Source organism: Streptomyces sp. XY006 (assembly GCF_002237655.1).
Taxonomy (GTDB): Bacteria; Actinomycetota; Actinomycetes; order Streptomycetales; family Streptomycetaceae; genus Streptomyces; species Streptomyces levis.
The window spans coordinates 56480-111712 of record NZ_NOKT01000002.1 but is presented as its reverse complement, the minus strand read 5'-3'; the positions used below and the strand labels follow the sequence as shown (position 1 = coordinate 111712).

Sequence of the window (55233 nt, the reverse complement as noted above, 5' to 3'; positions counted from 1 at the left end):
CCTCCTCGACCGCAAGGACCGCGCCAGCATGGCCGTCGGACTGGAGGTCCGGGTGCCGTTCTGCGACCACCGGCTCGTCGAGTACGTCTACAACGCGCCCTGGGCGCTGAAGTCCTTCGACGGCCGGGAGAAGAGCCTCCTCCGGGAGGCGACCGCGGACCTCATCCCCCGGTCCGTCTACGACCGGGTCAAGAGCCCCTACCCGTCCACCCAGGACCCGCGGTACGCGGTGGCCCTGCGCCGGCAGGCCGAGGACCTGCTCGCCCGGCCGGACCATCCCGTCTTCGACCTCGTCGACCCCGAGTGGCTGCGCCGTGCCGCCCGGGACGACACGCCCGTCAGCGGCCAGGCGGCGCGGCGCGGCCTGGAACGGACCCTCGACCTGGCGACGTGGCTGGAGCTGTACGCACCCGAGGTCGCCCTCGGCTGAGGGCGGCCCCGGGCCCGCACCGGCTCACTCGGTGTCGTGGTCGGAGCCGCAGGAGCTGCCGTCCGGCGGGAGGGTGCCGTACAGCAGGAAGGCGTCGACCTTGCGGTGCACGCACGTGGAGGAGCCGTAGCCGGTGTGGCCCTCGCCCCGGTTGTCGAGCACCACCGCGGACGACCCCAGCCGCTCGGCCGTCTCCACCGTCCAGCGGTACGGGGTGGCCGGGTCTCCCCGGGTGCCGACCAGCAGCATGCGCGGTGTGTCGACGTCCTTGACCTCGTCGCGGATGAAGTCGGTGCCCTTGGGGCGGCCGTAGCACATCAGCACCTGCGTGAGCCGGTACTGCCCGAAGACCGGTGAGGCCTGCTCGTACCGGGCCCGCAGCCGGTCGAGATCCCGTTCGACCTGGGCGGCGCCGGGGCGGTCGGGATCGTCCGCGCAGTTCACCGCCATCAACGCCGCCGGCAGGTTGTCCAGGGGCACGTCCTCCGGGTCGGTGAGCCCGCGGTGGACCCTGCCCAGCGGCGGGAGCGTGAAGCCGCCGTACAGGAAGGCCTCCAGGCCGCTGGTGTCGCCCTCCTCCAGCAGCCGGGCGACGGCCCGCTGGAGCGAGGGCCACAGCTCCCTGCTGTAGAGGCCCTGGCCGAGGGCGCCGGCGAAGTCCTGCCCGGAGAACGCCTCCCCGAAGTCGGTCGGCACCGGGTCCTCGTCGAGCGACTTCACGACCTCGACGACGTGCTCCTGGGCCTCGCGCGCGTTCTGCCCGAAGGGGCAGGCGATGTCCTCCGTGCACCAGGTGAGGAAGTTCTCCAGCGCGGTCTGCTGCCCGCGCGCGCTCACCACGCCCTGCTCGGCCAGCGGCTCGGTCAGCGTGTCGACGCCGTCCAGCACCATGCGGCCGACCTTCCCCGGGAACTGCGCCGCGTAGACCGCGCCGAGCCGGCTGCCGTAGGAGAAGCCGAGGTAGTTGAGTTTGCCGTCACCGAGCGCGTCGCGCATGACGTCCAGGTCGCGGGCGGCGTTCACCGTCCCGATGTGGGGCAGGACCGGGCCCGAGTGCTCGGCGCACTCGGCCGCGGCGTCGCGCAGCTTCTCCAGCACGGCCTGCGGATCGGTCACGTCGGCGTTGCCGTCGGTCGCGTCCAGGGCGTCATCGGAGGCGTTCCCGCAGCTGACGGGGGAGGAGCGGCCGACGCCGCGAGGGTCGAAGGAGACCACGTCGTAGCCGTCGGTCAGGTCCATGAACTCCTTGCCGGCGAGCGCGAGCTGGCCCACGCCCTGGCCGCCGGGGCCGCCGAAGTTCAGCAGCACCGAGCCCCGCGAGGCCCCGGTGGCCCGGTAGCGGGCCACGGCGAGGTCGAGCGTGCCCCGCTGCGGCCGGTCGTAGTCGAGGGGGACGGTGACCTTGCCGCACTGCAGGTCCTTCGGCATGTCCGGCCCCGCGCAGCGGGACCACTTCACCTTCTGGTCGTAGAAGCGCTCCAGGCCGGGCGAGGGGTCGGCGGCGGTCGGCAGCCCCGTGCCCAGCAGGGCCAGTCCGCACGCGCCGGCGACCGCGCTGCGCCGGATCGAGGGGCGCGTGGACAGCTTGGCCAGCATCGATGCCTCCAGGGACGCCCCACGGCGCCCTCGCCCACGATAAGCGTGCCCCGACGGGCGCGCCTCCGGGCGGGCGGGGCGGGCGGACCTGGCCTGCCCTGCACGGTTTCACCCGCGCCTTTCGTCGCGCATACGAAGGTTTTTACCGCTAGTTCGACAACCGGGCCGCTCGATGGAGTGAAAGGCCGATTAGCCATAACTCGGACCGGGCGGGCCGCGTTTCATCTCGTGCGGGTGAGTGCCCGCGACGATGTCTGGAAGGCAGGGAACCTATGAAGCGGGTCACCCGAAACGGTGTGATCGCCGTCGCCGCCGCCTCCGGCGCGATGGCCATGACCGTCCCCGCGTACGCCGGTTCCGGGGCGGACGGCTCAGCGGCCGGCTCGCCCGGGGTGGTCTCCGGCAACACCGTCCAGCTGCCGGTGCACGTCCCGGTGAACGTGTGCGGCAACACCGTGAACGTGGTGGGGCTGCTGAACCCCGCCGCGGGCAACGCCTGCGCGAACAAGGACGGCCGGGCGGCCGAGCGGCCGGGGCGCTCCGGCGGCGCGGCCGCCGAAAGCCGGGGAAAGGATTCGCCGGGCGTGGTCTCCGGCAACGGCGTCCAGCTGCCGGTCGAGCTCCCCGTCAACGTCACCGGCAACACGGTGGACGTGGTCGGCATCGGCAACCCGTCGACCGGCAACCAGTCCTCCAACACGCCCGGCGACCGCCCGGTCCGGCCGCACGACCCGGCGAAGCCGCCCGCCCCGGAGCCGTCCGCCCCGGAGCGCCCCCGCCCCGCTCCGGAGCAGGTCCGGCACACCACTCCCCAGCAGGCCCGGGGCGCCCTGGCCCACACGGGCACGGACCACACGCTGCAGACCGTCGCCGCGGGCGCCGCGCTGGTGCTCGGGGGAGTGGTGCTGCGCCGGCGCTTCCGGCCAGCCGGGAACGGGGACACGGACAGCTGACCCACGCATGATCCGGCCGCCGGCCGTGTGCCCCGGCCGGGACGGAGGCCACGGGCGGTCGGCGCCGGGCGGCTCAGGCCGCGTCCGCCACCCCCGTCAGCAGCACCATCCCCGAGTCGCCGTAGTCCGGCAGCGTCGGGTCCGCGTCGACGTGGGTGATGTCCAGGTCGCGCGTCAGGGGCGTGAACACCTCGGTGATCGTCGCCGGGTCGACCGGGCAGCCGGGCCAGCGCGAGGCCGGGCCGATGCGGTAGGTCGGCATGTTCTCCATGAACGCGGCCACCAGCGGGCCGCCGGGGGCGACCGCGCGGACGAAGGCACGGCAGAAGTCGGCGAACTCGGCGAAGTCCTCCGTCACGCTCTCCGCGACGAAGTGCATGGAGCCCAGCTCGTACCGGCCCGCCGGCAGGGCCCGGACGTCGGCGTGGACGATGTTCACCGGGGCCAGCGCCCCGGCCAGCGTCGCCGGCACCCGGGGGTCGAGCCGCCGGCACAACGCGTGGAACGGCAGCCAGCTCGCGTCGGTCCGGTGGCAGATCTGGTCCTGGAGGTAGGCCACATTGCTCGCGCCCGCCTCCACGGCGTCGATCCGGCGGCACGCGGCGGACGCCAGCATCAGCGGATAGAGGTTGGGCCCCGCCCCGAACTCCACCGCGCGCGCGATCCCGCCGGCCGGCAGCGCGCGGTAGAACGCGGCGTGGTGCGCGATGACGGCCGCGTCCGAGGCGTGCACCTCGCGGTAGTTCTCCGCGAGGTAGTCCGCGACCGGCCAGCGGTCCCAGTCCACGTCGTCGTTGTGCGTCGTCATGGCCGGCTAGCCCTTCATCCGCAGCGGGAAGCGTTCGGACAGGCGGGTCAGCGTCCCGTTCAGCCGCTCGATGTCCTCGTCGGAGTTGAGCGCCGTGAGCTGGACGCGGAAGCCCACCCGGTCGCGCGGGACCAGCGGGTAGGCGGCCAGCGTCACGTAGATGCCCTCCTCCCACAGGAACGCCGCCACCGCGTCCAGGTCCGCGGGGTTCGCCAGCGGCACCTCCACGATGGGCAGCCGGTCCGCGTTGAGCGTGTACACCCCCATGTCGTCCAGGTGATCGAGTACCCGCACCGTCTTGCGGTACAGGTCGGCCCGGATGACGTCCCCCCGGCGCTCGTTGACGTCCAGCCCCGCCAGCGCCGTGGCCAGGGACGCCGTGGGGGACGGCCCCGAGTACAGATAGGGAGCGGCCGCGGTCTTCAGCCGGTTCTTCAGCTCCGGCGGCAGCGCGAGGAACGCCAGCAGGGACGAGTACGCCTTGGAGAACCCGCCGACGAGGACGATGCCGTCGTACGACTCCCCGGTGTGCCGCACCACGCAGTTGCCGCGCATGCCGTACGGGCAGGTCTCGCCCGGCCCGCGCTCCCCGATCACGCCGAAGCCGTGCGCGTCGTCGACGTACAGCGTCGCCCCCTCGGCGCGGGTGACCGCCGCCAGCGCCGGCAGGTCCGGGACGTTGCCGCTCATGCTGTTGACGCCGTCCAGGCACACCAGGCGGGGCGTGCCCTTCGGCACGGCGGCCAGCAGGGCCCGCAGTTCGTCGAGGCGGTCGGCGTGGAAGCGGTGCAGGGTGGCGCCCTGCGCACGGGCCACCACACAGCCGTCGTAGACCGTGCGGTGCGCGGTCGCCTCCACGAACACGTGCCCGTCCTCGGCCAGCGCCGGGATCACCGAGGAGTGCACCAGCGTCAGCGTCGGCAGCAGCAGCGTGTCCGGCGCGCCCAGCAGCGAGGCGAGCCGCTCCTCGATGTCGGGATACAGCCGCGGACTGCCCAGCAGCCGCGACCAGCTCGGGTGGGTGCCCCACCGGCGCACCGCCGGCTCGACCGACTCCATGACCTCCGGGTCCCAGTCGAACCCGAGGTAGTTGCAGGAGGCGAAGTCGATCAGCCAGTGATCGCCGCTGCGGATGTGCCGGCCGCGCACCTCGTCGAGCACCGCGTCGCTCATCGGGCTGGTACGCCGCAGATGCTCCAGGTCCGCCCAGCGCGCCTCGCGGCGTCCGCGGGCGGCGGTGTCCACCCGGGGCCGCGGTGTGCGGTGCTGGGCGAAGGGGCGGGCGGTGGGCTCGCGCAGCACATGCGCGGTCTGCTCCACCGTCATGGGGCGGGCGAACAGGAACCCCTGCCCGAACCGGCACCCCATCCCGGCCAGCAGGTCCCGCTGCGCGGCGTCCTCGATGCCTTCCGCGATGACCTGCAGGCCCAGGGTGTCGGCGATCCGCACGATGCCCTCGACGAGGGCGACCTGCTGGGCGTCGCGCGCGATGTCGTCGATGAACGACTTGTCGATCTTCAGCACGTCGATGGGGAAGTCCCGCAGATACCGCAGCGACGAGAAGCCGGTGCCGAAGTCGTCGACCGCGATGTGCACCCCGAGTTCCTTCAGCGTGTGCAGCACCGTCTGGAGCCGGTCGTCGCGGTGCAGCAGCACCGTCTCGGTCAGCTCCAGCTGCAGCGATCCCGGTTCCAGCCCCGGGGTGCTGAGCGCCTGGCCGACCTGCTCGACGAACCCGGCGTCGCGGAACTGGCGGGCGGAGACGTTGACGCTGACGTAGGGCGGCCGGACGGGGCCCGGCAGCCGCTGCAGGTCCACGATGTCGTTGACCGCGTTCTCCAGCACCCACGAACCCAGCGGCGCGATGTGCCCGGTCTCCTCGGCCAGGCTGATGAACTGGTCCGGCGGGACCTGCGGCCGCTGCCCGTTCGGCCACCGCACCAGCGCTTCGAACCCGACGACCTCGCCCGCGGTGATGTCCACGACCGGCTGGTAGCGCAGCGCGAACGCCTTGTCGGCGACCGCCCGGGCCAGCTGGGACTGCAGGTCGTGCCGTTCGACCATGCGGCTGCGCAGCAGCGGCCGGAACCGGCGCCACTGCCGTTTGCCGGCCGCCTTCGCCGCGTACAGCGCGAGGTCGGCGTGGCCCAGGAGTTCCTCAGCGTCCGTGCTGTCGCGGGCGGTGGCGACCCCGACGCTCGCGGACACCGTGACCGACTCGTCGGCCAGGTCGAACGGCCGGCCGAGCGTCTGGATCACCTGCGCGGCCAGGAGTTCCGCGTCGAGCGGCTGCTTGGCGTCCTCCATCAGCACGGCGAACTCGTCGCCGCCCAGCCGGGCCGCGGTGTCGCTGCGGCGCAGCGCCCGGGACAGCCGGTTGGCGACCGAGATCAGCAGCTGGTCGCCCGCGCGGTGCCCCATCGTGTCGTTGACCAGTTTGAAGTCGTCCAGGTCGATGAAGAGCAGGCAGGTCAGCGACGACTCGCGGCGGCCGCGCAGCAGGGCCCGCTCGATCCGCTCCAGCACCAGGGTCCGGTTGGGCAGGCCGGTCAGCGAGTCGTGGAAGGCCCGCTGCGTCAGCTCCTGCTCCAGGCGCCGCTGCTCGGTCACGTCCCGCAGGGTCACCACCAGTCCGGACACCGTCCGCTCGTCCCGGAAGTCGCTGCAGCGCACCTCCACCTCGACGCGTCCGTCCCGGCGCCGCACCCACCAGTGGTCGTGCCCGGCCCGTGGGCCCTGCTTCCGGACGGTGGCCAGCTCGCGCGCGGCCCGCCCGCGGTCCCCGGGGTCCACCAGCTCGGGCAGGGGCACACCGACGAGGTCGTCGGTGCCGAACACCGAGCGCGCCGAGGGGCTGGCGTACCGGATGGTGTCGTCGTCCTCCAGGATCAGGATGACGTCGGAGGCGTTGCGGACGAGCGTGCGGAAGTACGCCTCGTTCTCCCGCCGGATGACCTCCTGGCGCAGGGTGACCCGCTCCATGGCCAGACCCGCGTGCGAGGCCAGGATCTCCAGCGAGCCGGAGGTCTCGCGGAGCCGGCTCTCCGGCGCGGCGACCAGCAGGACACCCAGGACCGTTCCGGCCGGCCGGTCGGGCTGGGTCATGGGGCAGACCAGCACGGACGGCAGAGCGTCCAGCCGGGCGGTGATCTCCGGTGCGAGGGTGGCCGGGCTCACCAGGCGGGTGCCGCGGGCGCCGAGCTCACCGGCTCGCTCCGTCGGCAGCAGCATGGTCCGGTGCGGCACGTCGGGGCCCATCAGCCGGGCGACCGCCGCACGGCACGACTGGTCGATCTCCTCCAGGCGGAAGGCGGAGACCAGCGACGCGGCCGCCTTGCGCAGGGCGAGTTCGCGGGTCACCGCGCGCCGGTGGGCCACGACCATGCCGGCGAGCCGCAGGATCACCAGCAGGAACAGCACCCCCGAGAAGCCGGCGATCACGGCGGCGTCCCGGGTGTTGTCGCTCAGCCCTTCCCAGAGCAGGACCCCCGGAGCGATCAGCGTGACCACGGCCAGCACGACCAGCCGGCGCGGCGGCGGCAGCAGGGATTCCCGCTGGGGCACCGAAGCGGTCAGTTCCACCATGGAGGGATGCAGGGCGGCCAGGCCCCAGGCGGTGTAGAAGGCGACCCAGCCGAGGTCCAGCAGGCTGCCGGTCTGCCACACGTCGTTCAGCTGCAACAACCCGTAGGCGATGTCGGTGGCGAGCAGGGTCACCGTGCCGATGACCAGCAGGCGTACGGCACGGTTGGAGCCGTCGACCGGGCTGGGGGTGAGCAGCCGCGCCAGCAGGGCCAGCACGAGGATGTCGCCGAGGGGGTAGGCGATGCTGATGGCGCGCTGCTGCCAGGTCAGGCCCTGCACCACCGTCAGCGGCTGCACCAGGTACACCCACACGGGCAGCGCCAGACCGGCGGTGACGATCAGCGCGTCGAGCAGGCTGGGCAGGTCGCGGTCGGCCCACCGGTGCCGCACGAGCCCCGACAGGCCGATCGCGAACAGCGGGTACATGGCGAGGTAGCAGGCGTCGGCCGGGGACGGGAACGGGTTGGGGACCCCGAGGTACTCCTCCATCACGAAGTAGTACGTGTCGCCCGCGATGAACGTGAGCAGCCCGGCGGCCAGCACCCACCAGGGCCACCGATGGGCGGGCCGGTGGACGTGTGTGCCGATCAGGATGGCGATGACTCCCGCCAGGCCCATGACGGCCCACATCACGGGCGCCACCACCGGGACGGTCATGTAGACGATCGAGACGCCCGCGACCAGGACGATATAGGCGAACGTGAGCAGCCGACTGGCCTGCGAGGACATGCGCCTCCCCCCGTCGGGGAGACCGGGGTGTACACCTGGTCTGGTTGCATTCGATCATAGGTTCGCGTGCGGCGCCCTGCATCTCGGGCCCCGGCCCGAGGCCGCCCCCCCCCCGGAACGGGCGGCGCGGTCTTTCGTCCTCAGCCGCGCCCGCGGTGGAAGCGCACGTGCAGCTCCCGCACCCGCTCCGTGAGTTCGGGCACGGGGCCGTCCACGACGACGCCGGGTGCGATATCGCGTACGGGCAGTGTCCGGACCGGTGGGGCAGGCACGCCCAACTCCCGCAGCCACGAGGCGAGTTGTTCCGACGAGGCGACGTAGACGATACGGCCCAGGCCGACCCAGGCGTGGGCGGCCGCGCACATCGGGCAGTGTTCACCGGAGGTGTAGACCGTGGCGGCCGCCCGCTCCCCGGGCGTGAGGTGGGCGGCGGACCAGCGTGCCAGCTCGAACTCGGGGTGGCGGGTGCGGTCCCCGGAGGCCACCCGGTTGTGGTCCTCGGCGAGGACCGTGCCGTCCCCGCCCACCAGGACCGAGCCGAAGGGCTCGTCCCCGGCGTCGAGCGCCTCGGCCGCGAGCTCCACGCAGCGGCGCAGATACGGCAGTTCCCTGTCCTGGACGACCATGGCGGGCTCCTTGGCCGGCGAGGTGATCACCAGGACCCTAGAGCGCCGGCCCACGCGGCGAAAGGAACGGCGTGGCCGGGTACCGCCCCGGACGCCGCCGAAAACCCGTTGCCCTGCCCCCGGGCCGGTGCTGGGATGCCCGCATGGATCATGCCGCGCTGCTCGCCCTGTTCGACCGCGACCTGCGCGAGGGAGCGCGGCCGGACGGCCCCGGATCCGCCCGTGTCGAACGGGTCGGCGCCGTGGTCCGGCAGACCGCCGCCGCGCCGGGCTACAACTGCGTGATGTGGTCCGCCCTCGACGAGGACACCGCCGATCCGGCGATCGCCGAGCAGATCGCCCACTACACCCGGCTCGGCCTGACGTTCGAGTGGAAGCTGTACGGACACGACCGTCCGGCGGACCTCGGGCAGCGGCTGCGCGCGGCCGGCTTCACGCCCGAGCCGCGGGAGACGCTGATGATCGGCCGGATCGCCGGACTGAGCCTGGACGCCGAACCGCCACGGGGCGTCCGCTTCGTGCCGGTCACCGACGCGCACGGCGTGGAGCTCGTAGCCGCGGTCCACGAGAAGGCGTTCGGCGCGGACAGCTCCTGGCTGCGCTCCGAACTGCTCGCCAGGCTGGCCGCCGCACCGGATTCCGTCGTCGCCGTCGTGGCGATGGCCGGTGACGAGCCGGTCGGCGCCGCCCGCCTGGAGCTCGTGCCCGGGACGCGTTTCGCCGGCCTGTGGGGCGGCGGCATCGTCGAGGAGTGGCGGGGCCGCGGCATCTACCGCGCGCTCGTGGCCCACCGTGCCCGCGCCGCCGCGGCCCGCGGCCACGACCTCCTCCGGGTCGACGCCTCCGACCTCAGCCGCCCCGTCCTGGAACGCCTGGGCTTCACGCCGCTGACCTCCACGACGCCGTACGTGTACACACCGTGACCACCACGCCGTGACCACCACGCCGGGACCACCGCGGCGCGGGCACGAAAGGGCCGGCACGAAAGGGCCGGTCCGCGGACGCGGACCGGCCTTCGCTTCCGGCGGGACTACGGCCTGGAGGCCTTCGCCGCCGTGCCGGCGCACACCAGACCCAGGATCACGGCCAGCGCGCCGATGATGATGTTGTTCCACACGACACCGGCGTCCGGGCTGTCGCCGACGATCCACGGCGACACGATCAGCCACACCCCGAGGGCGCACATGGCCCAGCTCAGGCCGTACATCCGCTCCGGAGCACGCGTGAACCCGAGCGCCAGCATGCCGATCGCGATGCCCATGATCAGGTTGTGGGTCACGAGCGAGGGCTGGCTCGTCGTGTAGTGGACGATCCACGGGGAGGCGGCGCAGTACAGACCGAGCAGGAAGACCGGTCCGTCGACGAGCGCCACATCCCGGCCGCCGAGCATCCGGGCGTACCGGGCCCGCATTTCGGAGGCATCCGGATGGCTGGTGATGTCACCCCTGGTGGGCGAGACGTTGGCCATGACTCGTCTCCTTACGTCGGGCGGGGGACCGCGTCCGGGGTGATGTGCGGTATCCGCCGCGGTTAGCGTCATTCTGCTCTTATTTTTCCTTTATGTGTAGAGCCCGGTGAGGGCGCGGCGTACCGCCTGGTACATGTCCGGGCGGATCGGGGGCAACCGGATGTGTACGACAGCGACCGAACGTCGCCGCCCCGGAGGGCGGCGCAGGACAGGGGAGGGCAGCGGACGTGACTGCGGCCATCAGTGCGAAGGTGTTGGAGCGGTTCCCGGCGGGGTCGCCGCGCGGATCGTGGCCCGCCGAGGAGTACGCGGCGCGCCGCCGCGCCCAGGGCGAGCCCGCCACCGTCGTGATGGACCTGGAGTCCGACGCCTTCCTCGTGGTGGTTCCGGCGGACGACGAGGGCTGAACCGCCGCGGGCACGGCCTGCGCGGCGCGCCCGGGTTCCGCGGCCGGGCCGGTTCCGGACGGACGAGCCGTCGCCCGGCCCGGGCCGCGCTAGCCGGACGCCGGTGAGCCGAGGTGCGCGAGGTGTGTGCGGCGCGCCTCGGCCGTCTGGCCCTGCACCAGCAGGAACATCCCCTCCCGCGCCAGCCGCTGGGCCCGGCTGTCCAGGGCCATGGCGCGACCGCCCCCGGCGACGATCGCCGCGGTCGTGGCCGCCCGCAGGACGTCGTACGCCCGTGTCTTCACGGCCAGCCGCTCCGGGACGCACGCGTGCGGGACCGGGTGGTCGGCCAGCTCGTAGGAGTCCCGCCGGACCGCGTCCAGCCGCTCCCGCAGCACCCGGGCCGTCTCCTCGCCCTCCGGGGAGCGCGCCACCAGCTCCAGCGCCGCGCCCGCCACCCCGAACACGGCGGGACTCGCGTTCGCGGCCCGCGGCAGGTCCACCCGGGCGAACTCCTCCTGCGGCATGCGCAGCACCACGGACTCCTCCGGCACCCACAGACCGTCCAGCTCCAGGGAGACCGTGCGGGCGGCGCCGAGAGCGGCCAGCCGCATCGGCGCCGACGGGGTCAGCCCGGGCTGCTCGCGGGCGCCGGCGACGGCGAACACCACCTCGCCAGCCGCCCCGCTCGGCCACCGCCCGCACGGGCACCCGGGGGAAGGCGCGGACATGGGCGAACGCGATGCCGGCCATCAGCTCGCCCGTCGCCAGCGGCCGCAGCAGTTTCTCCCGCACGGGCGAGTCGTAGGTGGCGATCAGCTTCACCGGTGTGTGGTGCTGGGTCTGCACGAACCAGGTGGAACAGCACGCGCCGGCCAGGATCTCCGCGGTCTCCCGGGCCACGGCGACGGGCGCGTCAGCCCCGCCGTACTCCCGGGGCGCGCCCACCCCGAGCAGCCCCGCCCGCCTGACCGCCTCGACATGGCTCGCCGGCACTTCCTCCTGGTCGACGCGCTCGGCCTGCGGAACGAGGAGATCACGGGCCAGTCGCCGTGCGGCGGTCACCAGGGGGTGGGCTGTGGTGGTCATGAGACGAATTCTGACGGCCGCCGAACGCGGGGCATCGACCCGGGGGGCGTGTCGTTCGCACAGCTGGACGCGCAGGCCTGAGCGCTCGTCATGACGATGACTGGTCTACACCCTTGACTGGTACAGACCAACGCGGTTGAGTGTGCCTCCACAACCCCCCACCACGGCCGCGCCCATGCCGTGACCGGTTCGCCGGTGCGTGCGGCGCAGGCTCTGCTCCGCCCTGCCCCCGGCCGGGAGCGGCCGTGACGCACAAAGGAGTTGATCCCGTGTCGAGACGCCGTGTCTCCGCCGTCCTGGCCGCACTCGCCCTCGCGGGCACCGCACCGGTGCTCCTGCCGGCCTCGAACGCCGTCGCCGCCTCGTGCTCCAGCTACCCCAACTGGGTGGCAGGCAAGTCGTACAACGCCGGTGACATCGTCCGCTACACCGACGGCAAGGCGTACATCGCCGAACACGCCAACCCGGGCTACGACCCGATCATCAGCACCTGGTACTGGGAGCCGTACGCCTGCGACAGCGGGCCGGGCACGCCCGACGCGCGCTTCGTCGTGTCCGAGGCGCAGTTCAACCAGATGTTCCCGAACCGGAATTCGTTCTACACCTACAGCGGTCTCACCGCGGCCCTGAGCGCCTACCCCGGCTTCGCCAACACCGGCAGCGACACGGTGAAGAAGCAGGAGGCCGCCGCCTTCCTCGCCAACGTCAGCCACGAGACCGGCGGTCTGGTGCACGTGGTGGAGCAGAACACCGCCAACTACCCGCACTACTGCGACTGGAGCCAGCCCTACGGCTGTCCGGCCGGTCAGGCCGCCTACTACGGACGCGGGCCGATCCAGCTGAGCTGGAACTTCAACTACAAGGCCGCGGGCGACGCGCTCGGCATCGACCTGCTCAACAACCCCTGGCTGGTGCAGAACGACTCGGCCGTCGCCTGGAAGACGGCCCTGTGGTACTGGAACACCCAGAGCGGTCCCGGCACCATGACCCCGCACAACGCCATGGTGAACAGCGCCGGATTCGGCCAGACCATCCGCAGCATCAACGGCTCCCTGGAGTGCGACGGGAAGAACCCGGCGCAGGTGCAGAGCCGCGTGAACAACTACCAGCGGTTCACCCAGATCCTCGGGGTGTCACCCGGCGGCAACCTGTACTGCTGACTCCGGACCACCGGGCGTGGTGTCATGCCTGATGTCATGCACCTGACCTGACGGAGGGCACTCCCATGCGCCTGCGCACCCCCCACGCCCTGCTCGCCACGACCGCCGCGCTCGCCGCGGCGGTCGTGGCACCCCAGCCCGCTGCCGCCGCCGTACCGGCCCCGGGCGCCTACTACGTCCAGAGCGTCACGACCGGGCTCAACGCGGCCGACAGCGGCGGTGCCGTCGAGCAGCACAGACCCCGCGGCAACGAGGACCGCCAGCAGTGGCAGCTCAAGCCGAGCGGATCCGCGTACCTGCTGGAGAACACCGACGCCCCGGGCAGCTGTCTCGGCCGCGGCGGCGAGCAGGCCGCGACCGTCGCCTGCACCGGAGCCGACGCTCCCTGGGAGATCACCCCGCTCGGAGCCGACCGCTACACGCTGAAGGCCCCCGGCACCACGCGCCACCTCACCGTGGCTCCCAAGCCGTCCGGTGCCAACTACCCGGCGCGGCTGGCCGTCGGCGGCGCCGGCGACCTCGCCGCCTGGTACCTCACCCCGGTCAACCCCGCCACCGCTCCGATGCCCCCGCAGGACCGCCGCACCCTGGACCAGGTCACCTTCCTCACCACCCACAACGCGTACGCCAACGGTGCCGACGGCGGTTTCGCCCCGCCCTTCGTCAACCTCGCGCCCAACCAGACCCGCGGCATCACACGCCAACTCGCCGACGGGGTGCGCGGATTCATGCTGGACATCCACCAGACCCCGGACGGCGCGATCCTCTGCCACAACAGCTGCACCCTCGTCAGCAGGCCGGTCGCGCTGTGGGTCGACCTCCAGCGCATGGTCGACTTCCTGGAGGCCCACCCCGACCAGTTCGTCACGGTCTTCCTGGAGGACTACGTCGACCCCCAAGTCCTGCGCGCCGAACTCGCCCGCGTCGACGGCCTGGCGGACGTGCTGTACCGGCCCGACCTCACCGGGGTCCGGCAGAACGGCTGGCCGACGATGGCCGAACTGACCGCCGCGAACGACCGGTTGCTGATCTTCACCGACCACAGCCGCTCCTCCGACCAGGCCGCGGGCCTGACCCGGGACAACTTCGGCGTCATGTACCAGCGCGAGTGGACCGTCGAGAACCACTGGTCCATGGGCTCGGGCATCGGGTCCTCCGACTGGTCCTGCTACAGCCGCTGGTACGACGCCGGCACGAACATCCCGCTGACCCGGACCGAACCCGGCTTCCGCCCGCTGTTCGTCATGAACCACTTCCGGGACGTCCCGCTCACCACCACGGCCGGCACGGACAACGGCAAACTCGCCGACCGGGCCCGGCGGTTCTGCGAGCCGGCGGCCCGCAAGAAGCCCACCTTCCTCGCCGTGGACCACTACGACCGCGGCGACCCGGCCTCCGCCGTCGCCACCCTCAACTCCTACACGTATCCGTAAAAGCGCGAGGAGAGGCTGCGCTCAGGTGGCGCCGGCCTCGGTGACGTCGCCGTTCCGCTCGTCCGCCTCGTCGTGGTCCGCGGTGGCGGTCAGATGCTCCAGGACATTGGTCAGCCGCAGCATGCGGTCCAGGAACCCGGGCCGGTGGTCCAGGTGCAGAATCGTGTCTGCGGCGCTGGTGTGCCGGTGGACCATCAGCAGCGCCGACAGGCCGGAGGAGTCGATCCAGGCCAGCTCGTGGAAGTCCAGGCGCACGTCGCGCAGTTCCGCGGCGTCGTACAGCTCACGGACGACGGCGTCGACGAGCTCGCCGCACGTGTCGTAGTCGAGCTCGCCGGCCACCCGCACGGTCAGCGTGGGCGGTTCGCGGTCGGTGGTGACGGTGAACGGGGTCGGTGGCAGGTTCGTCATGCGGGAGTCTCGGAGCCGGGGACAGGACGGGCGGGGCGGCCGCCGAGGGCGGCGGTGCCCTCGCGGATCAGGGCGAGGGCACGGGGGAAGTCGCGTATCTGCCCGGCGAGGATGTCCAGGCCGGCGAGCAGGGACCGGGCGGGCACGTGCCGGGCTTCGAGGATGTCGGCGGTCCAGATCAGGAACGAGGTGAACAGCTCGGTGTCGTCGACGTAGAGCGCGGTCGCGAGGAACTCCACGATGTGGGCGAGGTCCTCCGCCGTGCGTTCGAGCTGCTCGCTCGTGTAGGACCGCATCGCCGGGAAGCGGTCCTCCAGGTCGGCCAGGGCCTGTCTGACCAGCTGGACACGGCTCTGGACGACCATCGTGTACTCCTGGTCGGCCAGGTGCGGCAGGTCGTCCACGGCCTGCCGGAGCGCCGCCGGTGTGGGCCGGGCGAAGCCCTCCTCCAGCGCGGCGGCCGCCTGCCGGGCGTCGCCGGCCCAGCGGTCGGCGCCCAGGGCACGGGCGTAGCGCCCGTCGGGGCCGAAGGCACGGCCGCCTGCCATGACGGGGGTGCCGATGGCCTGGCACGCGGTGATGGCGCTGTGGGCGGTGGGCAGATGGGTGGGGATCGAGCTGGACAGCAGCACCGCGTCCGGATTGGTGCGGTGCAGATGCGCGATCAGGTGCTGGGTGGGCGTCTGGGCCCCGAGGTAGTCGACCTGCCAGCCGCGCAGCCGCAGGGTCTCGGCGACGAGCCGGGCCGGGAAGGCGTGCCACTCGCCGTCGATGCAGGCGACCGTCACCCGGCCCCGCACGGCGGAACGCCTCGCGCCGTCCGGGGCGCGGTGGGCGAGGGCGGCGACGGCGCGTTCGTTGATGGCGGTCGCGGCGTGTTCCTGGGCCACGGTGAGGCGGTCGGCGGCCCACTCGGCGCCGACCCGCTCCTGTACGGGCGCGATCACGTCCAGGAGCAGCGCCTCTTCGTCGAGCCCCTCGGACAGGGCCTTCGACAGGACGTCCACGGCGGCGTACTCGTCGCCGTCGGCCACGGCCCGCCACAGCCGGTTCTGCAGTGCCACTGACATCGCGGGGTCGTTCACCCGTCCTTCCGGCCGGTGCCCCGGCGCCCGTCGACGACCGACAGCCCGCCCGTCCTGGGGGCGCTGATGGCGACGACGGCCATGTCGTCGTGCCGGCCCGTGCCGAGCCACTGGGCGGCCACCATCTGCACCCGTTCCACCACGGCCTCGGCGGGCAGCCCTCCGCACTCGGCCAGCACCCTCCTCAGCCGCTGCTCACCGAACAGCTCGTCACCGAGCGGGCCGCCCCGGGCCTCGGTGATGCCGTCGGTGTACAGCAGGCAGGTGTCCCCCTGGTCCAGGGCCGTCTCCACGGTGTGCGCGGTCACGATCGGCAGGGCGCCGATGAGGGTGCCGCGCGAGGGCACCTCCTCCACCCGGCCGTCGGCCCGGACGATCAGCGGCGGCAGATGGCCGGCGCTGGTCAGCCGCAGCTGCGCCCGGCCCGCGCGGCGGCGCACCGAGGCGAGCACCAGGGTGGCGAAGCGGGTGTGCCGGGAGTTCAGCAGCGCTCCGTTGAGCAGGTCGAGCACCCGCTGGTGGTCGTCGGCCAGCGGCAGCAGGGCGTGCAGCGTGTTGCGGATCTTGCCGGTCAGCACGGCCGCGTCCAGCCCCTTGCCCGCCACGTCGCCCAGGACGACCAGGGTCTCCCGGGAGGGGTCGGAGCCGGGGTGGACGTCGTAGAAGTCGCCGCCGACCCGCTCGTGGTCCTTGGCGGCCCGGTAGCTGCCGGCGTACTGCACGCCGTGCACCCGCTGCAGGGGCGGCGGCAGCAGCTCGTTCATCAGGGTGGCGGTGATGGTCGCCTGCTCGGTGTACAGCCGGGCCGCCGAGAGCGCCGCTCCGGCCCGGGCGGCGAACAGCCGGGCGAAGACCTCCTCGCCCTCGGTGAACGCCTGCTCGGTGCTGGAACGCAGCAGGATGAGGGCGCCCGCGGGCACGCCGTGCCCGGGCAGCGGGGTGACGATCACGGACCCGACCGGCCCGGTGAAGCCTTCGGGAATCGCCCAGTCGGGAAGGACCGACGGGTCGATCCAGCGCGCCGGCACCGGCGGGAAGCCCTGCAGGGCCTCGGGCAGACCGGGCACGCTGTGCGTGTCGATCTGCCGGCTGACCTGGACGACGGGGCCGCCGCGGGGGGCGTAGGTGAGCGGGTGGCGGCGGCCCTGGGCCGGAGCGACCAGCACCGCGGCTTCCGCGAGATGCTGAGCTGCCATGGACGCGGCGACCTCCATGCAGCGGGGCACGTTCAGCGTCGACAGCAGTGTGGAGGAGGCCTCGGTCAGGATCTGCGACCGCGTCTGCGCGCTGCGCACGGCCTCCTCGGCCACGTGGCGGTCGGTGTCGTCGACCAGCCACCACACCACGTCCCCTCCGGCGGCAGCGGTGGGGTGCGCCAGGACGATCCGCTCGTTGATGGACCCGCTCAGTGGAGTGGCGGGGGCCTCCCCGGGCCCGCCCGCGATCTTCCGGTGCGCGTCCGACAGCCAGGAGGGCGCCGTCTCGTGCAGCCGGTTTCCGCTCACCGCCTCGGGCAGCAGGAGGCGGGCCGCGTCGTTCAGCTGCACCAGGGTGCCGTACCGGTCGACGACCAGTACGGGGCAGGGGGCGTCAGCCCACGAGCTGCCGACCGTGTCGTCGGCGCTGCGGGCGCGGGTGGAGGAACTGCGGGAAGCGGTCACAAGCGGAGGCACGCATCTGCGTACCCCACCACCTTCCTTTAGGGGAGATCTGTGCAGACCGCAACCGTCCCGCATCCACGCCGATGACGCAACCCACCCAGGAGTGCCCGGTATATGCCCAGGATCTCGTCACATTCCCTCGACGGCGTGTTCGGGACGGGTCACGGGGCCGCCGGTCGGTTTCGAACATCCGTCCCGGCGGCCGGGCCCGCCGCGGTGGAGGGCGAGGCCCTCGTCCCGGTGCGGGCCGGGGTGCTCGGACCAGGTCCGGAACAGTGGTTGGCGTTCGCCGGGTTTTACGTATAACCTCTCCGGCTAACCCCGCGCTCCGAGAGGTCCCGATGCGACGTATCGCCCTGGTCACCCTCGTCGTCGACGACTACGACGAGGCGATCCGCTTCTACACCGAGGCCCTCGGTTTCCGGCTGGCCGAGGACGCGCCCCGGCCCGGCGGATCCCGCTGGGTCGTGGTCGAGCCGGGCGCCCCGGGTGCGGGGACCGGGCTGGTGCTCGCCCGCGCCGACGGCGCGGCGCAGTCCGCCCGGGTCGGGGACCAGACCGGTGGCCGGGTCGGGTTCTTCCTGCACACCGACGACTTCGCCCGCGATCACGCCAGGATGACCGCCGCCGGTGTGACGTTCCTGGAGGAGCCGCGGCGCGAGCCGTACGGAACCGTCGCCGTCTTCCAGGACCTGTACGGCAACCGCTGGGACCTGCTCCAGCCCGCCGGCTGACCCCCGCTCGCGCCCCCTGAGAACCGCTGCCCAAGGAAAGACCCGCCATGACTGCTACGCGCGTAGATGCCGATGTGATCCGCCGCCTCCCGAAGGCCGTCCTGCACGACCACCTCGACGGCGGCCTGCGCCCCGCCACCGTGGTGGAGCTCGCGGACGCGGTCGGCCACACCCTGCCAACCACCGACCCCGGCGAGCTCGCCGCCTGGTACTACGAGGCCGCCAACTCCGGTGACCTGGTCCGGTACATCGCCACCTTCGAGCACACCCTCGCCGTCATGCAGAACCGGGAGGGTCTGCTGCGCACCGCCGAGGAGTACGTCCTGGACCTCGCCGCGGACGGTGTCGTCTACGGCGAGGTGCGCTACGCCCCCGAGCTGAACACCCGGGGCGGGCTGACCATGGCCGAGGTCGTGGAGACGGTCCAGGAAGGCCTCGCCTCGGGCATGGCCAAGGCGGCCGCCGCGGGCACGCCGGTGCGCGTCGGCACCCTGCTGTGCGGCATGCGGATGTTCGACCGGGTGCGCGAGGCGGCCGACCTGGCGGTGGCGTTCCGGGACGCCGGTGTCGTCGGCTTCGACATCGCCGGGGCCGAGGACGGCTTCCCGCCCGCCGACCACCTCGCGGCCTTCGAGCACCTGCGGCGCGAGAGCGTGCCCTTCACCATCCACGCCGGTGAGGCCCACGGCCTGCCCAGCATCCACCAGGCGCTGCAGGTGTGCGGCGCCCAGCGCATCGGGCACGGTGTGCGCATCACCGACGACATCCCCGACCTCGCGGCGGGCAAGCTCGGCCGGCTCGCCGGCTGGGTGCGCGACCGGCGCATCGCGCTGGAGATGTGCCCGACGTCCAACCTGCAGACCGGCGCCGCGGCCTCGATCGCCGAGCACCCCATCACCGCGCTGAAGGACCTCAGCTTCCGCGTCACGGTCAACACCGACAACCGGCTGGTGTCGGGCACGACGATGACCCGCGAGATGACGCTCCTGGTGGAGCAGGCGGGCTGGAGCGTCGAGGATCTGCGCACGGTCACGGTGAACGCCCTGAAGAGCGCGTTCCTGCCGTTCGACGAGCGGAACGCGCTCATCCGTGACGTGGTCCTGCCGGGTTACGCGGCCGCGCTCTGAAGCAGGCCCTTGAGGTAGGCGGCCTGTCCGATGTGCTGCAGATCGTCGGACAGGACGCTGACCAGCCGCACGCCGAGGGTGACCGGCGGCTCCCAGCGCTCGTCGACGACCCGTTCCAGGTCCTTGGCGGCGAGGCCCTTCAGGGCGTCCAGGCTCTGCTCGTGCACGGCGTCGTAGTAGCCGGTCAGCAGATCGGCCGATTCGACCCTGACCTTGGCGACCTTGGCGGGGCTGTGGCCGTAGCCCGTGTCGCGGCGGGGCAGGCCCAGGCCGAAGCGCTTCTCCCAGTCCTGGGAGAGCCACACCTGGTCCAGGCCGAAGGCGTCGGCCACGTGGTCGTCCTGGACACGGGTGAGGTGCCAGACCAGCCAGGCGATGGAGTTGGTGTCGGGGGAGGGGCGGGCGGTCAGTTCGTCCGGCCCGAGGCCCTCGACGGTGGCGTGGACTTCTTCCCGGATGCGGTTGTAGCCGTCGATGAGGATGTCCTTCGCATGCATGCCTCCACCATCGCGCATCCCCGCGTCCCGTGCGCCCGGTTCCCTCGCGCGTGCCCCCGCGCCAGGCCCTAGCCGCCCGTGCCTCGCGCCCGGTCCTGGTCGCCCGTGGTCTCCAGCAGCGCCATCAGGGCCCGGGCCGCCGGACTGGTCGCCGGCCGGGGCGGCAGCAGGGCCACCGTCTCGTAGACCGCCTCCCCGGTGCCCTTGACCGGCAGCGCGGTCAGGGAGGCGCGCTTGTACGCGAAGTGCCGCGGCACGACGGCCACGCCCAGGTTCTCGTCGACCAGGTCGAGCAGGGTGTGCACGTCGTTCACCTCCAGCGCCACCGTCCGGCGCACGCCCGCGGCGGCGAACACCGTGTCGGTGGTGCGCCGCGGCCCCCAGTCCGGGTGGAAGTCGACGAACACCTCCCCGCCCAGCTCATCCGGCGTGACGGCCGCGCCGGCGGCGGCGAGCGGGTGGCTGCGGTGGCACAGCAGCGTCATCGGCTCGCTGGTCAGCGGCACCGACCGCAGCTGGTCGCCGTCCTCCTGCGTGCGCACGGCGAACGCCAGGTCGAGCCGCCCGGCCTCGACGTCCTCCGCCAGCGCCCCGGAACCGGCCTGCCGCAGGCAGATCTCCACATCCGGATGACGGTGCCGGAACGCGGCGAGGAGACCGGCCAGGTTCACCCCGGCGATGCACTGCTCGCTGCCGAGGGTGAGCATCCCGCGCAGCACGCCCTGCACCGCCGCCACGGCTTCGTGGGCCGCCCGCACCTGGGCCAGGATCCGCTCCGCCTCGCCCAGCAGCGCCCGCCCGGCCGGGGTGAGCGTCACCCGGCGGGTCGTGCGCACGAACAGCGGCGTCTGCAGCTCCCGCTCCAGCGCCCGGATGGAGGCCGACAGGCCCGACTGGGACACCAGCAGGCGTTCGGCCGCACGGGTGAAGTGCTGGTCCTCGGCGACCGCGACGAAGTGCTGCAGATGGCGCAGTTCCATGACTGAGAAGCGTAGCCGCTGAATCCCATCGGATTCTTCTGTTGGACGCATGGCAGCAGGTCACGCCAGAGTGGACACCGGTTTCCCGTCCGACCGAGCCAACCCCTCTGGAGTCGCGTTGTACACCGCACACCCCGACCGCTACGCGGACATGCCCTACCGGCGCACCGGACGCAGCGGCCTCAAGCTCCCCGCGCTCTCGCTCGGCCTGTGGCACAACTTCGGCCCGGACCGGCCCGTGGAGACCCAGCGGGCCATCCTGCGCCGCGCCTTCGACCTCGGCGTCACGCACTTCGACCTCGCCAACAACTACGGCCCGCCGCCCGGCGCCGCCGAGTCCGCCTTCGGTGAGTTCCTGAAGACCGACTTCGCGCGCTACCGCGACGAGCTGGTCATCTCCACCAAGGCGGGCTACCTGATGTGGCCCGGCCCGTACGGCGAGTGGGGCTCGCGCAAGTACCTGCTGTCCTCGCTGGACCAGAGCCTGAGCCGGATGGGCCTGGACTACGTCGACATCTTCTACTCGCACCGCCCCGACCCGGAGACTCCGCTGGAGGAGACCATGGGCGCGCTTCACTCGGCGGTGCAGCAGGGCAAGGCGCTGTACGTCGGCGTCTCGAACTACTCCGCGGAGCAGACGCGCGAAGCCGCCCGCATCCTGGGCGAGCTGGGCACGCCGCTGCTGATCCACCAGCCGCGCTACTCGATGCTGGACCGCCGCCCCGAGGACGAGGGCCTGCTGGACGCGCTCGACGAGCTCCAGGTCGGCTCCATCGTCTTCTCCCCGCTGGAGCAGGGGCTGCTCTCCGCCCGCTACCTCGACGGCATCCCGGAGGGCTCCCGGGCCGCGAGCGACAGCCCGTTCCTGCAGTCCGACGCCGTCACCGAGGAGCTGGTGGGCCGGCTGCGCGACCTGAACGACATCGCGAAGGAGCGCGGACAGACCCTGGCCCAGATGGCGCTGGCCTGGGTGCTGCGCGGCGGCCGGGTCACCTCGGCGCTGGTGGGCGCGAGCAGCCCGCAGCAGGTCGAGGACAGCGTCGGCGCGATCGGCAACCTCGACTTCGGCGCGGACGAGCTGGCCCGCATCGACGCGATCGTCAAGCAGTAGCGGCACGCCCGCCACGCGCTCACCTGCCCGGGGGCGGCCGCCCCCGGGCAGCGGGGCGTCAGGAGCCGATCTGCTCCTCCAGGCGCACGGTCACCGTGTCGCCCTCCTCCTTGCCGATGGCCCTGCGCAGGTCGGCCTTCACGGGCAGCTTGTGCGTGCCGTCGCCCAGGGCCATGAAGGAGCTGCGGAACGGGTGCCCGTCGATCGTCCCGCGGACCTTGACCAGGCCACGGGTGCCGAAGAAGTCGACGGACTCGGGCCAGACCAGATAGGTCCAGCCGCCCTCGGCGGGGCTCTTGCGCAGGACGGCGGTGAACTGCGCGTCCAGTGCTCCGGTCGTGCCCATGGTGGTGTCCTCCGGTCCTCGGCGGCTTCTCACTCACACAGACCGCCGGGGAGCGGGAAACTCATCGCGGCACGGCTCCCACGCCGCAACGGGCACCCGGTCGACGCGGTCGACGCGGTCGAGCATGGCCCGGATCCGTGCCCCGCCCGGCAGCTGATGCGCTGGTCAGAGGCCCCTTCCCCGGGCGGGGTGGATTTCGGCCAACTCGGGCCGTGAATATGCCAGGAGAGTGGCCGGAAAGTCATGGTGACAGTGTTTCAGTAGTGAACATACTGACCTGCGAGAGCGTTTTCACTTCCAGCGACGGCGCCCTCACGCACAGCACGCGAGCTGCGGGACGAGCGCGACCCGGCAGGCGGGCAGGGCAGCGGGGGAGGGACACGTGCACGACGAGTTTCTGTGCCACGTCACGGCGTACGGCGTCTGTGGCGGCCGCCGTATCGGAGTGCCCCTGGGAACCTACCGCGCGCCCACCCTCGCCCTGGCCCTGTGGTGGCTGCGCGACCGTGCCTCCTGGATCGCCCAGCGCCTGGACCCGCAGCCCGACGCCGAACACTTACCGTCGGGCGTGCTCGTGCCGGTCGCCGAGACCGCGCCCGACGTGCCCATGCTGCTGCGCGCCTGGTGCGCCGACCCCGCCCAGCAGGAGCGGGTCGCCGAGGAGTTGGCGGCCGGACGGCTGGTGCGCATCGCCACCAGCGACGAGACGACCGAGTACGAACTGCTCGCCGAGTCCGTGGACGCCCTGCGGATGCAGCGCACCGCCCCCCTCCTGGGCGTCCCCGTCGCCTGACCTGCCACCCCCTCCGTTCGCCGAGGCGCATAGCAGGCCATATCGGTAGAATCTTGACCATGGCGCAGCCGTCGGTAGCACCAGAGCTCGTCCTGGAGACGGAGACGGGCTCCACCGTGATGATCCCGGGCCACGACTACCACGTGGGACGCGACCCGTCGAGCGACATCGTCATCGACGACGACCGGGTCTCCTGGCACCACGCGGTGCTGCGGCCGGAGGACGGCCACTGGACCATCGAGGACGAGAACAGCACCAACGGCACCTACGCCGACGGCCGCCGCGTCCACGCCCGGGACGTCGGACCCGGCAGCGTCATCCGCTTCGGCAACCCGGCCGACGGGCCGCGCGTGGTCCTCACCGGCCGCCCCGCACCGGCCCCGGAACGCCCCTCCGCCGTCTCCATGCCCGCCCTGACCGGCACCTACCGGGCGCCCACCACCGTCCGGCCGCTGCCCTCGCGCACCGTCCGCATCGGCCGCGCGAGCGACAACGACCTCGTCATCGACGACCTCGTCGTCTCCCGCCGGCACGCCGAACTGCGCGCCCTGCCCGACGGCACGTACGAGATCACCGACCTCGGCAGCCACAACGGCACGTACCTCAACGGCAGTCCGGTCACCACCGCCCCGGTCGGCCAGGGCGACATCGTCGGCATCGGCCACTCGGCGTTCTGCCTCGTCGGCGACGAACTCCAGGAGTACGTCGACACCGGTGAGGTCTCCCTGGACGTGCAGGACCTGGCGGTATCCGTCGACCGCGGCCGCAAGACCCTGCTGGACCACGTGTCGTTCCCGGTGGGGGAGAAGTGCCTGCTCGCCGTCGTCGGCCCGAGCGGCGCCGGCAAGTCCACACTCCTCAACGCCCTCACAGGCCAGCGCCCCGCCGGCCACGGCACCGTCCTCTACGACGGCCGCGACCTGTACCGCGACTACGCCGAGCTGCGCCAGCGCATCGGCCTGGTCCCGCAGGACGACATCCTGCACGCCCAGCTGACGGTCAGAAAGGCGCTCTCCTACGCCGCCGAGCTGCGCTTCCCGCAGGACACGGCCAAGGCCGAACGGCGTGCCCGGGTCGACGAGGTGATCCGCGAACTGGGCCTGGAACAGCGCGCCGACCAGCCCGTGCACAGCCTTTCCGGCGGTCAGCGCAAGCGCGTCAGCGTGGCACTGGAGCTGCTGACCAAGCCGTCACTGCTGTTCCTCGACGAGCCGACCTCGGGTCTCGACCCCGGCATGGACCGCTCGGTGATGCACATGCTGCGCGGCCTCGCCGACGACGGCCGCACCGTCATCGTCGTCACCCACAGCGTGCTCAGCCTTGACGTGTGCGACCGGCTCCTCGTCCTCGCGCCCGGCGGCCGGATCGCCTACTACGGGCCGCCCGAGGACGCCCTGCCGTACTTCGGCTTCGAGCAGTGGCCGGAGGCCTTCGAGGCCTTCGAACGGGACACCGAGCGCGATTGGGCGGGGGACTACCTCGCCTCGCCCTTCCACCGCCGCTACGTCGCCGACGCCACCGCCCAGCCTCCGCAGCCCCGTTCCGAACCCGTCGTCATCACCGCGCCGCCCCGGCCCCGCAGCCGGTCCGCGCAGCTGGGCACGCTGGTGCGCCGGTACGCGTCCGCGCTGAGCGCCGACCGCACCTTCCTGATCATCATGATCGCCCTGCCGTTCGTGATGGGCGTGATGGCCCGGGCCCTCGCCGGGGGCGAACTCACCCGCGACACGGCGATGAACGCCCTGCTCATCCTCTGCGTGGGCGCGGTGCTCACCGGCGCGGCCAACGCCGTGCGCGAACTCGTCAAGGAACGGGTGATCTACCAGCGCGAGCGGGCCGTGGGCCTGTCCAGATCGGCGTACCTGATGTCCAAGGTCGTCGTGCTGGGCGTCATCACCGTGCTGCAGGCGGTGGTGCTCACCCTGGTCGCGCTGCTCGGCGTCGACCTCGGCGCGCCGGGCGGCGAAGGCGTGCTGATGCCGCCCCTGCTGGAGATCACCATCGCCGTCGCCCTGCTGGCGTTCACCGCGATGATGCTCGGCCTGCTCGTCTCCGCGCTGGTGCGCAAGGAGGAGGTGACGATGCCGCTGCTCGTGCTCATCGCCATCGTCCAGGTCGTCTTCTGCGGGGCCCTGCTGAAGCTGGACGGCGTTCCCGGGCTGGAGCAGCTGGGCTGGCTGGTGCCGGCGCGCTGGGCACTGGCCGCGATGGCCGGCACCGTCGGGCTGTCCCGGATCGTGCCCGACGATCTGACCGACGATCCGCTCTTCGAGCACTCGGCGGGCACCTGGCTGATCGACGTCGGCATGCTGGTCGTGCTGTCGGTGCTGTTCGGGTTCCTGGTGTCGCGGCTGCTGCGCCGGCACGAACCCGCCGTGATGCGGAAGCAGTGAGGGCCCATGACGACTCCCGGCTTCCGGCCCACGCACGTCGTCCCGCAGCACGGGATGCCGGCCTGGGAGGCTCCCGACACCGCGCGGCCCACCGTGGACCTCGATCCGCTGCTGCCGGTGCAGCTGCTCGAACGGCAGGGCGACTGGGGGCACGTGCTGTGCTTCAACGGCTGGTCCGCCTGGGTCGACGGACGCCGGCTGGTCGCCGTGCCGCAGGATCCCCCCACCACCGACGGACCGCTGACCCGCACCGCCGATCCGCGTCCGCTGCTGGCCCGCGCGGAGGACGCCCTCGCGCGCTACCGCTCCGCGGTCGAGGACCTCACGGAGGGACTCGACGGCGAGTCCTTCCGCACCCGCACCCGCGGACTGCGCATCGGCGTCGTGGTCGACGGCGAGTCCATGTGGCTCTACGACGCCGCCCACGGGCACTGGGTGTACGCCGACGGCACGCGGCTCACCACGTACGCGACGGACGAGACGCCCCGCAGCGACCCGGAGCACCGGCCGGCCGCGACCCCGCCGGCGCGTCCGCCCACCCGGGTGGTGACGGCGGAGGACCCGGCCGAGCCGCCCCGCGCCGCGCGGCCGTCCCGGCCGCCGGACGCGCCCCCGACCCGCGTGGTGCCCCCGGAGGGACCGATCACCCCCGCGGCCCCCGACCCGACCCGCGTGGTGCCCCCGGAGGAGACCGCGCCGCCCCCGGCGCCCGAGCCGACGCGGGTGGTGACTCCTGAGACACCCGAGCCGCGCCCGGCTCCGGAGCCGACGCGGGTGGTGTCCCCTGAGACGCCACCGGCCCCGGAGCCGACGCGGGTCGTCGCGCCCGATGGTCCGTCTCCCGCGGCGCCCGAGCCGACCCGGGTGGTGTCGCCCGAGGAGGCCGAGACGCCCCCGGCCCCGGAGCCCACGCGAGTGGTGTCTCCCGAGGACGTCGAGACGCCCCCGGCCCCGGAGCCCACGCGGGCGGGGTCCGGAGAGGACGTCGCGGCGGGGGAGGAAGGGGAGCGGGCGGGTGGGGCGCCGGCCACACGGGTCGTGGGGCACGAACCCACGCGCATCGTGTCGCGCGAGGGTGACGGCCGTTGACCCGCGAGACGAGCCTGTTCTCGGGGCGGCCCTCCGAGCTGATCGGGCGGCAGATCGCCGGGTACCGGATCGAGCAGGAGATCGGGCGCGGCGGCATGGCCGTCGTCTACCGGGCCCGCGACCTGCGCCTGGAACGCACCGTCGCCCTGAAGCTGCTCGCCCCGGAACTCGCCCGCAACGACACCTTCCGGCGCCGCTTCACCCACGAGTCCCGGGCCGCCGCCGCCATCGACCACCCGCACATCGTGCCCGTCTTCGAGGCGGGCGAGACGGACGGCGTGCTCTACATCGCCATGCGCTACGTCCCCGGCAGCGACCTGCGCCACGTCCTCGACCGCGAGGGCCCCCTGCCGCCCCCCACCGCCGTCCGCGTCGCCGCCCAGGTCGCCTCCGCGCTCGACGCGGCACACGAACACGGCCTGGTGCACCGCGACGTCAAACCCGGCAACATCCTCGTCGCCCGCGGCACCGACAGCGACCACCCCGAGCACGTCTACCTCACCGACTTCGGCCTGACCAAGAAGTCCCTGTCGCTGACCGGCTTCACCACGGTCGGCCAGTTCGTCGGCACGCTCGACTACGTCGCCCCCGAGCAGATCTCCGGCAAACCGGTCGACGCCCGCTGCGACGTCTACGGGTTCGCCTGCGTCGTCTACGAGGTCCTGACCGGCCATCCGCCCTTCCAGCGCGACGACGACATGGCCCTGCTGTGGGCCCACCAGTACGACGACCCGCCCCCGCTCACCGCGTCCCGGCCCGACATCGCCCCGCAGGCCGACCCGGTCTTCGCCAAGGCCCTCGCCAAGAGCCCCGACGACCGGTACGCGTCCTGCCTGGAGTTCGTGGCCGCGCTGCGGGCCGCGACGACCGGCGGCGAGGCCGTGACCGTACGGCCTTCCCCGCGCGGGGAGGGGCGGCCGCAGGGCGGGCCGGAGCCGCCCAGGCAGCCCCCGCGCTGGGCCGAACCGGTCTTCGTACGGAGGAACTAGCGCCCGGTCAGGCCGGTTCGTCCGAGCGCACCTGACCCCGCCGCCGGACGTGCCGCGCCAGCAGCGCCCCGGCGAACCCGGTCACCAGCCCCCACGGCACGGCCAGCCCGACCGCGCCCCACAGCCGGGGCCGCAGGAACAACTCGCCCGCGAGACCGCCGCCCAGGTCGCCGATGCCGAGCACCGACAGCCCGTAGTGCGCGGAGACGCGCCCGACGAGGCAGATCATGAAGACCGTCAGGGCGAGCGCGACCGCCATGTGCACGGCGTGCTGCCAGGCCCGCACCCGCGCCGGCGAACGGACCGCCATCACGAACGCGGCGGCCAGCAGCAGCACGACCGCGGCGACCAGCAGCCACCACACCCGGCCGTCGTGCTCCGAGAGCGTCCGCAGGTTCAGTTCGGACACGTCCGGGGTGCGCAGCACCTCGTCCAGCACGTGCGGCATGGGCAGCCCGAACGGGCCCTCCACCCTGCCGTTCCAGGTGGCGCCCATGCCGATGGTCAGCGCCGGCCACGTCAGGTTGGGCAGGCCCAGCAGGATCACCGCGAACGTCTCCGCCGCGTGCCCCCGGGTCGCCGCCACGATCAGGGCGATCACCAGGCCGAGCGCGACGTACGCCAGCAGCAGCGCGACCATCGCGTACGCGGCCGGCCGCACGGACGTCTGGAAGCGCAGCAGCCCGCCCGGCAGCGGGGCCCGGCGCGACACCAGCAGGGCGAGCACCAGCACCCCGGCCAGCCACACCACCCCGACGAACACGGACAGGGGGACGTCCGTGGTGAAGCCGATCCGGGGCGAGGCGCCGAACAGGTCACCCAGTTCGCCCAGCGCGTCGTCGCCCAGGGAGATGTCGAACGTGTGGCGGGCGGCGAGCGTCACGCCGATCAGTGCGAGCAGCCACAGGGCGGCGACCCGGGCGGCCCAGCCGGCCAGTTCCGCCGTGCCGGCGACCGCGCGGTGCCGCAGGGGCCGCAGGAAGCCCCAGGCGACGACCAGCGCCCCGGTCAGCGTCACGGACAGCGGGATCACCGTCAGGTCCGCCTGGGTGTCGGCGAGATCGCCGGCGCTCCCGGAGAGTCTCACGGTGCCGCCGACGGCGGTGACCACGGTCGCCGCGACCACCGGGACGAACGCGCCGTCGGGAAGATCCGCGGCCCCGGCCGCCCAGAGGCCGAGGGCGGAGACCACCGCCATGGCCAGCAGCGCGCCGACCACCGTGACGAGGGCGTGCGCCCAGCCGTGGCGGGCGACGGCCCGCTCACCGGACGGTCGGACCTGGCCGGAAGGGGTGCGCGAACTCACGCTGCCACGCTAAGCAGCACCCGTGCCGGGCGCCCGCCGGGCGGGTCCGTCCGCGTCGGCTTGCGGGGCCCCTGGGACCGGAGCACACAATGAACACATAGTGGAGAAAGACGAATGAACCGGGATCAACCAGCCCGGTTGTGCACAGGTCGCACCAGAACCCACGCGGGAAGAAGAGCTCGTGAGCGTCGAACCGCCGTCGTCCGGCCGCCCCACAGGACCTCCCTCCGGCCCGCTGTCGGGCCCCTCCCAGCCGCCGCCCGGAGGCGGCCCGCCCTCCGAGCCGACCGGCGGCGGGGGCGGCGAGGGCCCGGAGCCGCGCCGCCCCTGGTGGGGGTCGGTGCCCCGGGTCGCGATCATCGCCACCGCCGTGGTGGCCGCCGTGATCATCGCCGTCGTGCTGTCCCGGCCGGACAGCGGCGGCACCGGCGCGTCCGACGGCGGCACCAGCACGTCCCAGGGCGAGATCTTCCTGCAGCCCGCCGCCGACACCGGACCCGACCCGTTCACCGAGTCGACGGCCGAGCAGAGCTCCGCCTCGCCGGTCTCGCCCTCGCCCACCGAGCTGGCCCCGCAGAACACCGTCCAGGGCGTGCAGGGCGGCGCACCCGGCCTCTACGGCGGCACCCGCAACGTGGCCAGCTGCGACGTGGAGAAGCAGATCACGTACTTCGAGGGGGCCCCGGACAAGCAGCGGGCCTTCGCCTCGGTCGTCCGCGTCGAAACCTCCGACGTGCCCGCCTATCTGCGCTCGCTCACCCCGGTGCAGCTGCGGATGGACACCCGGGTCACCAACCACGGCTACAAGGACGGCGCCGCCACCAGCTACCAGGCCGTCCTCCAGACCGGCACGGCCGTCCTCGTCGACGACCGCGGCGTGCCCCGGGTGCGCTGCGCCTGCGGCAACCCGCTCTCCCCGCCGGTCGCCCAGCAGACCGCCCCGAAGACGACCGGTGAGGAGTGGCCCGGTTACGACGGTGCCAAGGTGGTCATGGTCACGCCCGCGCCCGAGCCGGTCGAGGTGTTCGTCATGTGCGAGCCCGACGGCCAGTGGTTCGAGCGGCACAAGGGCGACACGGGCAAGAAGGACCGCAAGACCGAGAAGCCGGACAAGCCGTCTCCGTCGGTGAGCGTCACCACGCCGACGTCACCGACCGACTCGACGACGTCGACGGGGCCGCCGACGACCGAACCGCCGTCCTCGGAGACGGAGACGAAGACGGAGACCTCGCCGGACTCGCCCAGCGAGCCGCCCTCGTCCGAGTCCCCGCCGCCGCCCGGCAGCGACACGGGCAGCGGCACCGGAAGCGGTACGAGCAGCGGCACGGGCGGCGGAACGACGGACCAGGCCCCGGCGTCCTGAACGAATCCCGGCGGCCCGGGGCGGGCCCTGGCCGGCGCGTGCAATGCGGGCGCTAGCCGGCCCGGACCACCAGGGCGTACCCGCCCAGTCCGAGCAGCCGGTCGGCCGGCAGGTCGCCGTGGGCGGTGAGGACCGCTTCCAGGCGGCCGGTGCCCGGTTCGAACGCGACGTCCTGGACGGTGCCGAGCTGGTCGCCCGTCTCGGCGAGGATCCGCAGGCCCGGCAGCTCGTGGTGGGGCGGTACCTCGGCCGGCGCCGCGGCCGAGCGCACCAGCACGGCGTCCGGGCCCAGGGCGTGCAGCGCGCCCCACGGCAGCACGGTCTCCCTGCGGTGCGGGCCCCGCACCCGGACGTGCGTGACCACTCCGGAGACGGCGTCGACCGTCAGCGCCTTCACCGTGCCGAGTTCCTCCGCGTCGTCCAGCGTCAGCACCGGCAGCCCCCGTGCCTCGGAGAACAGCATCGTCACGGCGTCCCTTCGCGTTCGTTCCGGAAGGCGCCGACCCGGGCGGTGAACTCCGCCAGGTCGTCGGCGACGTAGCGGACCGCGTCGGCGGGGATGACCAGCGCCCGTCCGGAGACGGCGAGCGTCTCGCCCCGCGGCACGTACACCCGGTGGCGACGGCGCCGGGAGCCGCGCACCAGCGCCTTGGCCGCGGCGATCCGGAAGCCCACGACCCGGCCGCTGGTGCCGCCCTCGACGACCACGTCGAGCACCGTGCCGACCTCGGCGCCCTCGTCCGTGAGCACCTTGGCGTGCAGCACCCGGCCCTGCTGGGCCTCGCGGCGCGCCACCACGACGGACGTGTCCTGCAGCGCCAAGGGGTCCCGGACCATGACGGCGTCCCGGCCCAGCGCATGCACCCCCGCCCAGGGCAGGCTCTGCTTCAGCGGGCCCGACAGCAGCCCGCGGCCGCTGAGCGTGAACCCGGTGACGCGCCCGGCGGCAGCGTCGAAGACGGTGTCCTTGATCTGCGCGACGGCGTCACCGCCGAGGGTGACCACCGGCAGGGTCGTCAGGCTGCGCGCGGCCATCAGCTCGTTCATCGCAGCCCCTTCCCGCCGGGCCTGCGCCGTACCGCGATCACCGTCCCGGACCTCCGTCCGGCCTGCACGGCGAGCGTCACCGCCAGGAGCGCGCCGAGCGCCGCGATCACTACGACCAGCCATACCCACCAGGCCACCGCGCACCTCCGGTGATCCGCCCGGCCACCGTCGGCCGGCCCCGTGCCCTTCCGGGTGCCCCGTGTACGGGGGACAATGCCCCGGGCACCGCACGGGCCGAGACTGCCAGGACTGCACAGGGAGACTCGGGGTACGAGCACTGGTGCAGAGCGTCCGGCCAGTCCGGCATCCCAGAGAGAAAAGTATGATCGACCACGTGGACGGGGCAGTGATACCGACTGGTTTCGACGTGCCCGTGGAACCGCTGAGGCGGGCGGCACACTACTCCGGCGAGCAGGGATGCATCGCCGAGGCGCGGTCGTTCGCCGCGCTCTTCCTCGACCAGCTGCGCACCGAGTGGTGCGCGCGTGTCGACGAGCGCGTCGACGGCGCGGTGCAGCTCGTGGTGAGCGAGCTCGTCACCAACGCCGACCGGCACAGCAACGGGCCGTACATCCTGGAGCTCGTCGGCACGGACACCGCCGTGACCGTGTCGGTCTACGACAGCAGCTCCGCCCTGCCCCGTATCTTCCCCCGCGACCCCGAGCGCGTCGGCCGCCACGGCCTGGAGATCGTCCACGCGCTCGCGGAGCAGGTCAGCGTGGAGCGGGTGCCGGTGGGCAAACGGGTGCGGGCCGTGCTGCCGCTGACCGCGGAGTAAGCCGCCGCCCGGAGCCTCGAACAGCCCCTCACACACACCGGTCCGAAGCCCTGCTCGGCTCCGAACCCCTGCTCGGTCCCGTGCCCCTGCTCGGTTCCGAATCCCTGCTGGGTTCCGAGGCCGCGCTCCCTTCCGAGACCTTGCTCGGTGCAAGCCCGGCGAAGCAGACAAAGAAGCGGGTGCCGTCCCACTCCCGCGTGTGGGACGGCACCCGCTGGTCCGCCGTCTGCCGGTCCGCCGCCGGCGTCAGGCGCAGCCCAGCTCGCCCAGCATCCCCTGCCGCAGCCGGGTGATGATCCGCTTGATCAGGCGCGAGACGTGCATCTGGGAGCAGCCCAGCCGCTCGCCGATCTCCGCCTGGGTGGCCTCCTCCACGAACCGCATATGGATGATCTGCCGGTCGCGCTCGCTGAGCTCCGCCATCAGCGGGGCCAGCGAGTGGAAGTCCTCGACGAGCCGCAGCCCGTCCTCCTCCACCCCGATGAAGTCGGCCAGGACCGCCTCGCCGCCCTCGGGCCCGTCGCCCGTGAGGGCGGCGTCCAGCGAGGAGGAGTTGTAGCCGTTGGAGGCGATCTGCCCCTCGACGACCTCCTTCTCGGAGATGTTCATCAGCGTGGCCAGCTCGGCGACCGTCGGCTCGCGGTCCAGCCGGCTCGCCAGCTCCTCGCGCGCCTTGGCGAGCTCCACGCGCAGCTCCTGCAGCCGCCGCGGCACGTGCACGGCCCACGTGGTGTCCCGGAAGAACCGCTTGATCTCACCGACGATGTACGGCAGCGCGAAGGAGGTGAACTCGACCTCGCGCGACAGCTCGAACCGGTCGATGGCCTTGATCAGACCGATCATGCCGGTCTGGACGATGTCCTCCATGTCGTCGCCGCGGCCCCGGAAGCGGCCGGCTGCGAACCGCACGAGCGACATGTTCATCTCGATCAGGGTGTTGCGCGCGTACTGGTACTCGTGCGTGCCTTCTTCGAGCTCCGTCAGGCGCTGGAAGAACTGGCGGGACAGCGCGCGGGCGTCCCTCGGGGCGACGGAACGCGGGTCCACGACTCCCGGCAGCGCTCCGTCACCCGTGCCGGCCTCGGTGTTCTCTTCGACGACCTGTGCCTTCGACCGGATCACGGCGGTCTCCATTACCTCTCCCGACAGTCATGGCGGACATCTGCATAGGTACTCCCGGGTTGCGGGTACCCGGAAGGACGCGCATCATGCCCACCGAATTCACCGAGAGCGGAACGCCGGGCCCTTCCGCTCCCGGCGGGGGTTCCTAGGCTGGAGCGGTGACCGATCACGTGCCGAACGAAGCCCGCGTCATTCCCCTGCGTCCGACCGGCGACCGGCCCCACGGCGACCGGCCCCACGGCGCCCGGCCCCACGGCGACCGGCCCCACGGCGACCGGCCCCACGGCGCCCGGCCCCACGGTAACCGGCCCGCCGCGGCCCCGCCGCGCCAGGGGCCGCCTGCGGCTCCCGCCGCGAAGGAGCCCCTGTGGCGGGACCTGGTCGGGGACGTCCTGCGCCGGGAACGCCTCGCGCAGGAGCGCACGCTGAAGGACGTCGCCGACGCGGCGCGGATCTCCATGCCGTACCTGTCGGAAGTGGAGCGCGGCCGCAAGGAGGCCTCCTCGGAGGTCCTCGCGGCCGCCGCCCGCGCGCTCGGGCTGGGCCTGGGCGACCTGCTGTCCCGGGCCCAGGGCGAACTGACCCGCGCCACCTCCCGGTACGCGGGCAGCGGCCGCCGCGGGGCGTCCACCTCGTCGTTCGACGGACTGTGCCTGGCCGCCTGAGCCGGCCCCGGCCGGCGCCTCAGACCAGCTGCGGGCGCCGGCTGAGCACCTCGTCGGCCAGCCCGTAGGCCACCGCCTCCTGGGCGGTGAACACCTTGTCGCGGTCCATGTCGGCCCGCAGGGTCGCCACGTCGTGGTGCGTGTGCCGCGCCAGCACCTCCTCCACCTGGGAGCGGATCCGCACCATCTCCTTGGCCTGCAGGGCAAGGTCGGAGACCATGCCGCGCTGCCCGCCGGTGGCCGGCTGGCCGAGCAGCACGCGCGCGTGCTCCAGCACGAACCGCCGGCCGGGGTCCCCGCCGGCCAGCAGCACGGCGGCGGTGGAGGCCGCCTGCCCGACGCAGCACGTCGAGATGGGCGCCCGCACGAACGACATGGTGTCGTAGATGGCCATGAGCGACGTGAACGAGCCGCCGGGGGAGTTGATGTAGACGGCGATCTCCGTCTCCGGCGCCGACGACTCCAGGTGCAGCAGCTGCGCGATGACGACGTTGGCGACGCCGTCGTCGATCTCGGTGCCGAGGAAGATGATCCGCTCGTTCAGCAGCCGGCTGAAGACGTCGAAGGACCGTTCGCCCTGCGGGGTCCGCTCGATGACGTTCGGAATCGTGTAGCTCCCCATCACCGCAGCCCCATCCTGGGTCGTGCCGAAGCCGGGACGACATCCGCGAGGGAGTCCACGACCCGGTCCACCATGCCGTACTCCCTGGCCTCCTCGGCCGTGAACCAGCGGTCCCGGTCGCCGTCGCGGGAGATGGTCTCCGGGCTCTGCCCGGTGTGCTCGGCGGTGATCCGCTCGATGGTCCGCTTGGTGAACTCCAGGTTCTGGGCCTGGATCTCGATGTCGGCGGTGGTGCCGCCGATGCCCGCGGACGGCTGGTGCATCATGATGCGCGCGTTCGGCAGGGCGTACCGCTTGCCGGGTGCGCCGACGCTGAGCAGGAACTGGCCCATGCTGGCCGCGAAGCCCAGGGCCAGGGTCGACACGTCGTTCGGGACGAGCCGCATCGTGTCGTAGATGGCGAGACCCGCGTGCACCGCGCCGCCGGGGCTGTTGATGTACAGGCTGATGTCGGTGCGCGGGTCCTCCGCCGACAGGATCAGCAGCTGGGCGCAGACCCGGTTGGCGGAGACCTCGTCGACCTGGGTGCCCAGCAGCACGATGCGCTGGGCGAGCAGCCGGGCGGCCAGCTGGTCGTCGAAGCGGGTCGGAGGGGTGTCGCCCTCCTCCGCCCTCGGGGCAAGTGTCGTGAGTGGGGTCATCGGTTCTCCTCGTGGTCGCGGAAGCGCCGTCGACCCCACTGTCGGCCCCGGACGGCAGGGGCAGCCGCTTTCTCTGCCCTCGGCAGATCCGCTGCGGGCAGAGGACCCCGTTCTCGGTTTCGCCCGGCGGATGTCCCCGGGCACCGATGAGTTCCGGGGCGCCGCGGGGTCGACACAGACGACAGCGATCCACGCTCCGGGAGGACCCCATGGCGACCGACGGCTTCACCACGTGTCTCTGGTTCGACGGCCAGGCCGAGGAGGCGGCCCACCACTACGTCTCGATCTTCAAGAACTCCAGCATCGGCAAGGTCGCGCGCTACCCCGAGGGCGCGCCGCAGCCCGCCGGCAGCGTGATGACGGTCGAGTTCACGGCCAACGGCCACAAGTTCCTCGGGCTCAACGGCGGCCCGCAGTTCCGCTTCAACGAGGCGGTCTCCTTCATGATCTTCTGCGAGGACCAGGAGGAGATCGACTACTACTGGACCCGGCTCACCGAGAACGGCGGCGAGCCCGGCCCCTGCGGCTGGCTCAAGGACAAGTACGGCGTGTCCTGGCAGGTCGTGCCGGACCGGCTCGACGAGATGCTCACCGACCCGGACCCGGCGAAGGCGGCCCGCGTCACGACGGCGTTCATGGCCATGAGCAAGTTCGACATCGCCGCGCTGGAGAGGGCGTACGCGGGCGAGTGACGGGACCCCGGCGTGGCCGCGGGGCGGGGTGGACCCGCTCGGGTCCGCCCCACGCACCCGCTCGGGTCCGTGGGGCGGTCACGCGGTCTCGGCCAGGATCTCGGCGATCACGTGCCGGGAGTTCTCCGCGACCGGCGGGTTCGTCTCCCAGTAGTACGGCAGAGCGATGACCGCGATCGACAGGGCCCAGCCCCGGCCGCGCGCCCACTCGGCCTCCCCGGCCCCCACGGCCTCGCGGAAGAGGCCGCGCAGCCGCGCGGGCAGCACGCACCACGCGCTGATCAGGTCGACGGCGGGATCACCGACGCCGACCGTGCCGTAGTCGATCACGGCGCTCAGGCGCCCGTCCCGCACCAGGAGGTTCCCGGCCATCAGATCGCCGTGCGCCCACACCGGCGGCCCGGAGTGCTCCGGGGCGGCGAGAGCCTCCTCCCACCGGCGGGCCACCGCCGCGGTGTCGACCCGCCCGGCCAGCCGCGTGAGCGCCTCCCGCACGGCACCGTCCCGGGCCGCCAGGGGCCCGCCCCGGTAGCCCGCCGGCCCGTCCGACGCGTCGATCCGGCGCAGGGCCCTGACGTACGACGCCAGGTCCCGGGCCAGCGGCTCGGGCGCGTCGAGCGCCCCGGGCACCGGATTGCGGCCGTCCAGCCAGCGGTACACCGACCAGGGCCACGGGAAGTCCGCGCCGGGCTCGCCCCGTCCCAGGGGCTCCGGCGCGGCGGCGGGCAGGGCCGGACCCAGCCGGGGCAGCCAGCGCAGTTCGTGCGTGATGGCGTCGACGGCGCGGGGATGCCGGGGCAGCCGTACGACCTTGTCGGGGCCCAGGCGGAACATGGCGTTCTCGGAGCCGGAGGACTCCACCCGCCGCAGGGGCAGCCCCGCCCACCGGGGGAACCGCTCGGCGACCAGCCGGCCGACGAGCCGGACATCGAGGTCGACCTCGTCCGCATGCATCCGTACCACGCCCATGACGCCCCATTGGACCGGTCAACGCGCCGACTGTCGAACGGTTTTCGTGATCTCGCGGGCCATGCGCAGGATGCCCGGGGAGGGCACCGGGCAGGGCTTCGGCCGGGACGTCGTCGGCGCGAGACAGAAGTGCAGGTAGTCGTCGTCGCGGTGCAGGGCGGTCCGGCCGCGTAAGGGCTGGGTGCAGTAGCCGGGTCGGGCGCGTTCGAAGGCCGTGCACGGCAGGTACTGCGTCCAGGTGTAGCGGCCGCCGGCCGGACTCACCGCCCGCCCCGCGTCGGCCACCAGCGCGCCGGAGGCCGCGGCCCGCTGCGCGTACAGCGCGTTGACGCGCCGGACCCGGTCGGGGGTGATCGGGTCGGGGCCCTGCGCCACCCAGACGATCCGCGGGCCCGCACCGTCCCCCGCCGCGGCGATCTGCTCGGTGAGCCGGCGCGCGTCGGCGGCGTACCGGGTGAAGTACCGCGCCGGGGACTTGTCGTGGGTGATGCCGTCCATGCACGGCGTGTAGCCCCAGGAGTTCCCCCAGAACTGCAGCACCACCACGTCGGGCCGCAGCCTGCGCACCAGCGCGGCGGCCTTGTCGGCGGCCGGCACCAGGGACCGTTCGGCCGTGCCCTCCAGGTAGTCGCAGAGCGTGGTGCCGGAGTAGGGGGCGCTGGTGTACCGGGCCCGCAGGTCCCGGCGCAGCTCCTGGCCGAGGACCTTCTGGTTCTCCACCGCCAGCGAGTCGCCGAGGTAGAGCACCCGCGGCGCCGTGCGCGGCTTCGCGGGGCGGGAGGTGGGCGAGGCGGGGGCACGCTGCTCGGTGGGGGCCGACGCGCGCGGTGCGGCCGGCGCCGGATCCCCGGGCGCCGACGCCGGATCCCCGCACGCACCGAGCAGCAGCCCGGCCAGCAGCACTCCCACGACCCACGGCTCTCGCATACGGCAACTCCCGCCCCGGCCACCGAAACGGCACTCAGGCAAGCACAGCCGGCGGCCCGGCGGAAGACACCCGCCGGACACTCCGTGTGACCCGCCGCTCGCGCACGCGCCGCCCCCGTCCGTTCGGCGCGCGGGTCCGCCGCGGGGTGACTAGCGTGAGGAAACGGACCATTCCCCCGTCCGGAGAGGGCCGCAGTCATGGCCGTGCAACCCGAAGGAAGCCCGTGCTGGGCCGACGCGATGTTCAGTGACCTGGAGGGGGCGAAGCGCTTCTACGGCGACCTCCTCGGCTGGACCTTCGGTGAGTCGTCGACGGAGTACGGCAACTACACCGAGGCCTACGCGGGCGGCAAGGCGGTCGCCGCCGTCGTCCCGCCCATGCCCGGCCAGGACGGCCAGGAGGGCCTGTCGCAGTGGTGTCTGTACTTCGCGGCCGAGGACGCCGCCGCCACCGCCGCCCGGATCCGCGAGCACGGCGGCGAGGTGCTGATGGAGCCGATGCAGGTCGGCGACTTCGGCACCATGTGCCTGGCCCGTGACCCGGGAGGCGTCGTCTTCGGCGTCTGGCAGGCCGGGACCCACGAGGGCTTCCAGGCGATGGGCGAACCGGGCGCCTTCGCCTGGGCGGAGGTCTTCACCCGCGAGCCCGAGAAGTCCGACGCGTTCTTCCCCGCCGTCTTCTCCTACCGGCAGAAGGACATGGAGGACGGCGAGATGGACTTCCGCGTCTACGACCTCGGCGAACGCAGCGTGCTCGGCCGGATGAGGATGACGGACGACTTCCCGCCCGAGATGCCGCCGTACATCAACGTCTACTTCACCGTCGAGGACTGCGACGCCGCCGTGGCGAAGGCCACCGAGCTCGGCGGGGTGCTGCGGTTCGGCCCGATGACCACCCCGTTCGGCCGGTTCGCCGCCATCAGCGACCCGCAGGGCGCGAACCTCTCGCTGATCGACATCACCACGACCGAGGGGGACATGCCGAAACTGACCGACGTGTCGTAGGGGCCGCCCCTCCCGGCCGGACGTCCCGGGCGGCCATGGCATGATCGAGCCCATGCGTGAACGTGTGGTGGCCGCGTGCGACGGGGCTTCGAAGGGGAACCCGGGGCCCGCCGGCTGGGCCTGGGTCGTGGCCGACGCGGCCGAGAGCCCGGTGCGCTGGGAGGCCGGGCCGCTCGGCAGGGCCACCAACAACGTCGCCGAGCTGACCGCCCTGGAGCGGCTGCTCGCGGCGACCGACCCGGACGTGCCGCTGGAGATCCGGATGGACTCCCAGTACGCCATGAAGGCCGTCACCACCTGGCTGCCCGGCTGGAAGCGCAACGGCTGGAAGACGGCCGCCGGCAAGCCGGTCGCCAACCAGGAACTCGTCGTGCGCATCGACGAACTGCTCGACGGCCGCTCGGTCGAGTTCCGCTACGTGCCCGCCCATCAGGTCGACGGCGACCGGCTCAACGACTTCGCCGACCGGGCCGCCAGCCAGGCCGCCTCCGTGCAGGAGCCCGCGGGCAGCGGTCTCGGCTCGCCCGAGCCGCCGCCCGCCCCGGACGCCCCGGCCAAGGCCCCGCGCTCCCGTGCGCGCGGCGGCGCCGCCCGCACCGGCAGGACGTCCGCCGCGAAGGGGTCCGCCGCGAAGGGGTCCCCGCGCACGATCAAGGCGAAGTTCCCCGGCCGCTGCCAGTGCGGCCGCGCGTACGCGGCCGGCGAGCCGATCGCCAAGAACGACAGCGGCTGGGGACACCCGGAGTGCCGCACGGGCGCACCGGTCTGATCCGGCGTCGGCACCGGTCTGATCAGGCGTCGAACGTGTAGTGCGGCGTGTGGTCGAGCAGATCCGCCGGGCTCGTGTCGTGCCACGGCCGCATCGTCTCGCGCAGGTCGATCACGTTCGGCGTGCCCGCGGCCGGCAGATAGCCGGACCCGGGGTGCCGCCGCTGCCACTCGGCCCACAGCTTGTCGATGTAGGCGTGGTGCAGCCAGAACACCGGGTCGTTGGGGGAGACCCCGGTGGCCATCTGCCCGCCCACCCAGACGTGGACGCGGTTGTGCAGGTTGACGCCACGCCAGCCTTCGAGGTGGTTGCGGAAGCCGTCCGAGCCGCTGTTCCAGGGCGCCATGTCGTACGTGGGCATGGCCAGCACCGAGTCCACCTCCACCCGGGTCGGCAACTCCCGCACAGCCGTGCCGAGGGAGCGGCGCAGGAACGTACGGCCGTCGACGCGCACGTTGACCGGCCAGTTGCCGGTGGACGCGGCGAACGGCCCGTCCGACACCCGGCCGTCCCGCTCCCGCCCGGTCCCGCCGAGGAAGTCGGGCGCCCACAGCGAGGCACGCGGCGAACGGTCGACGGTCCAGTCCCAGTACGGCAGCGTCACCGACGCGTCCACCGACTGCAGCGCCCGCTCGAACTCCAGGAGGAATCTTCGGTGCCAGGGCAGGAAGGACGGCGAGCGGTGGCCGGTGCGCTCGCCGTCGTCGGTGTCGGAGACGATGAACGCGTTGTGCGTCGTGACGAATTCGTCGTAGCGGCCGCTGCGCTTCAGGGCGAGCAGCGCGGCGACGAAACGCCGCTTCTCGTCGGCGGTCAGGGCGGACTGGTTCTTGCGGACTGCCATGTTCGGGTGCTCCAGGTGCCGTGCGGGGAACGTCAGTTGGCGGGGAAGGGCAGCAGGGGCGCGCCCTGCAGCTCGTCCACCGCGGCGCGGGCCGCGGCGCGCGGAGTGGGCACCGGGTCGTAGTGGCTGACGACGCTGATCCAGCTGCCGTCGGCGTTGCGCATCACATGCAGCTCCACCCCGTCGACGAACACCGCGTAGCCGGCGCCGTGCTGGTGGTGACCGGACCCGGTGGCCGGCCGGCCCTGTATCCGGCGGCCCTTGTAGACCTCGTCGAAGGCCCGCGGAGCGCCGTGGTGGGGGTCGGCGGCCGCTGCCGCCGGCGTGAGGGCGGGCAGGGCGCCGGCCGCCGAGGCGAGAACGGCCGCGGCGGTGAGCGCACGGCGACGGCTGAGTTCCGGCATACGGATCTCCTGGGTTCGTTCGGGTGATGTCACCGCATGCCTACCGGCCCCTCCGGTTCCGGGAGAAATCCCCGCGAGCCGGTTGGCTGTGATCCGGGCAATTCCCCTTATGTCGTGCAAGGTTGAACCAAGATGATCTTGCTGGACGCGGGTGCCTGGACCTCTGCGGACGGGGAAATTCCACCCCGTGGGGGTGCTGTGGCGGATGTTTCTCCCCGGGGGCGGCGGTGCGCGTGGTACGGGTCACGCCGGGAAGCTGACGCGATTGCGCGCTCCGGCCGGCGGGGCCGACGCACTGCTACTCTGCGTCCGCCATTGACAGCTCTCAGTAGTCCCCAGGGGTGCGCGTGAAGGTCGCCTGCGTCGGCGGCGGGCCCGCCGGTCTGTATCTCTCGATCCTGCTCAAGCGGCAGGACCCGTCCCACGACATCACCGTCTACGAACGCGACCCGGAAGGATCGACCTACGGCTGGGGCGTGACCTACTGGCGCGCGCTGCTCGACCGGCTCCACGAGCAGGACCCCGAGTCGGCCCGCGCGCTCGGCGCCGCCTCCGTCCGCTGGCGCGAGGGCGTCGCCCACGTCGGCGACCGCACCACCCGGCACAGCGGCGACGAGGGGCACGGCATCGGCCGCCACCGCCTGCTGGAGATCCTCGCCGCCCGCGCCCGCGAGCTCGGCGTCCGCCTGGAGTACGAGCGCGAGATCACCGCGGCCGAACTGCCCTCGGACGCCGACCTGGTCGTGGCGGCCGACGGCGTGGGCAGCGACCTGCGCACCCGCCACGCGGCCCACTTCGGCACCCGGCTCACCGCCGGGCGCAACCGGTACCTCTGGCTCGGCACCACCAAGGCCTTCGACGCCTTCACCTTCGCCTTCGTGGAGACCGCCCACGGCTGGATCTGGTGCTACGGCTACGGCTACGGCCCCGACCGCGGCACCTGCGTCGTCGAGTGCGCTCCCGGAACCTGGACCGGACTCGGCCTCGACCGCGCGAGCGAACCCGAGGGGCGAGCCCTGCTGGAGAAGCTCTTCGCCGGCGTCCTGGACGGCCACCCCCTGCTGCAGAGCCCCGGCGGGAGCCCCTGGCAGACGTTCCGCACCCTGACCAACCGCACCTGGCACCACGGCAATCTCGTCCTGCTCGGCGACGCCGCCCACACCACGCACTACTCGATCGGTGCCGGCACCACCCTCGCCCTGGAGGACGCGATCGCCCTGGCCACCGCGCTGCGCGAGCACGCCGTCATCCCGCAGGCCCTCGCCCGCTACGAGCGCGAGCGCACGGCGGCGCTGCTGCCGGTGCAGAGCGCGGCCCGCTACAGCGCCCAGTGGTACGAGGACCTCCCGCGCTACATCCAGCTGCCCCCGGAGCGCATGTTCGCCCTGCTCGGTCAGCGCCACTCGCCCCTGCTGCCGCATGTGCCGCCCCAGTTGTACTACCGGCTCGACCGGGCCGCCGGGCAGCTGGAGCCGCTGCGCCGGTTCAAGCGCTGGCTCGGACCCAGGGTGGCGCGGACCGTCCACGCGCGGACGGTGTCCTCGGGCGACTGACCCTCCCGCGCGGGGTGAGACGGAGGCGCCGCACCCCGCGCGCGGCGAGGCGGGGGCGCCTCAGCCCGCGCTCCCGTCGAACAGCCGGTCCAGGAAGGCGTTGCCGTACACGCGGTGCGGGTCGAGCCGGTCCAGCACCGCGTCCGCCTCGGCCCAGGCGGCCTCGCCGACCGCGGCGGGCACCACCGCGTCCAGTACCTCCGCGTCGCTCCACACCCCCTCCTCCGTGTACGCCCACCCCTTGGACCACTCCACCCGGGTCAGGGCGAACCCGCCGTCGAAGGCGCGCAGCAGGAAGCGCTCGAGCTCCCGGAGGAAGGCCTCCGCGTCCGGCGTGCCCGGCAGCGTCAGCACGTCCAGCCACACGGCCGTGTCCCACTCGGGCCGGTCCGCACGCGGCCGGAGCGCGGACAGCAGCGGCGGACGGGCTCCGGCCACCCCGGCGTCGCCCGGGCCGTCCAGTCCGGTCACCCGGATCTCCACCGAGCCGTTGACCGGGAAGCTGCCCCGGGCGGCGTACGCGGTCAGCCGCTCCCGGTAGAACGCGGCGAACTCGGCGACCACCCGCTGGACCCCCTCGCGCGAGGTGAGGACCGCGTAGCCGTTGGCGTGCACCCGCAGCGTGGTCGGCTTCAGATAGAGCAGCGTGTTCTTGGACGGCCCCCACAGATCCGCCGACAGCGTCGCCACCAGCCCGAGCGCGGCCGCCTCGTACTGCGCCGTCCCGAGCAGCGGCGCCAGGTACCAGGCCGCCTCCGACGTCATCCGGCCCACCAGCTCCGCCACCGGCGCCGGGACGTTGTCCGAGAACGGGTAGTTGTACGGCTGCGTCACCTTCCGTGAGGTCAGGGGCCGGGTGGGGGAGAGGCTCCACACCTTCAGCCAGGGGTGCTCGGTGAAGGCGAACCAGATCGCCTCGACCCGCCCGGCCTCCTGCAGGAAGCTCGCGAAGGTGCGCCGCGCACCCGAGCCGGGCGCGGCGAACAGCTCTCCGGCGGGGATGTCCGTACGGCTCACGCACCGCAGGTTCGTGTTCGTGCCCGTCCGCAGCACCACCTCGGTCACCAGGGACCGTCCGAGATGGGTCAGCAGCGCGGCGCAGTCCGCCTCGTCGCGGTGGAAGGTGCGCAGCACGTAGGAGCCGGCCCGTTCGTCCCACACCACCGCCGTGAGCGAGAGGACCAGGTTGCTCAGGGAGCCGTAGGTGTGGCCGGGCAGGCGCCGCTCGTCGCGGGCGGGGACGGCGGTGCCGTGCGCGTCGACGGCCAGGGCGCCGCCCAGGGTGAGGACGCCGGGGGCGGGGGCGGCCGTGACGCCGAGGCCGTGTTCCTCCAGGAAGGTCAGCAGGGCCTCCAGGGTGACGCCGGTGCCGGCCCGCACCTCGCCCGGGCCGCGCAGGGCGAGGTCCGTGAGGTGGGGCGCGGTGTCGACGAGCAGGACGGGCGCACCGGAGGGGGGCCCCTCCGTCACCGTCAGGGGCGACCAGCCGTGCGCGGCGCCCCGGGCCCGCACCCGCCAGCCGTGCCGCCAGGCCCAGTTGACGACCGCGACCACCTGGTCCGGGCCGTTCGGGGCGCACGCCCACAGCCCGTCGGCGGTGATCTCGCCGACCCAGTTCCGGTACGCCGAGCGGTACAGCGCGACGTCCGGCGGGAAGCCGGGCAGCTCCGCTGCGGCCACCGCCGGATCCGCCGGCAGTCCGGGCACGGCGGCCAGGGCGGCCGCGGAGAGGAGGAAACCCCGGCGGGTCCAACCGGGGTCCTGCGACGGGATGTTGTCCATGGAACCAGTTGTCACGTCGGGTCACGCTAGGGGCCGGGTGACACGTGACATATACCTGTCGCCTCTCTTCACTCGTGTGAGTGAATCGGGTGTGGTCGGCGAGCCGGAGCGGCCCGGTCCGCACCTGCCCGTGACGGATGACAGACTGGCGCCCATGGACGAGCGCACATTCGACAGGTCGGGTCAGCACGCTTCCGTCGTCGGTCTCGGTACGTGGCAGCTGGGTGCCGACTGGGGAGACGTCGACGACAAGAAGGCCCTCTCCGTACTGGAGACGGCCGCGGAGTCCGGGGTGACCTTCTTCGACACCGCGGACGTGTACGGCGACGGCCGCAGCGAGCAGACCATCGCCGCCTTCCTCAGCGGCAGGTCGGACCTGCACGTCCTGGTCGCCACCAAGATGGGGCGCCGGGTCGACCAGATCCCCGAGAACTACGTGCTCGACAACTTCCGCGCCTGGAACGACCGCTCCCGCCGCAACCTCGGCGTCGACCGGATCGACCTGGTGCAGCTGCACTGCCCGCCGACGCCCGTCTACTCCACGGACGAGGTGTTCGACGCCCTCGACACCCTGGTGGAGGAGGAGCGCATCGCCGCCTACGGCGTCAGCGTCGAGACCTGCGCGGAGGCGCTGACCGCGATCGCCCGGCCGAACGTGGCCAGCGTGCAGATCATCCTCAACCCGTTCCGCATGAAGCCCCTGCGCGAGGTCCTGCCCGCCGCCCGGGAGGCCGGCGTGGGCGTCATCGCCCGCGTCCCGCTCGCCTCCGGCCTGCTGTCGGGCAAGTACACGCGGGACACGGTCTTCCCGGAGAACGACCACCGCACCTACAACCGGCACGGCGAGTCCTTCGACGTGGGCGAGACCTTCTCCGGCGTCGACTACGTGACCGGCGTCGAGGCCGCCGCCGAGTTCGCGGCGCTCGCCCCCGAGGGATACACCCCGGCCCAGCTGGCCCTGCGCTGGATCATCGAGCAGCCCGGCGTCACGACCGTGATCCCCGGCGCCCGCTCGCCCGAGCAGGCCCGGGCCAACGCGGACGCGGCCCGGCTGCCGGAGCTGCCCGACGGGACCCTGGCCGCGATCCGCGACCTGTACGACCGGCGGATCAAGGACCAGGTGGAATCCCGCTGGTAGCTCTCCGGGCGCCCCTCACGGCTCCAGGAGCAGCTGCCTCTCCTGCTCCTGGTCGCCGGAGGCGGCACCGTCGTCGCGTGCCGTGAAGGCCCGGGTGAGCGTGTCGCTCGCCCGCCGCACCGCCTCCGGGGAGCCCTGCACGGTGACCGTCACCGGCGCCGACAGGCTCCCCGCGCCTTCCCCGTCGCTTCCCTCGCGACCCGGTCCCTCGCGACCCGACGGCGCGTCGCCGTCGAAGGTCGCCGTGTGCACCGTCGCCTTCTCGTCGGCGGGAAACTCGTCCGGCGCGCCGAACGTGCCTTCCAGCGCCCGCACGACCGCTCGTGCGTCATCGGCGCCTCCGCCGCTGAGCGTCACGGTGAGCTGCGTACCGGACATGCGTCCACGACCTCCTCGCGCTGTGCGTCTTCGAGCCGTCCGTGTAACCGTCCCCTGATCGCTCAAACCGCCGCCCACCCGGGAGGGCGGCCTTTTCCGGGGCACCCGGGAAAGGAGAGGGCATCTCCGCACACCGGGAGGAAGCAGTGGCGGACACGGCACAGGGCGGGGCGATGCGCCGCGGGCGCAACGAGACGGAGGAGGAGAGAGCGGACCGGATGTGGCAGGAGCTCATCCAGGAGGTCCGGGTCGCCCAGATGGGCGTGCAGATCCTCTTCGGTTTCCTGCTGACCGTGGTGTTCACCGAGAAGTACGACGACCTGACCGACACGGACCAGACGATCTACCTGGTCACGGTGGTCCTCGGCGCGTGCGCGACCGGTGCGCTCATCGGCCCGGTGTCGCTGCACCGGCTGGTCTCGGGCCGGCGCGTCAAGCCGCAGGCGGTGCGGCTGGCCTCCCGGCTGACCCTGCTCGGCCTGGTGCTGCTGCTCGCCACGACGACGGCGTCACTGCTGCTGATCCTGCGCGTGGCCACGCACGACGGCTTCGTGCCCTACCTGGTCGCAGGGGTGGTCGCCTGGTACCTGCTGTGCTGGTTCGTCCTGCCGCTGTGGACCAGGTACCGGCACACCTCGAAGTGACCGCACGGCACACGAGCGCCGGGCAGCCACGAAAAGTCCTGGTCCTCGCCCGCCCGGGCGTCAGCTCCCCGCGATGAGGGTGGCCAGGAAGTCGTCGACACAGACCTCCTCGCGGCCCGGCGGGACCAGCTCGTGCGTCTCCTTGAGGAACGCCGCGAACGCCGGGGCCCAGGCGAACACCACCGCGTGGTGGCGGCCGCCGTCGGCGCGCGCGTCGCCGAAGAACTCCATACGCAGCTCCTGCCACACGCCCCGCGACTCGGGCCGCATCCGCACGTCTCCCACGCCGACCGGACGCCGCAGCGCGTCGCCGAGCATCTCCCGGTCCAGCTGCCACCGGGCGAGCACGCGCCCGTCGTGGCTGAAGACGACCGTGACGGCGAAGGGGTCCGCAGTGTCGTAGCTCAGGTGGGCGAGGACGGAGAAACGCTCCGCTTCGCCCGCCTGCAGCTGCACCACCAGGGTCTTGTGGACGAACGAGTTCACGAGGGGGCCTCCGGGAAGAACCGACGTAGAGACCTCTAGTACCCCCGATCCCCGCGAAATGCTCAGCTGTCCGGGTGAATCCCGCGGGCACCGCGCAGCGACTCGATGCAGACCGCCACGGCCCGCTGCAGTTCCTCCAGGCGCTCGACCATGTCGTCCTCGTAGAACTCCCCGGCGTCGTCGAAGGTCAGCTCCTCGAACACCTTGGTGGCCTTCTGCAGGCTGGAGTAGAACTTCGTGCGCCGCTCCCGGACCCGCAGCCCCGGGTCGGCCTCCACGGCCTCGACGACCAGCGACTTCATGGTGTCGTAGGCCTCGGTGGCCCACTCGCCGGCGTCCTCGCCCTCGTCGAGTTCGTCGAGCAGCGACAGGTGCCGCTCGGCCTCCTGGCGCAGGTCGGCGGGCGCCTCGACCGTCTGCCCCGCGGGCGTCTTGATCTGCCCCGACTCGGCGATCTGGCGGACGTACCCGATGCGGTCGGCGGCCCTGCTCTCGCCGGCGACGGCCTTCTTCAGCTCGTCGGTGCGCACCACGTCACGGGCCAGCTCCGACTGCAGCTCCGGGTCCTCGCGGACGCGGTCCAGCAGCGCCTGGCGGGCCGCGCGGGCGGTCGAGGGGTCGGCGAGGATCGCGGCGCGCAGGGCGGTGGGGTTCTCCGCGACCTCCAGCGCCTTCGTGGGCCGGATGCCCTCCGCCTCGGCGGCCTCGGAGATGGCGGTGCCGCGCTCGGACGTGGCGCTGTTGCGGGAGACGTAGTAGCTCAGCCACACGTCGGCGTCCGGCAGCTCCACCTCCTGACCCGGCGTCAGCGCCTCGAAGTGGGGGACCATCCCGTCGTCGGCCGCCCGGTCCCACGCCTTGTAGTAGCGCATGACCCGCTCCGGGGAGCACCCGGCGAGTTCGGCGAACTCCTTCGCGGAGACCTTCGGCGTCTCGTCCGCGCCCTGCCCGCCGGGCCGCACACTGCGCGCGACCCTCAGCCCGAAGGCCCACCCGCCGGTCCGGGCGTACGCCCCGAACTCCCGCGCGTCGCGCGCGACCAGGTCGGACAGCGGCGCCGGGGCGTCGGGGGACGTCTCGGGCGGGGTGAGGGCAACGGTCACGGACGACTCTCCTGGGACACGCGGATCGGACGGCTACGGAACCGGCTACGGGATTCCGACGGCAGCCTACCGGCCCCCCACGCCCGCGCCGGGCCGCCGACGGCACGCACTCCGCGCAGGTCGGGGCCCGATGGCGCGGTGCTGGTCAGCCGAACGCCTCGCGCAGTGCGGGCAGCAGCGTCTTCTCCGACCAGTCCAGATACGCCGGCTGCGACTCGCCGCCGATCTGCACGAGGGCGACCTCGGTGAAGCCGGCCTCGGCGTACGGGCGGACGGCCTCGACGAAGGCGTCCGGGTCGTCACCGCACGGGATGGACTCGGCGACGTCGTCGGGGGTGACGAACTGGGTCGCCGCCTCGAAGGAGTCGGGGTGCGGCAGCTCCGCGTTGACCTTCCAGCCGCTGCCGAACCAGCGGAACTGGGAGTGCGCCCGCTTGACGGCCGTGTCCCGGTCGGGGTCGTAGCACACCGGCAACTGGCCCACCCGGGGCTTGCCCTCACCGCCGTGCCGGTCGAACGCCTCCAGCAGGCCCGCCTTGGGCTCGGTGGCGATCACCAGATCGCCCAGCCGGCCCGCGAGCTTGCAGGACCGCTCCCCGGAGACGGCGATGCCGATGGGCGGCGCCTCGTCCGGCAGGTCCCACAGCCGGGCCGACTCCACGTCGAAGTGCGTGCCGCGATGGTTGACGTGGCCGCCCTCGAAGAGCGCGCGGATGATCTCCACGGCCTCCTCGAACATCTCGTGCCGCACGTCCACGGACGGCCAGCCGCCGCCCACCACGTGCTCGTTGAGGTTCTCGCCCGAGCCGAGCCCCAGCCGGAACCGCCCCTCGGACAGCAACTGCACCGTCGCCGCCTTCTGCGCCACCACCGCCGGGTGGTAGCGGAACGTGGGGCACGTCACGTACGTCATCAGCGGGATACGTGACGTGGCCTGGGCGGCCGCGCCGAGCACCGCCCACGCGTAGGGCGAGTGACCCTGCGAGCGCAACCACGGGAAGTAGTGGTCGGAGGTCACCGAGAAGTCGAAGCCCGCCTCCTCGGCCCGCACCACGTGGTCGACGAGCTCGCGGGGGCCGGCCTGCTCGGTCATCATCGTGTATCCGATTTGCACCATAACCGCCGGGTCCCCGCCCAGCGGTCGCGGAAACGGGTCGATCAAGCCCCGCGCGCGGGGGCAGGATGCCCGCATGAGTGCCTCCGCCCTGCCGACCTCCGGCCCCGCAGCCCAGGGCGTCGACGCCGCCGGCGTCCACGCCTTCCTCGACGCCCTCGAAGCCGCCCCCGAGATCGAGCCGCACAGTGTGATGATCATGCGGCACGGACACCTCGTCGCCGCCGGCTGGTGGGCGCCCTACACGGCCCACCGGCCCCACCTGCTGTACTCGCTCAGCAAGAGCTTCACCGGGACCGCCGCCGCCCTGGCCGAGGCCGAGGGGCTGCTGGACTTCGACGCGCCGGTGATCTCGTACTTCCCGGAGTTCGAGGCCGACATCACCGACCCGCGCAGCCGGGCCATGCTGGTACGGCACGTGGCGTCCATGGCGAGCGGCCACACGCGGGAGACGGTCGAGGAGGCCTACGGCCGTGACCCCGCCGAGCCCGTCCGGGGATTCCTGCTCCTGCCTCCGGACCGCGACCCCGGCACGGTCTTCGCCTACAACCAGCCCACCACCTACACCCTCGGCGCGATCGTCCAGCGGGTGACGGGGCAGTCGCTCTCCGCCTACCTGCGGCCGCGGCTGCTCGACCCGCTGGGCATCGGCGAGGTGTTCTGGCGGCGCGACCGCACCGGGCGCGAGATCGGCTTCAGCGGCCTGCACGCCACCACCGACGCCGTCGCCCGGCTCGGGCAGCTGTATCTGAACGACGGTATGTGGAAGGGCAGGCGGCTGCTGCCGGAGGGCTGGGTGGCCCGGGCGACCCGGCCGCGCATACCGACCGGCGGCGCCATGGGCGACGCGGACCGGCAGGACTGGGACCAGGGCTACGGCTACCAGTTCTGGACGTCCCGGCACGGCTACCGGGGCGACGGCGCCTACGGCCAGTTCTGCCTGGTGCTGCCCGACCACGACGCGGTGATCGCCACGACCGCGGCGACCGAGCGGATGCAGGACGTCCTGAACCTGGTCTGGGAGCATCTGCTGCCCGCCTTCGGGCCCGGGCCGCTGCCCGGACGTGAGGCCGCCGACGCGGAGCTGCGCCGGCGTCTCGACCGGCTCGCGCTGCCGCCCGCCCCGGGCGCGCCCGTGCCGCCGGACGGGGCGGGCGACAGGGCGGAGGACTGGGCCGCTGCGCGGTTCACGGCCTCCGGTGCGGGGCCCGTCCGGGCGGCCGGACTCGACCGGGACGCGGACGGCTGGACGCTGACGCTCACCGGGGACGGGGACCCGGACCGGGACCGCGTCCGGCTGCGCATCGGGGCGGAGGGCTGGACGGTCGCCGAGGAACCCCTGCCGACCGCGGTGAGCGGTGGCTGGACCGGCCCCGGGACGCTCGCCGTCGACGTGGTGTTCCTGGAGACTCCGCACCGCCTGGCCGTGACCTGCTCCCTCGCGGACCAGACGGTCGCCGCGCGCTGGCGCACCGAGCCGCTGGAGCGTGGCCGGCTCACCTCCCGGCGCGCGCCGCGCGGCTCAGTCTGACCCCGGGCGGAAGGTGGCCAGGACGGTGCGCAGCGCCTGGCTGTTCGCCTCGTCCTTCCAGCCGGCGTCGGGGGTCGTCCAGCGCAGTGAGAAGCTCCGGCCCCCGCCCAGCAGGAAGCCCCGGCCGAAGGTGTGCACCCGGGTCCCTCCGTCGTCCGCCGTCCACTCCATGTCGGCGGCCTCGCGACCCTGGTACGTCGTCGCCCGGATCTCGCCGATCCGCTCGTAGCCGCCCGAGCGCCGCAGATTCGGCTCGACCTCGTCGCGCCAGACGGCCACGGGGTCCGGGCCCACGCGGGCGCTGTAGGTGACGGCCAGGGTGCGGCCGTCGCCGTCGGCACCGAAGACCACCCGGTAGGCCAATTCGCCCTGGCGGTCGGTGTCCAGCCGCTCCCAGCCGTTCGGGAGGGCGACGGAGAATCCCTCCGGCGCGTGGTAGAGCCGGAAGCCCGGTGGCAGGGCCGCCGGGTCGGACCGTGTCGGCGCCGGGGACGGGGCGGCCGTCGTCGGTGTGGGGGACGGGGACGGGGAGCCGGTCGGACCGGGGGCCCCGGTCGGCTCGGGGCCGCCCCGGCCGGTGTCCTCGCCCGGGGAGGCGGCGGAGGCCGGCGGCCGGGCCGGGGCGTCGGCCGCCTCGCCGCCCGAGTCGCCGCCGGGCAGCCCCTGGGTCGCGAGGAGCACGGCGACCGCGACGGTGACGACGGCCAGGGTGGTGCCCGCGATCACGGTCCGTCTGCTCCAGGCCGGAACCCCCGGGCGGACGGCCGCGTACACGCCCCGCAGCCGCGGAGCGGGCACCGCGCCCAGGGCCGCTGTGTCGGGGTCCTCGCTCAGCGCCCGGGTCAGCGCCGCACGGACCACCGGGCGGGTCAGCCGCTCCCGGGAGTCCTTGCGGAGCAGCCCCTGCACGACCTGGGCGAGCGGCCCCGCACGCATCGGGGTGCGCAGCGGCAGCCGGTCCACGCCCTTGAGGGTGTTCTCCGGGCGGCCCCGGTCACGGAAGGGCGGGCGCCCCTCGACCATCGTGTAGAGGATCGCGCCCAGCGCCCACAGGTCGGCCGCGGGCCCGATGCGCTGGTCCCGGGCCTGCTCCGGAGAGGCGTACGCGGGTGCCGTCAGACGGGGTGCCAGGGTGGCACCGGCCAGGCCGAAGCCGGTGACGACGACCGACTGGTCCTCCCGGACGAAGACCTGGCCGGGGCTGAGCTCGCCGTGGGTGATGCCCTCGCCGTGCGCCGCGTCCAGCACGTCGAGCACCTCAAGGCCGATCCGCGCCGCCCGCACGTAGTTGAACGTGCCCTGCTCCGCGAGCAGTTCGCCGAGCGGGGTGCCGTCGATCCACTCGTTGACCGTCCACAGCGCGCCCGCCTCCTCCACGGCGTCGACGACCGTGGCGATCCGGCCGGGGCGGAGCAGTGCCATGTTCTCGGACGTGCGCAGCAGCCGCGCGGCCGTACGGCGCTCGCTCCCGAACGGGTCCTGCGGCAGCCCGATCTGGGTGACCAGGCACGGCCGGGAGACCTCGCCGGCGCCGAGGTCCTCGGCGTACCAGCAGATGCGGTTGGTCTCGCGCTGGATGATCTCGAGCAGCCGGTACCGGCCGGCGACCAACTGGTGTGTGGAGACGTGCGCCCTGCCCATGGCCATCCCTCGCTGGAAACCTGGCTCTCACCTTTTCCAGAGGTACGGGGAGTGAGGCCGCCTCCGTTCAAAGGGATCGCAACTCCGTGTCCATTCTTGTCTTTTATTCAAAAGAGGGGAGCAAGTGTGCGAGGAAAAACGGCCTTTCGGGCTTTGCGGGGGCGCTCACCTCGGGAGTTCCGTATTCGCCCGTCCGGCCTCGGGGTAACCGGGGGTAAATGCCGAGGTGTCCGGCGATCGAACTCGCCACTCCTCCGATGAATTCGAACGGATGATTCCGCGAGAGCGCCCCGCGACGCTCAGCGCAGACCGAAGCGCCGGGACCAGGCGAACATGTCGCCCGTGGTGGCATTGCCCCCGCACACCACGAGACCGAGCCGGGCCCCGTCCCCGACCCGCTCCAGCACCCGCCGGGCCGCGGGCAGCAGACAGCCGGCGGCCGGTTCGGTCCACAGCTTGGCGTGGTCGGCGAGGTCGAGACAGCCCCGCACGGCCTCCCGGTCCGGGACCACGAGCACCTCGGTGACCAGCGCGGACACATGGTCGTAGGTCAGCTGTGCGACCGACGGGGCACTGAGCGTGGAGACGATCGACGACAGGGTGACCGGCCGTGGGCCGCCCGCCGCCAGCGCCTCGGACATGGCCTGCGCGCCCTCGGTCTCCACGCCCCACACCCGCACCCCGGGCCGCCGCGCCCGCAACGCGGCGGCGACACCGGCGATCAGCCCGCCGCCCCCGACGCTGACGAGCACATCGGTGAGCTCTCCCGCGTCGGCGGCGAACTCCAGGCCGACCGTGCCCTGCCCGGCGACGACCACCGGGTCGTCGAAGGGGTGGACCAGGGTCAGCCCCTCCTGCTCGAGCCGGGCCATGAGCGTGAACGCGCCGTCCATGTCGTCGGTCAGCCGCACCGAGGCGCCGGCGTCCTGCGCGATCTCCACGGCCCGGGCGGGTGCCGAGCGCGGCATGACCACCGTGGCCTTCACATCGAGCGCGGCGGCCATGACCGCCAGGGCGATCCCGTGGTTGCCGCCGCTGACCGCGACGACGCCGGCGGCCCGTTCGGCCTCGCTCAGCGACAGCAGCTTCGCCGTCGCCCCGCGCGCCTTGAACGAGCCGGTGCGCTGCAGCAGTTCCAGCTTCGCGGTGACCGGGACGCCGAGCAGCGCCGACAGACCCGGGCTGGGCACGGTCGGGGTGCGCACGACGTGCCCGGCGATCCGTTCCGCCACTGCCTCGATCTCCGAGATGCCGATCACTGCGGTTCTCCCTCCGGCGCGGGGTCGCAAAACACGCCGACCGGCACCCTGACCCGACGAGGGGCCCCGGGTCAACGCCGGGCGGGGGCGGTGCCTCACCGGTGACTCAGACGTCGCGGCGGAGCAGGAAGGCGAGCAGTGAGCGGAGTTCGGCGGCGGGCCGCGGGGCCAGTGGGACGGCCGCGAGTGATCTCTCCACGGCGGTGATGTGCCTCCGGGCCTCCGCCAGGGCCGCCGTCCGGCCGCCCGCCTGCTCGATCAGCGCCGCCGCCGCGGCGGGGTCGTCGCCCGCCCGGAGGAGCGCGGCGAGCCGGTCGCCGCCGGGCGAGTCGAGTGCGACCAGGACCGGATACGTCTTCTTCCGCTCCCGCAGATCGCCGTGGACCGGCTTGCCGGTGACCCGGGGATCACCCCAGATGCCCAGGACGTCGTCGACGATCTGGAAGGCGATCCCCAGGTGCCGGCCCGCCCGGTCGAGTGCCTCGGCCGTCCCCGCGTCGGCACCGCCCAGCACGGCGCCCAGCGCGGCGGCGCCGCCCAGCAGCGCGCCGGTCTTGTGCTCCGCCATCACCCGGTACTCGTCCGGCCGCACCCGGTCCGGTCCCGTCCAGGGGCGGTCGGCGAACAGCAGGTCGTCCGCCTGGCCCCGCACCAGGTCGCCCAGCGCCACGGACAGGGCCCGCACGGCTCCGCAGCCGCCCGGCCGGGCCGCGAGCGTCTCGACGGCCAGCGCGAACAGGGCGTCGCCGGCCAGGACCGCGGGGCCCGTGCCGTAGGCCTTCCACACGGTCGGACGGCGGCGGCGGTCGGTGTCGCCGTCCATGATGTCGTCGTGCAGCAGGGAGAAGGTGTGCACCAGCTCCACCGCCACGGCCGCCGGCACACCGGCCCGGCCGGGTGCCCCGGCCGCCTCCGCGCCGAGCACCGCGAGCGCCTGCCGCACGCCCTTGCCGCCCGGGGCGGCCACGGACGCACCGCCGACCTCGCACCAGCCGAACGCATAGCCGGCCATCTCGGCGACCCAGGGGTGCAGCCGCTCCACGGCCTCGACCAGGGCGGGCCGGACCAGGGCGCGGCAGCGGTCGAGGACCTGCGCGGCGTCGCCCGCCCCGGGGCCCGGATCGGTGCCGGCCGCGCCGTGCCGGTCCGTCGGCCCGTCCCCGCCGCTCGTGACGGTGTCCGGCCCTGCCGCGCTGCCCGGCCGCACCGCCCCCGCCGCCGTCGGCAGTGCCGTCACAGCGCGGCCTCCGTCGCCCTCGGGTCCGCCGGTATGCCGAGTTCCTCGTAGGCCCGGGCCACCATGGCGTGGGCGTGCCGGAGGCCGATCCGCTCCAGGGTGCCGGCGAGGTCGGCCAGTTCGGCCGCCGTCTCGCTGTGGTCGCGGCCCAGCCGCGCCAGGGACTTGGCGAGGCCGAGGCGGGACAGCGCCTCACCGCGCGGCTCGCTCATCTCGCGGAACTCCGCGAGCGCCTGCTCGTAGAGCTCCCGCGCCTGCGCGTAACGCCCGGCCCGGTACAGGACGTTGCCCCGCATCTTGTGGTTGTAGGCCAGCGCGCTCGACAGCCGCATCGCCCGGCAGGTCCGCTCCGCCTCGGTCAGCAGCTCCAGGGCCCGCTCGGTGTCCCCGTCCCGCACCGAGACGACGTCGGCCAGCCCGCGCAGCGCCCAGGCGTGGCCCCGCCGGTCGTCCGCGCCCGCGGCGATCCCGGCGGCCTCCTCGAACAGCTCGTACGCCGTGTCGTAGTCGCCGGTGTTGCGGTGCATCTGCGCGATGCCCTCCAGCGCCCACACCGTGTGCCGGGCCTCCCCGCGCCGGCGGGCCTCGGCGAGCAGCTGCTCGTGCAGCCGTCCGACGGCCTCGTAGTCGCCCTGGATCCGGCCGGTCTCGGCCAGGCCCGCGAGCGAGTAGCCGCGGACGACGATGTCCCCGCCGCGCTCGCCCAGGTCGGCCGCGAGCTGCAGCAGCCGGCG

Annotated in this window: 54 protein-coding genes and 2 pseudogenes (2 of these 56 only partly in view); 24 read left to right on the top strand and 32 right to left on the bottom strand. The window is 73.3% G+C overall.

Annotated features, from left to right (window positions below):
• A protein-coding gene (asnB, locus tag CHR28_RS03105; protein WP_094051869.1) for an asparagine synthase (glutamine-hydrolyzing) crosses the window boundary here: on the top strand, positions 1-430 show its final stretch. 1412 nt of this gene lie to the left of the window's left edge; 430 of the gene's 1842 nt are visible here — the last part of the coding sequence; its start codon lies beyond the left edge, outside the window; its stop codon occupies positions 428-430.
• 24 nt (positions 431-454) lie between these two features.
• Here the strand turns inward: asnB and CHR28_RS03100 are convergent, their stop codons facing one another.
• Positions 455-2026, bottom strand: coding sequence for an alpha/beta hydrolase (locus CHR28_RS03100; RefSeq protein ID WP_094051868.1), 1572 nt, complete (start codon positions 2024-2026; stop codon positions 455-457).
• Between the two features lie 272 nt (positions 2027-2298).
• On the opposite strand from CHR28_RS03100, the gene CHR28_RS03095 reads away from it, so the two are divergent.
• Positions 2299-2979: a chaplin gene (locus tag CHR28_RS03095; protein ID WP_094051867.1), complete on the top strand. Its 681-nt coding sequence runs from the start codon at positions 2299-2301 to the stop codon at positions 2977-2979.
• Positions 2980-3052: 73 nt separating this feature from the next.
• Here CHR28_RS03095 and CHR28_RS03090 read toward each other — a convergent pair whose 3' ends face one another.
• From CHR28_RS03090 to CHR28_RS03080, 3 genes are all read right to left on the bottom strand, one after another.
• Positions 3053-3787, bottom strand: coding sequence for a methyltransferase (locus CHR28_RS03090; protein ID WP_094051866.1), 735 nt, complete (start codon positions 3785-3787; stop codon positions 3053-3055).
• Positions 3788-3793: 6 nt separating this feature from the next.
• Complete coding sequence (locus CHR28_RS03085) at positions 3794-8101, bottom strand: aminotransferase class I/II-fold pyridoxal phosphate-dependent enzyme (RefSeq protein ID WP_094051865.1); 4308 nt, start codon at positions 8099-8101, stop codon at positions 3794-3796.
• Positions 8102-8241: 140 nt separating this feature from the next.
• On the bottom strand, positions 8242-8727 hold the full coding sequence (locus tag CHR28_RS03080; protein WP_094051864.1) for a nucleoside deaminase: 486 nt from the start codon (positions 8725-8727) through the stop codon (positions 8242-8244).
• Positions 8728-8870: 143 nt separating this feature from the next.
• Here CHR28_RS03080 and CHR28_RS03075 point away from each other — a divergent pair, with 143 nt between their 5' ends.
• Entirely contained in the window at positions 8871-9650 is a 780-nt protein-coding gene (locus tag CHR28_RS03075; protein WP_094051863.1) for a GNAT family N-acetyltransferase, read from the top strand.
• Between the two features lie 107 nt (positions 9651-9757).
• Here the strand turns inward: CHR28_RS03075 and CHR28_RS03070 are convergent, their stop codons facing one another.
• Entirely contained in the window at positions 9758-10195 is a 438-nt protein-coding gene (locus tag CHR28_RS03070) for an SPW repeat protein (protein ID WP_094051862.1), read from the bottom strand.
• Between the two features lie 227 nt (positions 10196-10422).
• On the opposite strand from CHR28_RS03070, the gene CHR28_RS03065 reads away from it, so the two are divergent.
• The gene (locus CHR28_RS03065; protein ID WP_094051861.1) at positions 10423-10602 is read left to right on the top strand and encodes a hypothetical protein; all 180 of its coding nucleotides are present in this window, start codon (positions 10423-10425) and stop codon (positions 10600-10602) included.
• Between the two features lie 89 nt (positions 10603-10691).
• Here CHR28_RS03065 and CHR28_RS03060 read toward each other — a convergent pair.
• Positions 10692-11646 (bottom strand): annotated as a pseudogene (locus CHR28_RS03060) (acyl-CoA dehydrogenase family protein).
• On the opposite strand from CHR28_RS03060, the gene CHR28_RS38130 reads away from it, so the two are divergent.
• From CHR28_RS38130 to CHR28_RS03050, 3 genes are all read left to right on the top strand, one after another.
• Positions 11563-11751: a hypothetical protein gene (locus tag CHR28_RS38130; protein ID WP_256984121.1), complete on the top strand. Its 189-nt coding sequence runs from the start codon at positions 11563-11565 to the stop codon at positions 11749-11751. The pseudogene CHR28_RS03060 and the gene CHR28_RS38130 overlap by 84 nt on opposite strands.
• Before the next feature lie 188 nt (positions 11752-11939).
• Positions 11940-12830, top strand: a complete 891-nt coding sequence (locus CHR28_RS03055; protein WP_094051860.1) for a glycoside hydrolase family 19 protein — start codon at positions 11940-11942, stop codon at positions 12828-12830.
• Between the two features lie 71 nt (positions 12831-12901).
• Positions 12902-14263 carry a phospholipase gene (locus CHR28_RS03050; protein ID WP_094052127.1) on the top strand — a complete coding sequence of 454 codons (1362 nt, stop codon included), beginning with the start codon at positions 12902-12904 and terminating at the stop codon, positions 14261-14263.
• Between the two features lie 21 nt (positions 14264-14284).
• Here CHR28_RS03050 and CHR28_RS03045 read toward each other — a convergent pair whose 3' ends face one another.
• Genes CHR28_RS03045 through CHR28_RS03035 form a run of 3 tightly spaced genes read right to left on the bottom strand, consistent with a single transcriptional unit; the run spans position 14285 to position 17420 of the window.
• Complete coding sequence (locus CHR28_RS03045) at positions 14285-14674, bottom strand: STAS domain-containing protein (protein WP_094051859.1); 390 nt, start codon at positions 14672-14674, stop codon at positions 14285-14287.
• Positions 14671-15744 carry a cobalamin B12-binding domain-containing protein gene (locus CHR28_RS03040; protein ID WP_094052126.1) on the bottom strand — a complete coding sequence of 358 codons (1074 nt, stop codon included), beginning with the start codon at positions 15742-15744 and terminating at the stop codon, positions 14671-14673. Before CHR28_RS03040 ends, CHR28_RS03045 begins: the two co-directional genes overlap by 4 nt.
• Positions 15745-15755: 11 nt before the next feature.
• Positions 15756-17420 carry a PP2C family protein-serine/threonine phosphatase gene (locus CHR28_RS03035; RefSeq protein ID WP_256984099.1) on the bottom strand — a complete coding sequence of 555 codons (1665 nt, stop codon included), beginning with the start codon at positions 17418-17420 and terminating at the stop codon, positions 15756-15758.
• Between the two features lie 341 nt (positions 17421-17761).
• Here CHR28_RS03035 and CHR28_RS03025 point away from each other — a divergent pair, with 341 nt between their 5' ends.
• On the top strand, positions 17762-18154 hold the full coding sequence (locus tag CHR28_RS03025) for a VOC family protein (protein WP_094051856.1): 393 nt from the start codon (positions 17762-17764) through the stop codon (positions 18152-18154).
• Positions 18155-18201: 47 nt separating this feature from the next.
• Positions 18202-19281, top strand: a complete 1080-nt coding sequence (locus CHR28_RS03020) for an adenosine deaminase (protein WP_094051855.1) — start codon at positions 18202-18204, stop codon at positions 19279-19281.
• On the opposite strand, the gene CHR28_RS03015 is transcribed toward CHR28_RS03020, so the two are convergent.
• Positions 19263-19778, bottom strand: a complete 516-nt coding sequence (locus CHR28_RS03015) for a mycothiol transferase (protein ID WP_143655779.1) — start codon at positions 19776-19778, stop codon at positions 19263-19265. The two genes, CHR28_RS03020 and CHR28_RS03015, sit on opposite strands and share 19 nt — an antisense overlap.
• A 68-nt stretch (positions 19779-19846) precedes the next feature.
• Positions 19847-20758, bottom strand: coding sequence for a LysR family transcriptional regulator (locus CHR28_RS03010; RefSeq protein WP_094051853.1), 912 nt, complete (start codon positions 20756-20758; stop codon positions 19847-19849).
• Positions 20759-20876: 118 nt separating this feature from the next.
• On the opposite strand from CHR28_RS03010, the gene mgrA reads away from it, so the two are divergent.
• Positions 20877-21869, top strand: a complete 993-nt coding sequence (mgrA, locus tag CHR28_RS03005) for an L-glyceraldehyde 3-phosphate reductase (protein WP_094051852.1) — start codon at positions 20877-20879, stop codon at positions 21867-21869.
• A gap of 58 nt (positions 21870-21927) precedes the next feature.
• Here the strand turns inward: mgrA and CHR28_RS03000 are convergent, their stop codons facing one another.
• Positions 21928-22215 (bottom strand): DUF1905 domain-containing protein, encoded by a 288-nt coding sequence (locus CHR28_RS03000; RefSeq protein WP_094051851.1) that lies wholly within the window; start codon positions 22213-22215, stop codon positions 21928-21930.
• Between the two features lie 382 nt (positions 22216-22597).
• Between CHR28_RS03000 and CHR28_RS02995 the strand changes: the two genes are divergently transcribed.
• From CHR28_RS02995 to CHR28_RS02980, 4 genes and pseudogenes are all read left to right on the top strand, one after another.
• Positions 22598-23008: a hypothetical protein gene (locus CHR28_RS02995; RefSeq protein ID WP_094051850.1), complete on the top strand. Its 411-nt coding sequence runs from the start codon at positions 22598-22600 to the stop codon at positions 23006-23008.
• A gap of 59 nt (positions 23009-23067) precedes the next feature.
• Positions 23068-25401 (top strand): FHA domain-containing protein, encoded by a 2334-nt coding sequence (locus tag CHR28_RS02990; protein ID WP_094051849.1) that lies wholly within the window; start codon positions 23068-23070, stop codon positions 25399-25401.
• Positions 25402-25407: 6 nt separating this feature from the next.
• Positions 25408-25965, top strand: a pseudogene (locus CHR28_RS38735) (hypothetical protein); the annotation flags it as partial.
• Positions 25966-26486: 521 nt separating this feature from the next.
• Positions 26487-27479, top strand: a complete 993-nt coding sequence (locus CHR28_RS02980; RefSeq protein WP_094051848.1) for a serine/threonine-protein kinase — start codon at positions 26487-26489, stop codon at positions 27477-27479.
• A 7-nt stretch (positions 27480-27486) separates the two neighbouring features.
• Here CHR28_RS02980 and CHR28_RS02975 read toward each other — a convergent pair whose 3' ends face one another.
• A complete protein-coding gene (locus CHR28_RS02975) occupies positions 27487-28785 on the bottom strand; it encodes a streptophobe family protein (RefSeq protein WP_094051847.1) in 1299 nt (432 codons plus the stop codon).
• A gap of 181 nt (positions 28786-28966) precedes the next feature.
• Here CHR28_RS02975 and CHR28_RS02970 point away from each other — a divergent pair, with 181 nt between their 5' ends.
• Entirely contained in the window at positions 28967-30148 is a 1182-nt protein-coding gene (locus CHR28_RS02970) for a DUF6777 domain-containing protein (protein WP_094051846.1), read from the top strand.
• Between the two features lie 52 nt (positions 30149-30200).
• Here CHR28_RS02970 and CHR28_RS02965 read toward each other — a convergent pair whose 3' ends face one another.
• The 3 genes from CHR28_RS02965 to CHR28_RS37650 are packed head-to-tail and all read right to left on the bottom strand — an operon-like array spanning position 30201 to position 31332.
• The gene (locus CHR28_RS02965) at positions 30201-30611 is read right to left on the bottom strand and encodes a PRC-barrel domain-containing protein (RefSeq protein WP_094051845.1); all 411 of its coding nucleotides are present in this window, start codon (positions 30609-30611) and stop codon (positions 30201-30203) included.
• A gap of 2 nt (positions 30612-30613) precedes the next feature.
• Positions 30614-31195 (bottom strand): PRC-barrel domain-containing protein, encoded by a 582-nt coding sequence (locus tag CHR28_RS02960; protein WP_094051844.1) that lies wholly within the window; start codon positions 31193-31195, stop codon positions 30614-30616.
• A complete protein-coding gene (locus tag CHR28_RS37650) occupies positions 31192-31332 on the bottom strand; it encodes a hypothetical protein (protein ID WP_179272298.1) in 141 nt (46 codons plus the stop codon). The genes CHR28_RS02960 and CHR28_RS37650 overlap by 4 nt, the downstream gene beginning before the upstream one ends.
• Before the next feature lie 185 nt (positions 31333-31517).
• Here CHR28_RS37650 and CHR28_RS02950 point away from each other — a divergent pair, with 185 nt between their 5' ends.
• Entirely contained in the window at positions 31518-31973 is a 456-nt protein-coding gene (locus CHR28_RS02950) for an ATP-binding protein (RefSeq protein WP_094051843.1), read from the top strand.
• A gap of 246 nt (positions 31974-32219) precedes the next feature.
• On the opposite strand, the gene CHR28_RS02945 is transcribed toward CHR28_RS02950, so the two are convergent.
• Positions 32220-33107: an RNA polymerase sigma factor SigF gene (locus CHR28_RS02945; RefSeq protein ID WP_094051842.1), complete on the bottom strand. Its 888-nt coding sequence runs from the start codon at positions 33105-33107 to the stop codon at positions 32220-32222.
• A 146-nt stretch (positions 33108-33253) separates the two neighbouring features.
• Here CHR28_RS02945 and CHR28_RS38730 point away from each other — a divergent pair, with 146 nt between their 5' ends.
• Complete coding sequence (locus CHR28_RS38730) at positions 33254-33760, top strand: helix-turn-helix domain-containing protein (protein ID WP_094051841.1); 507 nt, start codon at positions 33254-33256, stop codon at positions 33758-33760.
• A 19-nt stretch (positions 33761-33779) separates the two neighbouring features.
• Here CHR28_RS38730 and CHR28_RS02935 read toward each other — a convergent pair whose 3' ends face one another.
• Together CHR28_RS02935 and CHR28_RS02930 are read right to left on the bottom strand one after the other, a co-directional pair.
• Positions 33780-34382: a ClpP family protease gene (locus CHR28_RS02935; RefSeq protein WP_094051840.1), complete on the bottom strand. Its 603-nt coding sequence runs from the start codon at positions 34380-34382 to the stop codon at positions 33780-33782.
• Entirely contained in the window at positions 34382-35023 is a 642-nt protein-coding gene (locus CHR28_RS02930; protein ID WP_094051839.1) for an ATP-dependent Clp protease proteolytic subunit, read from the bottom strand. Before CHR28_RS02930 ends, CHR28_RS02935 begins: the two co-directional genes overlap by 1 nt.
• Before the next feature lie 209 nt (positions 35024-35232).
• Here CHR28_RS02930 and CHR28_RS02925 point away from each other — a divergent pair, with 209 nt between their 5' ends.
• On the top strand, positions 35233-35715 hold the full coding sequence (locus CHR28_RS02925; protein WP_094051838.1) for a VOC family protein: 483 nt from the start codon (positions 35233-35235) through the stop codon (positions 35713-35715).
• Between the two features lie 78 nt (positions 35716-35793).
• Here CHR28_RS02925 and CHR28_RS02920 read toward each other — a convergent pair whose 3' ends face one another.
• Positions 35794-36684, bottom strand: a complete 891-nt coding sequence (locus CHR28_RS02920; protein ID WP_179272297.1) for an aminoglycoside phosphotransferase family protein — start codon at positions 36682-36684, stop codon at positions 35794-35796.
• 18 nt (positions 36685-36702) lie between these two features.
• Positions 36703-37611, bottom strand: coding sequence for an SGNH/GDSL hydrolase family protein (locus CHR28_RS02915; protein ID WP_094051837.1), 909 nt, complete (start codon positions 37609-37611; stop codon positions 36703-36705).
• A 198-nt stretch (positions 37612-37809) separates the two neighbouring features.
• On the opposite strand from CHR28_RS02915, the gene CHR28_RS02910 reads away from it, so the two are divergent.
• Together CHR28_RS02910 and CHR28_RS02905 are read left to right on the top strand one after the other, a co-directional pair.
• On the top strand, positions 37810-38616 hold the full coding sequence (locus tag CHR28_RS02910) for a VOC family protein (RefSeq protein ID WP_094051836.1): 807 nt from the start codon (positions 37810-37812) through the stop codon (positions 38614-38616).
• 40 nt (positions 38617-38656) lie between these two features.
• Positions 38657-39385, top strand: coding sequence for a ribonuclease H family protein (locus CHR28_RS02905; RefSeq protein ID WP_094051835.1), 729 nt, complete (start codon positions 38657-38659; stop codon positions 39383-39385).
• 22 nt (positions 39386-39407) lie between these two features.
• Here the strand turns inward: CHR28_RS02905 and melC2 are convergent, their stop codons facing one another.
• Together melC2 and melC1 are read right to left on the bottom strand one after the other, a co-directional pair.
• Positions 39408-40229, bottom strand: coding sequence for a tyrosinase MelC2 (gene melC2, locus CHR28_RS02900; RefSeq protein ID WP_094051834.1), 822 nt, complete (start codon positions 40227-40229; stop codon positions 39408-39410).
• 32 nt (positions 40230-40261) lie between these two features.
• Entirely contained in the window at positions 40262-40633 is a 372-nt protein-coding gene (gene melC1, locus CHR28_RS02895) for an apotyrosinase chaperone MelC1 (RefSeq protein WP_094051833.1), read from the bottom strand.
• 341 nt (positions 40634-40974) lie between these two features.
• Here melC1 and CHR28_RS02890 point away from each other — a divergent pair, with 341 nt between their 5' ends.
• Complete coding sequence (locus tag CHR28_RS02890; RefSeq protein WP_094051832.1) at positions 40975-42186, top strand: FAD-dependent monooxygenase; 1212 nt, start codon at positions 40975-40977, stop codon at positions 42184-42186.
• A gap of 60 nt (positions 42187-42246) precedes the next feature.
• On the opposite strand, the gene CHR28_RS02885 is transcribed toward CHR28_RS02890, so the two are convergent.
• Positions 42247-43968, bottom strand: coding sequence for a cholesterol oxidase substrate-binding domain-containing protein (locus CHR28_RS02885; protein WP_094051831.1), 1722 nt, complete (start codon positions 43966-43968; stop codon positions 42247-42249).
• A gap of 154 nt (positions 43969-44122) precedes the next feature.
• On the opposite strand from CHR28_RS02885, the gene CHR28_RS02880 reads away from it, so the two are divergent.
• Entirely contained in the window at positions 44123-45106 is a 984-nt protein-coding gene (locus CHR28_RS02880) for an aldo/keto reductase (RefSeq protein ID WP_094052123.1), read from the top strand.
• Positions 45107-45121: 15 nt separating this feature from the next.
• Here the strand turns inward: CHR28_RS02880 and CHR28_RS02875 are convergent, their stop codons facing one another.
• Positions 45122-45484, bottom strand: coding sequence for a hypothetical protein (locus CHR28_RS02875; protein ID WP_094051830.1), 363 nt, complete (start codon positions 45482-45484; stop codon positions 45122-45124).
• Positions 45485-45630: 146 nt separating this feature from the next.
• Between CHR28_RS02875 and CHR28_RS02870 the strand changes: the two genes are divergently transcribed.
• The gene (locus tag CHR28_RS02870) at positions 45631-46128 is read left to right on the top strand and encodes a DUF6328 family protein (protein ID WP_179272296.1); all 498 of its coding nucleotides are present in this window, start codon (positions 45631-45633) and stop codon (positions 46126-46128) included.
• Positions 46129-46188: 60 nt separating this feature from the next.
• Here CHR28_RS02870 and CHR28_RS02865 read toward each other — a convergent pair whose 3' ends face one another.
• From CHR28_RS02865 to CHR28_RS02855, 3 genes are all read right to left on the bottom strand, one after another.
• On the bottom strand, positions 46189-46614 hold the full coding sequence (locus tag CHR28_RS02865; protein WP_094051829.1) for an SsgA family sporulation/cell division regulator: 426 nt from the start codon (positions 46612-46614) through the stop codon (positions 46189-46191).
• A gap of 62 nt (positions 46615-46676) precedes the next feature.
• The gene (locus CHR28_RS02860) at positions 46677-47717 is read right to left on the bottom strand and encodes a hypothetical protein (RefSeq protein ID WP_094051828.1); all 1041 of its coding nucleotides are present in this window, start codon (positions 47715-47717) and stop codon (positions 46677-46679) included.
• Between the two features lie 145 nt (positions 47718-47862).
• Positions 47863-48834, bottom strand: a complete 972-nt coding sequence (locus tag CHR28_RS02855) for an LLM class F420-dependent oxidoreductase (protein ID WP_094051827.1) — start codon at positions 48832-48834, stop codon at positions 47863-47865.
• Between the two features lie 73 nt (positions 48835-48907).
• Here CHR28_RS02855 and CHR28_RS02850 point away from each other — a divergent pair, with 73 nt between their 5' ends.
• Positions 48908-50362, top strand: a complete 1455-nt coding sequence (locus CHR28_RS02850; RefSeq protein WP_094051826.1) for a serine hydrolase domain-containing protein — start codon at positions 48908-48910, stop codon at positions 50360-50362.
• Here CHR28_RS02850 and CHR28_RS02845 read toward each other — a convergent pair.
• From CHR28_RS02845 to CHR28_RS02830, 4 genes are all read right to left on the bottom strand, one after another.
• Positions 50354-52003, bottom strand: a complete 1650-nt coding sequence (locus CHR28_RS02845) for a serine/threonine-protein kinase (protein ID WP_094052121.1) — start codon at positions 52001-52003, stop codon at positions 50354-50356. The two genes, CHR28_RS02850 and CHR28_RS02845, sit on opposite strands and share 9 nt — an antisense overlap.
• Positions 52004-52302: 299 nt before the next feature.
• On the bottom strand, positions 52303-53262 hold the full coding sequence (locus CHR28_RS02840; protein WP_094051825.1) for a threonine/serine dehydratase: 960 nt from the start codon (positions 53260-53262) through the stop codon (positions 52303-52305).
• Between the two features lie 106 nt (positions 53263-53368).
• Positions 53369-54499, bottom strand: a complete 1131-nt coding sequence (locus tag CHR28_RS02835; RefSeq protein ID WP_256984097.1) for a polyprenyl synthetase family protein — start codon at positions 54497-54499, stop codon at positions 53369-53371.
• On the bottom strand, positions 54496-55233 hold the 3' portion of the coding sequence (locus CHR28_RS02830) for a tetratricopeptide repeat protein (RefSeq protein WP_094051824.1). It continues 318 nt past the right edge of the window; only the last 738 of its 1056 coding nucleotides appear in the window; the start codon falls outside the window, past its right edge — the gene reads right to left on this strand; its stop codon occupies positions 54496-54498. Before CHR28_RS02830 ends, CHR28_RS02835 begins: the two co-directional genes overlap by 4 nt.

What these genes read in the sequence shown, in the direction of transcription:
- CHR28_RS03015 (WP_143655779.1), bottom strand. Translation starts at nt 19,778, where the DNA reads ATGCATGCGAAGGACATCCTCATCGACGGCTACAACCGCATCCGGGAA.
- CHR28_RS02855 (WP_094051827.1), bottom strand. Translation starts at nt 48,834, where the DNA reads ATGGTGCAAATCGGATACACGATGATGACCGAGCAGGCCGGCCCCCGC.
- CHR28_RS02905 (WP_094051835.1), top strand. Translation starts at nt 38,657, where the DNA reads ATGATCGAGCCCATGCGTGAACGTGTGGTGGCCGCGTGCGACGGGGCT.
- CHR28_RS03070 (WP_094051862.1), bottom strand. Translation starts at nt 10,195, where the DNA reads ATGGCCAACGTCTCGCCCACCAGGGGTGACATCACCAGCCATCCGGAT.
- melC2 (WP_094051834.1), bottom strand. Translation starts at nt 40,229, where the DNA reads ATGGCAGTCCGCAAGAACCAGTCCGCCCTGACCGCCGACGAGAAGCGG.
- melC1 (WP_094051833.1), bottom strand. Translation starts at nt 40,633, where the DNA reads ATGCCGGAACTCAGCCGTCGCCGTGCGCTCACCGCCGCGGCCGTTCTC.
- CHR28_RS03010 (WP_094051853.1), bottom strand. Translation starts at nt 20,758, where the DNA reads ATGGAACTGCGCCATCTGCAGCACTTCGTCGCGGTCGCCGAGGACCAG.
- CHR28_RS02960 (WP_094051844.1), bottom strand. Translation starts at nt 31,195, where the DNA reads ATGAACGAGCTGATGGCCGCGCGCAGCCTGACGACCCTGCCGGTGGTC.
- CHR28_RS03000 (WP_094051851.1), bottom strand. Translation starts at nt 22,215, where the DNA reads ATGGGCACGACCGGAGCACTGGACGCGCAGTTCACCGCCGTCCTGCGC.
- CHR28_RS02850 (WP_094051826.1), top strand. Translation starts at nt 48,908, where the DNA reads ATGAGTGCCTCCGCCCTGCCGACCTCCGGCCCCGCAGCCCAGGGCGTC.
- CHR28_RS03075 (WP_094051863.1), top strand. Translation starts at nt 8,871, where the DNA reads ATGGATCATGCCGCGCTGCTCGCCCTGTTCGACCGCGACCTGCGCGAG.
- CHR28_RS03080 (WP_094051864.1), bottom strand. Translation starts at nt 8,727, where the DNA reads ATGGTCGTCCAGGACAGGGAACTGCCGTATCTGCGCCGCTGCGTGGAG.
- CHR28_RS02910 (WP_094051836.1), top strand. Translation starts at nt 37,810, where the DNA reads ATGGCCGTGCAACCCGAAGGAAGCCCGTGCTGGGCCGACGCGATGTTC.
- CHR28_RS02885 (WP_094051831.1), bottom strand. Translation starts at nt 43,968, where the DNA reads ATGGACAACATCCCGTCGCAGGACCCCGGTTGGACCCGCCGGGGTTTC.
- CHR28_RS02925 (WP_094051838.1), top strand. Translation starts at nt 35,233, where the DNA reads ATGGCGACCGACGGCTTCACCACGTGTCTCTGGTTCGACGGCCAGGCC.
- CHR28_RS02950 (WP_094051843.1), top strand. Translation starts at nt 31,518, where the DNA reads ATGATCGACCACGTGGACGGGGCAGTGATACCGACTGGTTTCGACGTG.
- CHR28_RS03085 (WP_094051865.1), bottom strand. Translation starts at nt 8,101, where the DNA reads ATGTCCTCGCAGGCCAGTCGGCTGCTCACGTTCGCCTATATCGTCCTG.
- CHR28_RS02920 (WP_179272297.1), bottom strand. Translation starts at nt 36,684, where the DNA reads ATGGGCGTGGTACGGATGCATGCGGACGAGGTCGACCTCGATGTCCGG.
- CHR28_RS02845 (WP_094052121.1), bottom strand. Translation starts at nt 52,003, where the DNA reads ATGGGCAGGGCGCACGTCTCCACACACCAGTTGGTCGCCGGCCGGTAC.
- CHR28_RS03020 (WP_094051855.1), top strand. Translation starts at nt 18,202, where the DNA reads ATGACTGCTACGCGCGTAGATGCCGATGTGATCCGCCGCCTCCCGAAG.
- CHR28_RS03095 (WP_094051867.1), top strand. Translation starts at nt 2,299, where the DNA reads ATGAAGCGGGTCACCCGAAACGGTGTGATCGCCGTCGCCGCCGCCTCC.
- CHR28_RS38130 (WP_256984121.1), top strand. Translation starts at nt 11,563, where the DNA reads ATGGCTCGCCGGCACTTCCTCCTGGTCGACGCGCTCGGCCTGCGGAAC.
- CHR28_RS02915 (WP_094051837.1), bottom strand. Translation starts at nt 37,611, where the DNA reads ATGCGAGAGCCGTGGGTCGTGGGAGTGCTGCTGGCCGGGCTGCTGCTC.
- CHR28_RS02880 (WP_094052123.1), top strand. Translation starts at nt 44,123, where the DNA reads ATGGACGAGCGCACATTCGACAGGTCGGGTCAGCACGCTTCCGTCGTC.
- CHR28_RS03090 (WP_094051866.1), bottom strand. Translation starts at nt 3,787, where the DNA reads ATGACGACGCACAACGACGACGTGGACTGGGACCGCTGGCCGGTCGCG.
- CHR28_RS02990 (WP_094051849.1), top strand. Translation starts at nt 23,068, where the DNA reads ATGGCGCAGCCGTCGGTAGCACCAGAGCTCGTCCTGGAGACGGAGACG.
- CHR28_RS02965 (WP_094051845.1), bottom strand. Translation starts at nt 30,611, where the DNA reads ATGCTGTTCTCCGAGGCACGGGGGCTGCCGGTGCTGACGCTGGACGAC.
- CHR28_RS03040 (WP_094052126.1), bottom strand. Translation starts at nt 15,744, where the DNA reads ATGTCAGTGGCACTGCAGAACCGGCTGTGGCGGGCCGTGGCCGACGGC.
- CHR28_RS03100 (WP_094051868.1), bottom strand. Translation starts at nt 2,026, where the DNA reads ATGCTGGCCAAGCTGTCCACGCGCCCCTCGATCCGGCGCAGCGCGGTC.
- CHR28_RS02930 (WP_094051839.1), bottom strand. Translation starts at nt 35,023, where the DNA reads ATGACCCCACTCACGACACTTGCCCCGAGGGCGGAGGAGGGCGACACC.
- CHR28_RS02945 (WP_094051842.1), bottom strand. Translation starts at nt 33,107, where the DNA reads ATGGAGACCGCCGTGATCCGGTCGAAGGCACAGGTCGTCGAAGAGAAC.
- CHR28_RS02875 (WP_094051830.1), bottom strand. Translation starts at nt 45,484, where the DNA reads ATGTCCGGTACGCAGCTCACCGTGACGCTCAGCGGCGGAGGCGCCGAT.
- CHR28_RS02935 (WP_094051840.1), bottom strand. Translation starts at nt 34,382, where the DNA reads ATGGGGAGCTACACGATTCCGAACGTCATCGAGCGGACCCCGCAGGGC.
- CHR28_RS03045 (WP_094051859.1), bottom strand. Translation starts at nt 14,674, where the DNA reads ATGACGAACCTGCCACCGACCCCGTTCACCGTCACCACCGACCGCGAA.
- CHR28_RS03025 (WP_094051856.1), top strand. Translation starts at nt 17,762, where the DNA reads ATGCGACGTATCGCCCTGGTCACCCTCGTCGTCGACGACTACGACGAG.